The following is a 55,327-nucleotide window of genomic DNA, read 5'->3' as shown; positions in this document are numbered from 1 at the left end:
AAGTGCGGCGTGCTGAGTTTCGACTTGCCGCGCCCCGATCCATCAGAGGCCTGAATCAGTACCTGAGCCTCTTCCCGGTCCAGCCACGTCTTGACCTTTTCATATCCCGCGACTGCGTCGCCGGACTTACGCGCCAGGCTGATCAGTTCGATCACCCGCCGCGCGACTTGTTTTTCAACCTCGTCAGCCAGGTCCGTCTGCGCCGTTGCCTGCGCCTTGAACCCGCGCGAGAACAGCTTTTTGCCGACGGCCTTATCCAGCGCGGCGCGATCCGCCGCTACATAGACCCCACGCCCCGGCAATTTTGCCGCAACATCGGGAAAGACCTGACCATCCGGCCCCATCACAAAGCGGATCAACCCGTATTTTGGCTGAACCTCGCCCGTGGCGATGCACTTGCGCTCGGGGCCTTCCGACCGATCCTTATGGACGCCACCGCAACCCATTCACGCCACCCCGAGGCCCTGAGATCAGGCCTCGGCCTCCTCGTCAGCTTCGCCTTCGACCTCTTCTTCGGCCTGCTCCAGCTCGGCCGGATCGACCCAGCCCAGCATGATGCGGGCGGTCATGACCAAATCCTGCGCTTCTTCCAGCGTAATGCCAAAAGGTTCCAGAACACCGTCATCCTTGATGCGCTCGCCGTCGACCGTGGTCCAGCCACCGGCCAGTTCCCAGTCGGCGCACGTGGCGAAGTCTTCCAACGTCTTCACGTCATCCTTGGCCAGCGCTTCTACCATCTGGGGTGTGAGGCCTTCGAATTCAATAAGGCTGTCCTCGGCACCCAGCGCACGGGCAGCATCCAACGCCGCCTTGGCCTGAGCTTCCAGGAATTCACGAGCCCGGGTCTGCAGTTCCTTCGCGGTGCCTTCGTCAACACCGTCGATGACCAGCAGCTCGTCCAGCTCGACATAGGCAACTTCTTCGAGGTTTGTGAACCCTTCAGAAACCAGCAACTGCGCGAAGAATTCGTCCAGATCCAGGCTGTCCATGAACAACTGAGTGCGGGCTTCGAATTCTTTCTGACGACGCGCCGATTCTTCGGCCTCGGTCATGATGTCGATGTCCAGGCCGGTCAGCTGACTGGCCAGACGCACGTTCTGACCGCGACGGCCGATAGCCAGAGACAGCTGTTCCTCGGGCACAACCACTTCGATCTTGCCGGCCTCTTCGTCCAGAACCACCTTGGAAACCTCGGCGGGTTGCAGCGCGTTCACCAGGAAGGTCGGCTGATCTTCATTCCACGGGATGATGTCGATCTTTTCACCCTGCAGTTCGTTCACAACGGCCTGCACGCGGCTGCCGCGCATACCAACGCAGGCACCGACGGGGTCGATCGAACCGTCATACGAAATCACGGCAATCTTGGCGCGCGAACCGGGGTCACGGGCCACAGCTTTGACTTCGATGATGCCGTCATAGATTTCCGGCACTTCCATCTTGAACAGCTCAGCCATGAATTCCGGCGCGGTGCGCGACAGGAAGATCTGGTGGCCACGGACCTCGCGGCGAACCTCTTTGATGTAGGCGCGCACGCGGTCGTTGGGACGATAGCTTTCACGGCCGATCTTGTCATTGCGGCGCAGAACGGCCTCGGCTCCACCCAGATCGACGATGACATTGCCGAATTCCTCGCGCTTGACCGCACCGTTGATGATGGTGCCTGCGCGATCCTTGAATTCTTCGTACTGACGGTCACGCTCGGCTTCGCGGACCTTTTGCAGGATCACCTGCTTGGCAGATTGCGCCGCGATCCGGCCCATTTCAACCGGCGGGACTTCTTCGACGAAGACGTCACCGACCTCAGGGTTTTCCATGTATTGCTTGGCTTGCTCGACAGTGAACTCGGCCTGATAGTTTTCCAGCTCTTCATCCTCGACCACGGTGCGGACGCGGGTAAAGGTCGCCTTGCCGGTCTTGCGGTCGATCGACACGCGGATGTCCATCTCAGCGCCGTAGCGGCTCTTGGCGGCACGGGCGAGCGATTCTTCCATCGCTTCGACAACCAGACCGGGGTCGATCATCTTTTCGCGGGCCACGGCCTCGGCGGTCTGCAGCAGCTCCAGCTGGTTGGCTGAGGTGATTGCCATCAGTTCGTCTCCTCTTCGGACCCTTCGGTCTCAATCTCGTCGAAAGCGTTTTCGTTCAGGGCACCGGCATCTTTGCGCTGGCGCAGCATTTCCTTGATCAGATCATCGGTCAGGACCAGCTTGGCATCGCTCAGCCAGTCGAATTGCAGACCAATGGTGATTGTCTCGGACCCTTCGGGGATATTGATCAGAACCTCATCCCCTTCGATCCCGGCCAATTCGCCCTTAAACCGGCGGCGGCCGTCGATCAGTTCAGCGGTCTCGATCTTGGCCTCATACCCTTCGAAGGTCTCAAAATCCTTCAGACGGGTCAGAGGGCGGTCGATGCCGGGGCTGGACACCTCAAGCGTATAAGCGTCAAGGATCGGGTCCTCGACGTCTAGCGTGGCGCTGACCGCGTTGGAAATCTCGGCGCAATCATCCACTTCGATGCCGCCATCGGGCTTGTCCGCCATGATCTGCAGCGTGGTCAACTTACCGCTCATCAAACGGATGCGAACCAACTCATACCCCAGATCCTCGATCACGGGGGTTATGATCTCGGCAAGTCGCCGGTCAATGGCAGCTTTGGCTATCAGGTCGTTTGTCATTCGGGTCTCTACCCTTCAATCGGGCACAAAAAAACGGGCGCGCGGCCCGTCGTACTTTCCGGTGGAGCTTTGAACCAGAAGTCCAACGCGCCGCTGTTGGAACTGCATATACGCAGGGTTTCCCGAGTCTGCAACCCCCGGCGGGAATTAAGCCAGCCACCACCGCTCGGCGATGCGCCCGTCGTCCAGGGCACGCGCCTGTCCGACCTGACCCGGCATTCCGACACGAGCGGCCACGGCCAGCGCCATATCCGTCTCGCTTGGGAAAAAGCGCAAACCGCGTTGCCCCCTTAAATCGTCCTGCGCGGGCAGAGCTGTGACGTCCACATAGCCATCCCGCAAAGCCTCAGCCCGAACACGCGCATCAGGGATCACGATAACTTCCAGCGCATCGACCCAGCCCGCCTGACCGCTTTTATAGTGACCGGCGACTTTGCGCCCCAATAAATGCCGCCCGTCTTCGGCGCGCTCGACCCGGTAACATCCGGTGCCGTTGGCCGCGCGCAATGGCGTTACGTCTTGCCCATTGCGCGTTATGACAAATCGACTGTCTGCCAGCAGAAACGGCAGGCCCGGATTAGCTTCCGCCAGTTCTAGCCGCAGGGATAAGGGCGAGGTGGCCTCAACACGCCCGACCTGTTCCAGCACGGCAATAACGTCGGCAACGTCCAACGGGGCCTCATCATGGAACAGAACACCAGGGCGCAGATCGAAACGCCAAACCCGCGCGTTCGCATCGGTTTGCCAGCCTGTCGCCAATTCCGCGCGCAACGTGCCATCCGGCGCGATCTCGGTCAGCGTGTCGAACACAGCGCCACGCGCCACCTGTTCAAGGCTTTCGTCCCGGGGCACGGCCAATCGCAGCGTTCCGCCGGACTTGGGCGTGTTGGCCAATGACGCGCCGGTTGCTGCCAGCAGAGCCGCTGCTGCACCCGAAGCAAACAAGGCACGACGGTCCATGCGGGTCATGCGATGCCCTCCGCCACGCGGTCCATGATACGCACCAACTCGGCGCTGATGCCCGGCTCGGACAGGGCATGGCCTGCCTGTCGCACCATCTTGAGCTCGGCATTGGGCCAGCGTTCCGCCAAGGACCACGCGGCCTGCGGCGGGCAGATCATGTCATACCGCCCCTGAACAATATGGCCGGGGATATGGGCGATCCGGTGCATCTGATCCAAAATCTGCCCGTCCTTCTCAAAAAAGGCACTGTGCGTGAAATAGTGATTCTCAAGCCGTGCAAAGGCGCGCGCGTATTCGCCGGGGCTTTCACCCGTCGACCCGTGCGAATGGATCGAGGCCAGCGCGTTCTCCCACGCCGACCACGCCCGCGCATACAGGATTTCCGTCGCCCGATCGCCCGAGAACAGGCGTTTGTGATAGGCGCCTATCGTGTCCGACAACTCATCCTCGGTCAGCAGAGCGGTGAATTTTGCCCATTGCTCGGGCCAGAACTTGCCCGCGCCGCCGCCATAGAACCAATCCAGTTCGGCCTGCGTGGCCAGAAACACACCGCGCAGCACCAGCCGGTTCACCCGGTCCGGATACGCCTGCGCATAGACCAACGCTAGCGTCGCGCCCCAACTGCCGCCAAACACCGTCCAATCGTCGATATCCAGCAGAGTCCGCAGGCGTTCGATGTCATCCACCAGATCCCACGTCGTATTATCCACCACCGAGGCATGAGGCCGCGACCGGCCACACCCGCGCTGATCAAACAGAATCACCCGAAACACGCGCGGATCAAAATACCGCCGCATCGCCGGGCTACATCCGCCACCGGGGCCACCATGCAACACGACAACCGGCAGCCCCTCGGGATTGCCGCATTGCTCCATATAAATACGGTGCCCATCGCCTACATCGACCATTCGCTGATCGAACGGGTCGATCGGCGGGTACAGATATTGAACTGCGCGCTTTTGGTCCGGGTACTTATCCATTAGGGCCCTATATAGTCTTTAATCGTAAAAGAGCACACGGAGACAGGAATGCAAGCGCATCCGAACACGGTGGACCCGTCCGAGATCGCAAAATTCGAGGCGATGGCGGCTGAATGGTGGGATCCCCATGGGAAATTCAAACCGCTGCACATGCTGAATCCGTGCCGTCTGGATTATATCACACAACAGATTGCGGGTGAATTTGACCGTGACCCGACGACCGCGAAACCATTCGAAGGCCTGCGCCTGCTGGATATCGGCTGCGGCGGCGGGCTTTTAAGCGAGCCGATGGCGCGTTTGGGCGCGACGGTCGTGGGCGCCGACGCCGCCGAGGGCAACCTACCCGTCGCCCGTATCCATGCCGAACAATCGGGACTTGAGATCGACTATCGCCACACCAGAGCCGAGGACATGGCCGCTGCGGGCGAACAATTCGACGTCGTGTTGAACATGGAAGTGGTCGAGCACGTAGCCGATCCATTGGGCTTCCTGACCGCCTCGCAACAACTGCTGAAACCGGGTGGGTTGCTGATCTGCTCGACCATCAACCGCAACCCGAAATCCTATGCGATGGCCATTTTCGGGGCCGAGGTCGTCATGCGCTGGCTGCCGCGCGGCACGCATGAATGGAACAAGTTCATCACCCCCGACGAGCTGTTCGACCTGCTGCGCCAATCCGGGCTGGACCCGGTCGACCGCAAGGGCTTCGTCTTCAACCCGATTCTGTGGAGCTGGTCGATCTCGGACCGGGATTTAAGCGTGAATTATGTGACGGCGAGTGTGAAGGCGGGCTGAGCTTACTCCCCCTCCAACTGCAACCGCAAATCCCTCAACACGGGCAGCGTGCCGCGGACACGCTCCAACCCCAGCTCTCCAACCACACGGTTAATCAGCGGGGCGATAGAGGAAATCGCCTGATCGCGGGCGCGGCGGCCGGCAGGGCTGATCGCGACCATTTTGCGGCGGGCGTCGTCCCAGTCGGGGCGGATGTGGATGTATCCGGCCCATTCCAGCTTGGCCAATGTGTTGGTCATCGCGCCTCGGGTCACGTGGAAGGTGCTGGCGAGTTGCGCGGGTGTCCGTTCTCCTCCGGCATAGGCCAGATGGTTCAGCACCGAGAAATGCGAGATTTCCATGCCCTTGGGCAGCACTCGGCTCAGCCGGTTGCGCAATAGCTGGTCGGCGGTCAGGATCTCACTGAAAAGTGTGACCGCAAGGGCATTGGTGTCGTCCGTCATTGGGTCCGGCTCTGGGTCAGGGGCCGTCAAAAGCCCGCAGGTGCGTCAATGAAGGCACGCGGCGGCGCGCCTCTGACACAGAACTATCATCCAAATCAAAAATGTGAATGCCCGGATCGGTACCTGCGTCGATGATGACCTCTCCCCACGGGGCGACGACCATGCTGTGACCGTAGGTATAGCGCGTTCTGCCACGGATTTTGGGATGCTCTCCGGTTTGGGCCGGTGCCAGCACCCAAGCGCCGTTTTCAATCGCCCGGGCACGCAACAGCGATTCCCAATGTGCAGCCCCCGTAACTGGGGAAAACGCCGCAGGAACAGTCAAGATGCGCGCACCAGCCTGAGCCAGCGCCGCATAGAGGTGGGGAAAGCGGATATCGTAGCAAACGGTCAGGCCAACTTTGCCGAAGTCTGTCTCGGCAATCACGGCCCGGTCGCCGGGGCGGTAGTTTCGAGATTCCCGATAAGTCTCGGTCTCTGTGACCTGCACGTCAAACATGTGGATCTTGTCATACCGCGCAACGATCTGCCCCTGCGGGTCGATCATGATGGAACGGTTGGCAAAACGCCCGTCCGCGTCTTGAGTTTTGACCGCCAGCGAGCCGATCAACAGCCATACGCCCAGCGCCTGCGCGTGACCGCGCAGCCCGGCCAGCGTCAGGTCATCTTCTTCGTGCTGCAATACTTCACGCTGCCGCGTTGTCGAGGTCGAGACGCAGTTCGTTACCTCGGGGGTGAGGATGAACTGCGCGCCCTGTTCGGCCGCCTCGGTCATCAGGGCGCGCACCATCTTCAGATTTTCGGACGGATCATCCGACGAGGTGACCTGCAGCAGCGCAGTCAGCATCACGCGGCCAGAAGCCGGTCCAGCTTGCCCTGACGCTCCAACTCATAAAGATCGTCGCAGCCACCCACGTGCTGCGTGCCGATGAAAATCTGTGGCACGGTGCGTTTACCACCAGCGCGCTTGATCATCTCGGGCTTGCGTTTGGGGTGTATCAAAACATCGACTTCTTTGAACTCAACGCCTTTCTGTTTCAGCAGTCGTTTGGCCGCGTGGCAAAAGCCGCATAGCGGAGAGGTATAGATTTCAACAGGTTTCATAATTCGTCCCTTGGGGTTTCAAGTAATCTTCGACGAATTAGGCATCCTTGGCAACGCGCGCTAGGGTCAACACGAAAATATGATTTGCGCCAGATGCAAGGCAGACACTTGCACAAGCGGACAGCGTCGCGCCGGACGTCATCACGTCGTCGACCAGCAGGACATCCCGCCCCTGCATCCGGTGCCGCCGCTTGGGATGCGCAACAATCACGTCTTCCAATGTCCGCGCGCGTTCCGCTGCAGTTTTTCCATCCAGAATCGGAGTTCGGACGGGCCGAACCAAAAGGTCGGGACACACCTGAAATCCGGTTTCCCGCCCCACGTGGTGCGCCAACAAAGCGGATTGGTTGTATCGCCGTTTTAACAATCTGGTCCAATGCAGCGGCACCGGAGCGAGCAGCATGTTGTCACGAAACAAGTCACGCCCTGCCTGCACCATCCATCGCGCCGCCGGGCGCGCCAGTTCCGAGCGGTCACCATGTTTCAGCGCCAATATCAGCGCCCGCGCCCTGCCTTTGTATAAAAGAGCGGAACGCCCATCCCGCCACGGCCGGGAAACCTTCATGCAGTCATCGCATTCAATCCGGTGCCCGTCCGGATCACCGGGCAAGGGGACGCCGCAGCTTTCGCAGACGGTGCCCCCGATAAATGGCGTGTCACTCCAGCAGGGTCCGCACAGGGCAAAGTCCGATTCTGTCAGCGCGCCGCATCCCAGACAGCGCGGCGGATAGATCAATTGGACGGCGGTTTGAATCCGCGGCCAGATGCGATAGTTGCCCCTTATGAAGCTGCCTGTCTCCAATGCACCCTCTTTGTTTGACCGCTTTGCCCTGACAAAGCATCGCGCCCGCGCGCAAGACGACGCATTGTTTTTGCACCGCGCCGCGATTGACGAGGTGCAGGATCGCCTCTCCATGGTTAACAAAAGCTTTACCGCCCCGGCGATCGTGACGCCCTTTGCGCATGTTTGGCAGGGTGTGTTGCCCAAAGCGCATATCGTTGCCGATGAAGATGTTTTGCGGCTGACGCCCGGCGCGCACGATCTGGTGGTACACGCAATGGCGTTGCACTGGGCTAACGATCCGGTCGGGCAACTGATTCAGTGCCATCGCGCGCTTAAACCCGACGGGCTGTTGCTGGTTGCGTGTCTGGGTGGGGAAACCCTGCACGAGCTGCGCACATCCCTGGGGAAGGCCGAGATCGAGGTCACCGGCGGCCTCAGCCCGCGCATTGCCCCGATGGGTGAGTTGCGCGATCTGGGCGGATTGCTGCAACGGGCGGGTTTCGCTCTGCCTGTCGCCGATACCGCGCGCCTGACTGCGGAATACCGCGACATAGTCCACCTGATGCACGATCTGCGCGCGATGGGAGAGACCAACAGCCTGTCCGAGAGGTTAAAGCACCCCACCCGACGGCAGGTCTTTGGACGGGCGCAAGACATCTATGCCGAAAATTTCGCAACCCCGCAGGGTCGTCTGGCGACAACTTTCGAATTGATCTGTTTGACCGGTTGGTCGCCCGATGAAAGCCAGCAAAAACCCCTGCGCCCCGGATCGGCACAAGCGCGCCTTGCCGACGCACTGGGAACAAAAGAAGGCAAACTGTCCGATTGACGGCGGGCTAATTCCGTTTATCTCAGCCCGAAACACGACGATTTCAGGAAGCATCCCATGTTTGACGCCACCCGCCCCGCTCATGCCCCCGACGACCACCCGAAGGTCAAAATGGGCCGCGTCGGTATTCTTTTGGCCAATCTGGGCACCCCGGACGATTACAGCTATTGGCCAATGCGTCGCTATTTGAACGAGTTCCTGTCGGATCAGCGCGTCATCGACTATCCGAAATGGAAATGGCAGCCGATCCTGCAAGGTATCATCCTGACCAAGCGGCCTTTTAGCTCGGGTGAGGCGTACAAGTCGATCTGGAACCACGACAAGGGTGAAAGCCCGCTGATGACGATCACCAAGGATCAGACGGCCAAGCTGCGCGAGGCGATGCAGGCACGTTATGGCGATCAGGTGATGGTGGATTTCTGCATGCGCTACGGCAACCCTTCGACCAAGTCCAAGGTGCATGAGATGGCGGCGGCAGGCTGTGACCGCATCCTGTTCTTCCCGCTCTATCCGCAATATGCAGGCGCGACGACCGCCACGGCAAACGATCAGTTCTTTCGCGCGCTGATGGAAGAAGCGTGGCAGCCTGCGTCACGCACCGTTCCCGCCTATTTCGACGAACCCGCCTATATCGACGCCTTGGCCGGTTCAGTCCAGAACGCCTATGCCGCGATGGAAACCAAACCAGATATTCTGGTCTGTTCCTACCACGGGATGCCGGAACGCTATCTGCAGCAGGGCGATCCGTATCACTGCCAATGCGCGAAAACGACCCGGCTTTTGAAAGAGCGTCTGGGATGGCAGGATGACCAGCTTGTCTCGACATTCCAATCCCGGTTCGGGCCGGAAGAATGGCTGAAACCCTATACAGTCGATCATGTTGCTGAGTTGGCGCGGCAGGGTAAGAAGAATATTGCCGTCATCGCTCCGGCGTTTTCCGCCGATTGCATCGAAACGCTGGAGGAGATCAACGAAGAGATCAAAGAAAGCTTTGAAGAGGCCGGCGGCGAGACCTTTACCTATATACCCTGCCTGAACGATGACGATTCGCACATCGCTGCGCTTGGCAAAGTGATCGAAGACAATCTGAAAGGCTGGTTGGACTAATTCGCCCCGGCCCTTGGGCATAAAAAAAGGCGGTGGAAAACTCCACCGCCTTTTCTTTGTATTGCGCTCGTCGAATTAGCTTGCTGCAACAGCTGCGGCAACCACAACCAGCAGGACCAGCGGCAGGATGATGCCCTGCGACGAACCCTGAGTTTCTTCGACAACAACAGGTGCTTCAACAACCGGCTCTTCCAGGTTGCCAGCATAAGCGGTCGATGCAGCAGCGGTCAGTGCAGCGGCGAGAACGAGTTTCTTCATATTAACCTCCAGAATACGCACGGTTTCATATATTGAAACCGCACACCCAAGACTTACCTCGTGTTTTTTTCTAATCAGCTATCCGACTGGAATGCAAATGGAACTTGCGCCAAAAGCGGGTTCGTGCGCGGAAATGTCGTCAAATAAGCAACACTTGCGTACCTACGTTCGCCATTGAAAACAACTCGGCAATATCCTCGTTAAACAGACCGATGCATCCGTTGGATGATCTGCGTCCGATTTTACGTGTGTCATGTGTGCCGTGAATCCGATAGTACTTCCAGCTTAGATACAAAGCGTGCGTTCCCAACGGGTTATCCGGCCCCGGAGGGATGTAGTCCGGCCATTCTGGATTTCTTTTTTTCATGGATGGCGTTGGTGACCAGCTTGGTCCTTCAACCTTGCGGATGACACTTGTGCGGCCACGGCGCGTTAATTCCTCGGTCAGAGGCACCGAAGACGGATAGAGTTTGTAGACCGATTGATCATCTGACCAATAATGCAGCGCGCGTGATACCGTATCGACCAGAATGGCCCCGTTCCGCGTGTTCGAGAAATAAGGCTGCCAATCCAGCGCACGGAAGCCCGAAACGTTTCTACGGACCTGCGGTTCAGGTTCCGGCGCAGGACGGAGCGGATCACCGGGGATGTACTGCGCGATCGCGGGCGAGGCTAAAACAGCCGAAGCGCCGGTTAAAAATCCACGGCGGGTCGTCGAGGGAATGAGCTTCTTGACCATATCAGGCGGTCCTTTGCTAAACCAAAGTTGAAAATCTAACGCATTTTATTGCCAGAATACCTCATTCGCAAATCAAACCGGCAGAATCACGCGAGAATCAGCTTTTGCAGGTTTGCCCAAGTCAGTCGGGCGCGCTATGCCGTAAGGCATCACAATCATCAGGTCGGCCATGACGCGTATTATTTCATTACTTTTCGTTTGCTTCGTTGCGCTGGCAGCGTGCACCCCCAGCAGCACCCCAACCTATGGGTCGGATGGTCGCCCGCTGCCGACGGTTTACAAGATTCGCGGAAACCCGGAAAAGTTGCAGTTCCGGATGCTTGATTCGGTGAACGCGCTGCGTCAGGCGTCGGGGCTGCAATCTGTGCAGTTGAACTCGCAGCTTAACGCGGCTGCGGCGACTCATTCCAAGGACATGGCGCGCCAGAACCGGCCATGGCACTTCGGATCAGACGGTTCATCGCCAATCGACCGCGCCGCACGCGTGGGGTATTTCGGTACTTTCCTGGGCGAAGCGATCTCGGAGACCTACGAGACCGAGACCGAGACGCTGGCCGCATGGATGCAGGAGCCGGGTCCGCGGTCCGTGATCATGGACCCGAAAGCCACACAGATGGGCTTTGCCTGGCATCAGGAAAATGGCGGCAAAATCTGGTGGACCCTGGAAATGGGAACCGGCGGCTAAGACGCCAATCCAGCCAAAAAAGAAAGCCCCCGAAAATCGGGGGCTTTTTTATTGTTTGTCAGTGGCTTATGCCGCTTGCATCGACTGTGCCTCGGTCAAGATCGCATAAAGCTTGACCGGATCGGGATTGGCCCGAAGCTTGGCGCAAACCGCAGTGTCCCGCAGCGTTCTAGATACCAGAGCAAGGGCCTTCAGGTGATCGACACCGGCCTCTTCCGGCGCAAAAAGCGCAAACGCGATATCGACGGGCTGCCGGTCAACCGAGCCAAAATCAATCGGCTTTTCCAGCATGACAAAAGCCCCGGACACCTCTTCGACTTCGTTCAGACGAGCATGCGGCAAGGCCACGCCATGCCCAACACCCGTCGGCCCAAGGCTTTCACGTTCCAGCAAACTGTCCACAACTGTTTGCGCTTCAAGTCCCAGAATCCCGGCCGCAATATCGCCGATTTCCTGAAACAACCGCTTCTTACTGGAAGCGGCGGACAAAACACGTACTGCTTCGGGCTTTAGTATGCTCGAAAGCTCCATGATCACGCTCCACGGCAATGCCCCCGCTAATGCAGGGGCTAGCCTTGCTATTCTTGCCTGTTACGGATCGATCCAGCCGATATTCCCGTCGTCCCGACGGTACACGACGTTCAATCCGTCCTTGTTTTCATTCCGGAACACCAGCACAGGGGCACCAGCCAGTTCCATCTGCATTACGGCTTCACCAACACTCAGCGATGGGATCTTGGTCTCCATCTCAGCCACGATCATCGGCTGCAGAGATTCGGGTTCGTCAGCCGACTCCGATTCGTCAGAGGCGAGGATATAAGAGGATGCTCCAAAGAGTTCAACCGGCTCGGCCCGATCCTTGTGGTGGTCCTTCAAACGGCGCTTGTAACGGCGCAATTGTGTTTCCATCTTGTCGCAGCAAGCCTCAAAAGCTGCGTAGATTTCAGTTGCGTGGGCTTTGGCCTGAGCCGTCAGGCCGGTGGAAAGATGCACGGTAGTTTCGCACACATATTCATGCGCAGAACGGGAAAAGACGACATTGGCATCGGTCGGACGCTGGGCATATTTACCCACCACCTCGCCAAGTTCGGTCTGCACATGGGTCTGAAGTGCTTCACCGATGTCGATCTGTTTTCCGCTAATTTGGTAACGCATGTGATCTCCTTCACAATTCACACCCATTCTGACGCCGCAAATCGCGACGCGCTTGTTGATTATCGGGTGGGGGGTATCGACAATTTCCGCAGTAACCGAACCGCGCACCCTTCAGGGAAGGGGCATCGTGATCCAGAATTGAACCGTAGAAATGCCATACCCCAATTGAGGCAAGAGACGGCGGAAGAGTCAATCAAAACAGGTGTGTATATACGCGATTTCCGCCATGCAGTCGGCACAGACCTGCGCAAACCTATGAAATTCGGAAATTTTCGCCCAAATAGACGCGGCGCACGTTTTCATTTTCGACCACCTCGTCCGGCGTGCCGGACATAAGGACCTGGCCGTCATGCAGAATATAGGCGCGATCCACGATCTCGAGGGTTTCGCGGACATTGTGGTCGGTAATCAAAACGCCGATTCCACGTTTCTTCAGATCCGCGACCAGATGACGGATATCCCCCACACTGATCGGGTCAACACCCGCAAAGGGTTCATCCAGCAGCAGATATTTGGGGTCTGCTGCAAGGCAGCGCGCGATTTCGACGCGACGACGCTCACCACCTGACAGGGCCAGCGCGGGCGCACGGCGCAGATGTTCGATCGAAAAGTCCGACAGCAGCTCTTCCAGCCGTTCCTTGCGGCGATGCGCGTGACTGACAGTGATATCCAGCACCGAGGCGATGTTGTCCTCAACACTCATCCCACGGAAAATCGACATTTCCTGCGGCAGATAGCCAATCCCAAGACGCGCGCGACGGTACATCGGCAAAGTCGTGACCACCTGCCCGTCAATCGTGACGGTCCCCGCTTCGGGGAACACCAAACCGGCCACAGAATAGAATGTCGTCGTCTTGCCTGATCCGTTCGGCCCCAACAGAGCGACCACTTCGGACCGGTCCAACGTCATGGAAACGTCCCGGATCACCGTTTTCTTACGATAAGACTTGCGCAGTTTTTCAATTCTGAGGCCCGAGTTGCCCTCGGCAACAGTCAGGCTCGGACCGGCCATCAATTGGCCCCCTGCTGCAGAATGGTTTTGACGTTGCCCGTCATCGTCGCTGTACCGGTCGTAAGGTTCGCGTTCATCTGGTCGCCACTGATCGTACTTGGCCCCTGCGTCAGCAGAACATTGCCCTTCATGACGATCACACCCGAGTCGATGGTGTATTCCGCCCAGTCACCTTCCGCAGCGTCCGGCGGGCTGACCAGAACGACATCCTCGGTCGCCTCCATGCGTTCAATCGCGGACCGATCTTCGTTGTAGATGACCAGAACACGTTCGGCTGTCAGGCGCATTTCGCCCTGGATTACGATCACATTGCCCTGAAACTCGGCCGATCCGTTTTCCTGATTCACGTTGAGCGTTTCTGACGTCACCTCAACCGGCAGGCTGGGGTCTGCCTTGACGGCCCCGAACGCGACCTGTGTCTCTTGAGCAGTCGCTGAAACAGCACCGGCTACAAGGGCACAAAACGCAATGGCTAAACGAAAATCGAACACAGGTTATCTTTCTGCTTTTTCCGGCTCATACACCAACTTGACGCCATCTGTAAAAATAATATGGACCGGCCCGTCCTTTTTTTCAGTCCCAAATGTCATCCGGCCCGCTGAAAAGTTGCCAATTATGCCCGTGCCGTCGACCTGACCCGGTGTATCACCACGGATTTCGTCCAACGCGGTATTCAAAAGGTCCGTCGTAACCTTGATACCGTCTGTTGTAATTATGACCACATCACCGACAAAGATCGCCGTGTTCTTGTCCGGGCGGATCATCCCGGAATTTGAGTCCAGCGTGATCACGCCCCCGTCCGAAAGACCAAGCCGCCCCTTGAAATCAGACGCTGTCGGAACCGAGTTTTTTGTCCCCTGCGTCGCCTTTGTCGCTTCGATTTGAACCTCTTCGCCCTTGCGGGTGGTCCCGCGAAAATTCGGCAAGGTCACGACCTGATCTGCCAGCCGTTCCTCGATATCTCTTTGCGTAAAGGGCACGGTTACGTTGGTTTCAATACTGCGCGACAAAAGGAAAACGGTGGACAGCAGCACGATGGCCGCCAGTGGCAGCAACACCTTAAGGAATTGCACCATGCGCGAATGACTGTCCACAGATCCGCCCTCTTATCCCAGCCCGACGCGCAGGCAGTCGTGAATGTGCAGCAGCCCCTCGGCCGAGCCGTCGGAGTCAGGCGAAACCACGAACAAAGAAGTGATCTTGTGATCGTTCATGATCGCAACAGCTTCTTCCGCCAGAGCATCGGGGCTGATCGTGGTCGGGCTTTCCGTCATGACTTCGGCGGTGGTCTTGTCCAGAAGGCCGTCCATGTGACGCCTCAGGTCACCATCCGTGATGATACCGGTCAGTTGACCTTGCGCATCTGTAACGCCAGCGACGCCGAACCCTTTCTGGCTGATCACGATCAACGCCTCGCTCATCGCGGTGTCAGCCGCCACCAGAGGCAGCGCGTCGCCTGAGTGCATCAGATCGCGCACGGTGGACAACTGGGCGCCCAATTTGCCACCTGGATGAAACGCGCGAAAATCCTCGGGTTTGAAATCGCGATGCTTCATCAGCGCAATCGCCAGCGCATCACCCATCGCCAACGTCAGCGTGGTCGAGATCGAAGGCACCATGCCGAACCCGCAGGCCTCGCCCATCGACGGGATCAGCAGATGCACATCCGCCTGTGTCATCAAGGTACTTTCGGGTTTGCTGGACAGACCTATCAGCGGGATACCAAAACGGCGTGTAAAGGCCAGCAAGTTCGCAAGTTCGGGCGCTTCACCCGAGTTCGAGATGGCCAGAACCACGTCGCCTTTGGACACCATACCCAGATCGCCATGGCTGGCCTCGGCGGGGTGCACGAAATAGGCGGGCGTGCCGGTGCTGGCCAGCGTTGCCGCGATCTTGTGGCCAATATGACCCGATTTTCCGATGCCGCTGATGATGATGCGGCCTTTGGCCTGCAATATCATTTGCACAGCTTCGGCAAATTGTTCGTCCAGGCCTTCGGCCAGAACATCCAACGCGCGGGCTTCGTCAGTGACGACTTGCCGCGCGGTTTTCAGGAAAGCTTCGGTATCGGTCATGAGTGCGCAAATATATCCGTTTCGGGCCAACCGGCGAGGTCGAGTTTCGCACGCATCGGCAGGAAGTCAAAACAGGCCTGAGCCATTTCGGTCCGGCCTTCGCGGGCCAAACGCCCGTCCAGCGCCTCGCGTAGGCGGTGCAGGTACAACACATCCGAGGCCGCATACTCCAACTGCGCCTCGGTCAGGTTTTCCGCGCCCCAGTCGCTCATCTGTTGTTGTTTCGAGATATCAACACCGATGAGTTCCTGACACAGGTTCTTCAGCCCGTGGCGGTCGGTATAGGTCCGCACCAATCGGCTGGCGATCTTGGTGCAATAGACAGGTGCCGCCAGCGCGCCAAAGGTATGAAACAGCGCGGCAATGTCGAAGCGGCCAAAGTGGAACAGTTTCAGCACGTCGGTGTTTTCCAGCATGGCGCACAGGTTTGGCGCAGCGGTCTGGCCTTTTTCAACCTGCACAATATGGCTGTCACCATCCCCCCCGGACATCTGGATGACACACAGACGGTCACGATGCGGGTTCAATCCCATGGTTTCACAGTCAATGGCCACAACAGGGCCCATATCCAACCCGTCTGGCAGGTCGTTTTTATAAAGATGGTTTGCCACGGGGGTCTTCCTTTGTGCCGTATCGCCCCCGAGATAGGAGGTTTGGCCCGTAAACTCAACGCCATCCATGGAATGCGACCAATATGCGCATGTTTCTTGCCCCTTGCGCGTTTGACTAGAAAATGGCGTTCTTTACCGGGCAACCTCACCGTCAGAGCAATTGGGCACAAAAGAAAGGCATTGCAGATGCTCAGCATCCTGCGAAACCGAGTTTACCGCCATTTACTGGCCGCACAGATCGTGGCGCTGACCGGAACCGGATTGGCAACCGTTGCTTTGGGTCTTTTGGCGTTTGAACTTGCCGGTGAGGCCGCCGGTTTGGTGCTTGGCACGGCCCTGACCATCAAAATGGTCGCTTATGTGGTGGTTGCGCCGATTGCCGCCGCTTTCGCCGAAAAGCTGGACCGGCGGCGAATGCTGGTCGCCCTGGACGTGGTGCGCGCTGCCGTTGCGATGTGCCTGCCCTTTGTAACGGAAATCTGGCAGGTCTACTTGCTGATCTTCGTCCTTCAATCTGCCTCTGCCGGATTCACACCGACCTTTCAGGCGACGATTCCGGACGTTCTTACAGATGAGCAAGACTATACCGAAGCTCTGTCGCTTTCGCGTTTGGCTTACGATCTTGAAAGCGTGGTAAGCCCGATCCTGGCCGCGCTATTGCTGACAATCGTAAGTTTCGACAGCCTGTTCTGGGGAACGGGTCTTGGGTTTGTCGCATCGGCACTTCTGGTAACTTCGGTTGTCCTGCCCTCGCCCGAACCGACACGACCCCGTGGCGTCTATGACCGCACGACACGCGGTATCCGTTTATATCTGGAGACGCCCCGCCTGCGCGGGTTACTGGCGCTGAGCTGGGCAGCTGCCGCGCTAAGCGCGATGGTCATCGTGAACACGGTCGTGATCGTCCGGGCCGATTTGGGTTTATCGGAAAGCGCCGTAGCCATTTCACTTGCCGGATTCGGGGGCGGTTCGATGCTGGCCGCATTTGTCCTGCCGACGCTGCTGAACAGGTTCTGGGATCGCAGGGTCATGCTGACAGGAGCCATCTTTGGCACCTTTTCCATGGCGATGGGGGCAGTGTTGTCCATTGGGGGCCAAATCACGCTGCCGACACTGATCCTGACTTGGGTCTGCGTCGGGTTCGGATATTCGGCGACCCTTACGCCATCTGGCCGGTTGTTGACACGGTCTGCCGCGCCCGAGGACCGCCCGGCCGTATTTGCCGCGCAGTTCACCCTATCCCATGCCTGCTGGTTGGTGCTTTATCCGTTGGCGGGCTGGCTGATGACGGTCAAAGGAGTAACACATGCCTTGGGCTGGATGGCGTTCGCTGCGGTTTTGGGACTGGCACTGACGGTTCTGTTGTGGCCCACCGAAGACAGGAAAGCCGTTTCCAAAGAACACCTTCACAAGCCTTGAGCAACAGCGCAACTCTGCACTACACCTTTGAGCCATGGATCAACTGGACCGCCGCATCATCGCCGCCCTTCAACACAACGCTCGCGATTCAACCACTCGGATCGCGGCGAAGCTTGGCGTGGCAAGAACCACGGTGCATGAGCGCATCAATCGCATGGAAGAACGCGGCGTGATCGCCGGGTACTCCGTGGTGCTAAATACCCCCGAAGATGCCCCACGCGTTCAGGTTGTCGTTTTGCTTGAAGTGCAGCAGAAAGAAACCACGCGCATTATCAAGCGACTGGAAGCCTACCCTGAGGTCAAACTTTGCCTGTCCATCAATGGCGAGTTCGATCTGCTGCTGTCGGCCGAGGCCCCCCGGATCGAGGATCTGGATATTCTGGTCGATGACCTCGCCAAGATTCCGGGCGTCCTTCGGACCAATACCAGCGTTGTATTCGGGCGCAGGATCGACCGAATCTGAACAGCCGATAACTGTCTGTAAACCCTCGCACAGCTAGCTTGGCCCGGACTGATCAGAATCCCGGACCGGCAGAATGCCCAATCGAACGATCCTTGGACTGGCTTTTGCGTTGTACATCGCGCAAGCGGCGATAGCTTTAGCTTCCCCCCAAACGGCAGCGCTCTGTGATCGGGCGGCGCTGCGCGCAGCGCTGTCACACGATGTCCCTACTGACGTCCTGCGCGCCATAACTCGGGTCGAAACCGGACGCACACTGGACGGTCAATTCGCCCCGTGGCCATGGACCATCAATCTCGAAGGGCGGGGTTTCTGGTTCAAATCCGAGGGTGAGGCGAAGTCTTACGTTTTCAACATCTTCAAAGCAGGCAAACGCAGCTTTGATATCGGATGCTTCCAAATCAACTATCGCTGGCACGGCAAGGCGTTCCGATCCATTGACGCCATGTTCGATCCCCAGGAAAACGCCGACTACGCCGCCCGCTTCCTCAAGGACTTATACGCTGAACTGGGATCCTGGACTGCCGCAGCCGGGGCGTATCATTCTCGCACACCTGATCTGGCCGCGGCCTATTCTGCTCGGTTCAGGAAAATGCGCGCCAAACTGAAAGGCGACCCGGAAACCGTTCTGGCAGCAAACGATACTCTCTTGGGCGCTGCGGCACCGCTGATCCCGACGCCTGTTCGCACGCGGCGAAACCGTGGTGGTCCCCCGAACCATCGCCGGCATCGAAGAAGACGAAGGCACCGGCCTGGCAGAGATACCCGAAGCCACGACGCTGTCCGAGGTTGTGGCAGGGCTGAACGCACTTGGGGTGTCGCCGCGCGACATGATAGACATCTTGAAAACGATCAAGGCCGCGGGTGCCCTGCATGCGGAATTCGTCGTCCGTTGAGTTTACCAGACACGGCCAAGGTCACGGCGCCCCAACGACCCCTATTTCGATTTCCAAGTATCCAGCCATTTCCTGAAGCTGCTGCTCTTTTCTTCGATTGCGTCGCCAGCGGCATAAAACCCATCTTCCACGTTCTCAAGCATCGGGTCGATACGGCGTTGCCGAAACCTGCGCCACCGCACCCAAATTGCCCAGAGGATCGAAAAGAACACTGTCAGGAAAATGATATTGAACCACGGGATCAATCGCACATCCGGGCTGTCTACCGGGCGCACCGACACCACATTGGGAAAGATCGACATAAGCTGATTGCGCCAGCCATAGTGGCGCAACACCACCCATTGCGGATCTGCTGCTGTTGAAACCAGATTGGTCAGCTCTGCCTGCAGATTAGAGCTGTCGAGCTTGAAATAGGGCGGCCATCCCCACCCGGTATCCTCGTTGCGGTAAACGCGCGGGGTTCCGTTAGGGCGGAACGTTTCAACGAACCGCACATCACGATTGACAGTTTGCGCGCCTTCCTGACCAGTATCCTGCTGCGCCCAGAAAATCGAATTCTCGCCAAAATCGACCCGGCGCACCTCGGTCTTGACGACCCGGACAACGTCCTGTTGCGGCAAAGTATACTCCAGTACTGCCGCAACAGACCCCCAAAAGAGTATGATAAACGCCCATTTAACATAGACCATCTGTCCGGCCCTCACATGAAATTTGTAATATATAACAACAGGGCGATTGCCCCAAGCGGGACGACATAGACACCCAGCAGCAGTTTCTTGCGGAAAGACCTGTCATATTGCCTCATGCCCCGCTTCAAAAAGGCTTCACGATCACCGGTAATTCCCTTCTTTTCCCAATGCGCAATCAATTTGCCGCGTCGAACCCAACGGGAATAAAGCGACAGAACAAAATAGATCACCGTCAGAATGATCAGCAAAGGGATCAAAAATCGCAGAGCGACGAACATTCAACCTCTTCCTACTGCGCCCCAGGGGCCAACGCGCGCGATGATATCATCACTTACCCGGTCCTCGCCGCTCATATCCGGTTCGTGACCGAACAGAGCCGCGCGCGCACCGGCTTTGTCCACCTGATACTCGCGCGCGAGGAAGTCGGCAACAAAGGCTTTCTTGGTTTCGGGCCAGGTTTTGTAGGTGCTGTAGAACAGTTCCTTGTGGCAGATGAACAATTGACGCGGGTCCAGCGGGGCCAGTTCGGCCAGCAGCATGTTCACAAGATCGCGGTTGGGCGTGTCCGCAGCGCGCAGCGTGTAGAAATAGGCCGGGTGATCCGAGGTGATGCGCGGCCAGGGCCCGCCATCTGTCGCCCAACGCAACAATTCGGCAAGCCCATGATACGCCTCAGGCAAGCGATCCGAGTGGTTGCGCGCCAAACGCCGCATATCGCCGCGGTCCAGCCCAGTCAGATCGACACCGGCATCTGCCGCCGCAGCGATCGTCAGGAAATCCATCTTCTGTTGCAAGATAGCGGCCGAGTTCAGCCCACGAGCCTCGATGATCGTTTCGACCAACGCGTTATTTTCCAGAAACTGCGCGATCCCGTTGCGCTGCAATTGGTGAAGCAAATACTCCATCGGCAACCCGTCCGGCTTGTCGCCCATATAAACCGCCGCCGGATGATCCACATCCGCAAACAGATACAGCCCGCCGAAATGCGCCGTCCAGAAATTGCGCCGATCAAAGGCTGTATGGCGCAAGCGCACCGGGTTGCGGGTCACATCACCGGTGTCCCGTGCGGTTTCGATCATCTGAGCGATCAGGACATCGTCAAACCATGCGTCCTCCTCGGTCTTGAAACGTTCGACCATACCGGCCAACTGTTCAGCCTTGCGCAGGGTGCCCCCGACCGTATCTGCCTCAACCTCGATCCTGCGCAGGCTCAGCAGATCAGCAGGCGTGTTGAGTTCAAAGACAGAGTTCACCAACTCTCCGGCCACGGCATCCGTGGCGGTCAGGGCAAAAAGCTGCGCCTCGTTCATCTCGATGAATTCACGCAGGATATCGCGCGAGGTCGAGAATTTGACGTTCAGCAAAGGCGCGCGTTTCTGCTCGGTCGTCAGCAGGATGAACTGCCGGTTCACCCCGTTTGGATTGAGGTAGAGCGGGTTTTCAAACTCTTGTCCGATCTCAGGCGAGTAACCCGAAATATCAACATGGAAGTCCGTCAGGGCCGTAGTCTTGCCCGCCAGATGCTGCAACGCGCGATTATACCGCTCGACCAAAGCCGGGCTGGAGATGTGGACGAGGTTGCCGAACATCAGGCCTTTTTCGATGAGGCGGATCATGAGATTCGCCTTTTCGATACCCACCGCCAAACAACAAGCAGAGATGTTAAGATCGCGCCCAACATGCACCCCAGCATTAAGAAGCTAAAGAAAACTTCGCGCGATGAATCGGTAGCGCCACACGTGCGAATGAAATCGAAATTCTCAGGCAGTAGCCCTTGCCGACCACAAATTGTGACTGTCATGAATACAGCCAAAAGGGCTGCAAATAAGGCTGCTGAGATGATCAATCTCAAGTTAGTCACCTCGCCATTCTGTTAAGACGAACAACAACCACAACCGCCAACACCAACAGCGGCAACGCAAAAGCTCGCGCGGTGATTTGCAGGTTGAACCCGATATAAGACACCACACTGCCTTCAAACAGGATCAGCGTTTCCTCCCACGTGGTGCCCTCGAACCCGCCGCCTGTGTTCACACCAAACTGTGTCAGGAACAAAACCGCTACGGCACCCAGAAACCCGAAGACGCCCCAGCGCAGGGGCAGGATCAGACCCAAAACAAGGGCCAGACCAGAGATTGTAAGCATTAAAGTCATGTCATTGCTTCCTTTTTCCGACGATGCGTTGTTGCATACGCACCTCCGGTCAAAATCATCGCGAGCACGAACCAGAACAACGCCCGGACAAGGAAATGTGAAGGCAGGTCAATCAACGGTTTCCGCTCTCTTGAAGACGGGTGAAAACTGCCCATCATCCCTTCCCCTCCAGATAGCGTCGCTTGGCCTCTTCCATCCGGCCCATCTCACGCACCGCGTTTTCGATAGCGACCTCGTCGCTCTTGTCGGCATAGCGGAACTCGCTGTCGGCGTAGCGGTTGATTTCCTGAATCACCATCTCGACCGTGATCGGCTGGCGCAGGTCTTCGATCATGGCTTTCTTGATGTCATAGTCGCGGAACAGGAACAGGTCGGGGTTCTCCATCCACTCGTCGGGCAGTTCGAAATCCATCGCGCGGACCTTGACCGCGTCGGTGATGTTCTTGATCGCGCGACCGGTAAACCGCTCATCCGCCTGCTGGATCGCCTTGAGGTAGGTGCCCAGCTTGGCGATCGTGTCCATCTGACCGATCTGACCCGAAACCCGATCATAGACCTGCAGAAGCGCATCCTCATGCGGGCGGGCGTGGCTTTCGAAACTGGCGGCGACGGCCTTTTTGATTTCCTGCGCAGCATAGGCGTCGTGCTCGCCCAGCGGGATGTCGTGGTTGCGGCCCATCAGCAAATGCAGGATGTCGATGTAATCCTCGCGCGTCTGCGGTCCGTCCACCAGGAACCGAGCTCCCGCCCGCTGGCGCAGGGCGTCGTCTACGTTTTCGGGATAGTTCGAAAACATGCCAAAGGTGCAGTTGCCGCGCACAACGGTGTTGGCCCCCGCAAAGCTCTCCATCAGCACGGCGGTGATCTCCAGCTGCCCGGCCGAGGACTGCCGGTCGCCGCGTTTGCCCGCCAGTTGGTCGATATCGTCGATGGTGCCGAACCCGATGACCGAGGGGTCGACAATCGTGTTGATAAACGCCTTGGCATTCTGGCCGGATTTACCCTGATAGCTGTCGATATTGTCGGTGCTCAGGTTCTGATAGCGGAACGGATAGCCTGCGTTCTGGCAATACTCGTAAATCAGCCCGGCCATCATCTGAATAAGGGTGGTCTTGCCGGTGCCTGGTTTACCGTCGCCCATAAAGGTAAAGATGAACCCGCCAAGTTCTGCAAACGGGTTCAGGCGGCGGTCGAAGTCATAGGCCATAACCATCTTGGCCAACTTCATGGCCTGATATTTGGCGATATGGTTACCGACCACCTCATTCGGTTTCTTGAACGTCATGGTCAGGGTGGTGGATTTCGCCTTGGACGCCGGGTCAAACCCCCGGATGGTCAGGTCATCCGCCTCGATATGCCACGCGGCGTTCTGAAAGGAGGCCAGACGGCCAGCCGATTGCGCGCGCAGAGCGACCTTGTCCATCAATTGCTCGGCATATGCGCTGGTGGCGGCGATCAGATGGGCGTCGTCGGGGGCATGTTTGGCAAGGGTTTGGTCCAGCTCCCACAGCGCACCGTGCAGGGCTAGCTGGCCATTGTCGGTCAGAACTTCTTCGATCTCGCCCAGATCAACCGTGGTTTCACCCAGATGCGAAGACATCAGATAAGCCAAGGCATTGCCGAAGGTATGCGAAGTGATCAACGCTTCAGCCGTCAACAATTCGGAAAACTCGGTCTTACGCGCGGCGGACAGATCCCCCGCCAGGTTGGCACGTTTCAGATCGGCCAGCGGAGTTTGCTCGGCATAGGTCTCTGCCACGGCCAGAGCGATGGCGATGGCGCGCCGAATGGCCTGCTGCGTGGTGGCCTGAGGGGGCGAGACCAGCGTGTCGCCCTCATCCGAGGCTTCGATCCGTTCAACCAGATGCACTCCGTCCGCGCGCGCGGTGCGCCGTGTCACCAGCCCCGGCGTGGTCGACCGGAAACGCCGCCCCGTCGACACGCCCGAGGAGCGCTCGACCGCCACATCAACTGGTTTCGCAATCCGCGGCGCGTGTTCGAACCCGTTCAGCATGGCGGTCGCTGCGGGATAATGTTTGCGAATATCGTCTTCGCGCAATTCCATCTGATCTGACGTCAAACTCATCTTATTCCTCGCAATGCCGGGCTGAGGCCCGGCCTACTCAAACTCCGTCGGGCGGGCTTCGCCCCGCCACCCGCTTCAATACCTCAACACCTGCCCGCTCTTGCTGACGACAAACTTGCGCACATCAGCGAACCCCGGCGGGTTGCGCTCGGCCAGAGCCTGAAACGGGCGCTGAGGCAGGATGATCGAGCGCTGCGTGCGCGTGGCCCCGGTTTCGGCCCCCTGCCCACCGAACGGGTCCAGCGCAAACACCTCACGCTCAACGGTCGAGAACCATCCGGTGCGTTCTTCGATCACCTCTTCGCTTTTCAGCTCTTCCGTGGTCCAGGCCAGCGCCCAGTCCTGACCCTCGGGAGCCTGCGCGTCCTCCAGCACCTGCCGCAGGGGGCCGGATTGCTCGGTATAGGCCGAAGAATACATCGGCCCCACGTGGATGCGACGCAGATGTTTGGGGTGCAGGTCGTCGAAATCCTGATCGAAGCCTTTGGCGATTGTCACCAGTTTCAGCCCGCCCAGAGATTGCGCCATCAGATGCGCCTGCACCTCGGGCCAGCGGCGTTGGTCCTTGGGCAGGGCCGTCCGGCCTCCATCCTCCAACTGCATCAGGTAGATGACCGGTAGGTTGATCTGGCTGTCATACACGGCCCAGTGGATCAGAAATTTCCGCCGCTCGCCCTCATTCCCGATCCAGTGGCATTCGGGATCATTGCGGGCCCAGAACAGCTGACCTTTCAGCAATTCCTCATAATAGAGCCTTTGGGACAGAGCGAATTGCAGCTTGGTCGGGATTTCCTGATCGCCAATAATGGTGCGGACCATGTCGGTTTTCAGGTCGTATTCCGAAGGCATATTCGCCAAATGCACCTGCGCCTGCTGCGCGTCATTGGCCATGGTCAGCAACTCGGCCGCCACCGGAAACCCGCTGTCGCGCTTGTCCATCGCAAGGCTGCCAAAGAACCGCCCCGTATCGCGTCCGACCAGCAGGTATTTCATGCTGAGAGCCCGGAAGGTGTAAAGCAACCCCGAAAGGTAGCGTGACACGATCCGCACCTCTTGCTTGCTGATCGCGCCCTCGGCCTCCATCGTCGCAGCCACGCGCAGGAGGTGGACGGTGATCACCTCGAATTTGCGGAAATAGCGGCGCGAGGCGAAGGTGTCGGTCAAGCCAACATGGTCTTGGGTGGGGTTGGTCATCAATCACCGCCGCCACAATCGGCAGATTCGACACCGGGGGCGCAGCCGCCAACAACGAAACCATCGTTCGAAGCCATACTTGTTGGTTGTTCCTTGCGGAACCGGCTTGACCGGTATCGAGCCCAGAATGCGCCGAAAACACAAAGACCAGCCAGCACATATGCCCCAAAAAACAAAAGAGCTAACGCGACCAAGAACAAAGCGAAAGAAATGCCTCCCCAAATAAGATCGGCATTTCGCTCAGCCCAAGTCTGTTCCTGTTCTTGATCAGAGAGCTTTAGCATTTGCTACTGCCTCACCCCCCATACAAATTCTTATCATGCTTCTCGACAATCGAGGCGAACCGGCGGGCAAAGCGTTCATCCGCCTTGGCCTTTTTCTCCAGCACGTCACGAGCAAAGACCATGTGGCCTTCGTGCGCCTCAAGCATGTCGGCCATTTTCTGGTTGGTCGCGGTGCCGATTGCGGCCATGGCGGTTTGCGCCTCCTGGTCAGTCTGCACACCGATCTCGTTGATGCGGTGGGCCACGTCCTGCTGCTGCGCGGTTTTCAGCGATTTGGTCAGGGCGTCGTACAGCACCACCCGTTGTTGCGTGTCTGTCTGCAGCTTGTTGATCAGCACCATCTGCGTCGCCGCCTGGTTCTGGAGTGAATCGACCCAGGTCTTACCTTTTTCGATATAGCGCTCCAGCGTCTGGGACTTGGCCAGCTTGACCTGCTCGTCCTGAACCTTGGCGTTGTATTGCTTGTTCAGCTCGGCCAGTTCGGTCTCCAACTGGGTACGCGCAGCGGCGTCCTGTTCGACACTGATCTTGTTTTCCAGCGTGATAATCGTCGGGTCCATATCCTGAATTTCAGCGCGCAAGGCTTCCAGTTCGGCCACGGTCGCTTCGCGGTCGTCCAGCGTGCCTGTTAGGTTGTCCTCGACCTTAACGCGCTGTTCTTCCAGCACGGATAGCTGCCCTTCCAGCAGCTTTACGATCACATCGGATTTGGCGATCAAATCCTGCAACTTGTCGTCGATATTGGCGGTGCGCATCCGCTCCTGTCGCATCGACTCGGACTTGGCCTTGGCGAAAATGCCGACAAAAGATTCCCACCCTGTCTTCGAGCGCATTTCGTCGAAATCCTTGGAGAACGCGTTGGTGACGTCGTCCAGCCCCATAATCAGTTCGGCGATATTGGCGTTCATCACCTCGGTATGGGCATGCACATCCTCAAGCGTGGCGTTTTCAATGTCGATATCGGCCTCGGCTGTGCCGATCTTGGCGCGTGCGGCGTCAATCCGCGACGTTAGCCCTTCAATCTGCGACTGGCTTTCGCGCACTTTCGCCTGCGTCTCTTCGATCAAAGCGTCAAATTGATGGTTCGACATCTGCACTATCCCCTTTTTTGTCCAATTACCCAATAAGATAGGGAATGTTATGGCCATTTACATCCCCTTGCGTCCAAAATTCCCCGGAACTTTGGCAAACTCCACCTGAAAAAGATAGGCACCACACGGGCAGCAAATGCCGGAGTTTTTGATCAAATTTGGATTGATCTGCGACGGACAGTGGACATAGACATTCTGCGTACCACCTGTTTGGGTGCGACGACCGAAATTCCTGCCGGAGGCTGACCTATGCTGGACGCAACGACCGACCTGAAATCCATCCTCAAGAACCCCGATCTGCTGGCAACCCAAGCCTATATTGGCGGGCAGTGGGTGGATGGAGACAATGGCAACTTTGCCGTCACCAACCCCGCGCGCGGTGATGTGGTGGCCGAAGTTGCAGACCTTAGCCGTGCACAGGTGGCAGGGGCGATCGCACAGGCCGAGGCCGCGCAAAAGGAATGGGCCAAGCTGACCGGGAAAGAGCGCGCAGCGATCCTGCGCCGCTGGTATGACCTGATGATGGAGAACGCCGAGGATCTGGGCCGTATTCTGACAGCCGAGCAAGGCAAACCGCTGGCCGAAGCCGTAGGAGAGATTGGCTATGGCGCATCGTTCATCGAGTTTTTCGGGGAAGAGGCGAAACGGATTTACGGCGAAACCATTCCCGGCCATCAGCGCGATAAGCGGATCACAGTGCTGAAACAGCCAATTGGTGTGGCGGCCTCGATCACGCCGTGGAACTTCCCCAATGCGATGATCACCCGCAAGGCTGCGCCGGCACTTGCGGCGGGCTGCGCCTTTGTCGCCCGTCCGTCCGAGGAAACGCCCCTGTCTGCGCTGGCTCTGGCGGTTCTGGCCGATCAGGCGGGCATCCCGGCGGGTGTGTTCAACGTTTTGCCGTCCCTCAATGCCAGCGAGATTGGCAAGGAATTTTGCGAGAACCCCGGCGTGCGCAAGCTGACCTTTACCGGTTCGACCCAGGTGGGGCGCATCCTGCTGCGGCAGGCCGCAGATCAGGTCATGAAATGTTCGATGGAACTGGGCGGCAATGCGCCCTTCATCGTGTTTGACGACGCCGATCTGGATGCAGCCGTCGAAGGCGCGATGATGTGCAAATTCCGCAATAACGGTCAGACCTGTGTCTGCGCCAACCGAATCTATGTACAAGCCGGTGTCTATGATGCCTTTGCCGAAAAGCTGAAAGCCGCGACCGAAGCCCTGTCGGTAGGGGACGGCCTGTCCGATGGTGTCACCACCGGGCCGCTGATCAATGACAAAGCCGTAGCCAAGGTGCAGGACCATATCGCGGACGCCACCGCAAAGGGTGCGCAGGTCGTGACAGGCGGCCTGCCGCATGATCTGGGTGGCACTTTCTTTCAACCCACCATCGTCACCGGCGTGACGCAGGACATGAAGGTCGCGCAGGAAGAAACCTTTGGCCCGCTGGCCCCGTTGTTCAAGTTCGAGGACGAAGATGACGTGATCGCCATGGCCAATGACACGATCTTTGGTCTGGCCTCGTATTTCTATGCCAAGGACCTGAGCCGCGTCTACAAAGTGGCCGAGGCACTGGAATATGGCATCGTCGGCGTGAACACCGGCATCATCTCAACCGAGCTGGGTCCGTTCGGCGGCGTCAAGCAATCTGGTCTGGGCCGCGAAGGCAGCCATCACGGTATGGAAGACTACCTTGAGATGAAATACATCTGCATGTCGGTCTGATCTTTGTCGGCCACCGTTTCGGCGGTGGCCGCGTTTGTCACAAAACTGAAGCCAAACTGTCACAACACCGCAACGATCCCGGTTCATCCCCCTGTCATCCAACAGTGAGAGGAAATCAACCGATGTCGTTGCGCGCTGTCTGCCTGACATCTGCCCTTGCCCTGACCGCCGGTCAGGCCATGGCAGAAATGAATTTCAACCGAATTGCGTCCTTCCCCGTGGTGAAAAACATGGCCGACGGCGCGGACACGACCCGCGAGACCTCGCCCGAGATCATCGCGGCCACCGCAGATGGCATGACGCTGGTCTATACCGACAGCCCTTTGGGCTTGATCGGCATGGTCGACATCACCGACCCGGCGAACCCAGCGCCTTTGGGTGCGATGGACGTGGGTGGAGAACCGACGTCCGTGGGCATCGTCGGCGCGACCGCCTTTGTCGGCGTGAACACCTCGGAAAGCTATGTTGCGCCATCGGGCAAGCTGATCTCGGTCGATATTGCGGGCAAGGCGGAAACTGGTGCTTGCGATCTGGGCGGTCAACCCGACAGCGTTGCCATTGCGCCGGATGGCAGCTTTGTCGCCGTGGCGATTGAGAACGAGCGGGACGAAGACCTGAACGATGGCATCATCCCGCAGCTTCCTGCGGGTGAACTGGCACTGGTGCCGCTGAAAGATGGAGCGCTAGATTGCTCGGGCATGGAAATGGCCTCTCTGACCGGACTGGCCGAGGTTGCACCCACCGATCCCGAACCCGAATTCGTTGACATCAACAACCTTGGCGAGACCGTCGTCACTCTGCAGGAAAACAACCACATCGCGGTTGTTGCCAAAGATGGCACCGTGCTCAACCATTTCTCGGCCGGAAGCGTGGATTTGGAAGGCATCGACGCCACCGATGAGCGCGGCGCACTGATCTTCACCGAAAGCCAGCCGGGTCGCCTGCGCGAACCCGACGCGGTGAAATGGATCGACGACGACCACTTCGCCACCGCCAATGAAGGCGACTATGAGGGCGGCTCGCGTGGTTGGACAATCTTCCACAAGGACGGCACCGTTGTGTATGAGAACGGCACCGAGTTCGAAAAGGCCATCATCCAGATCGGGCACTACCCCGACAAACGCTCGGACAGCAAAGGCGTTGAGCCGGAAAGCGTAACCGCAGCCACCTTTGGCGGTACGCCGATGATCTTTGTCGGGGCGGAGCGCGCCTCGGTCGTGGGTGTCTATGACGCCACTGACCCCGCGAACCCGATTCTGAAACAACTGTTGCCATCAGGCGTTGGACCGGAAGGCTATGTGGCGATCCCTGAGCGGAACCTGCTGATCTCGGCCAACGAAAAAGATCTGATCGAAGATGGCGGCCCACGTGCGCATGTGTCGGTCTTCGCATATCAAGAGGCCCCCGCCGCCTACCCGCATCTGACATCGGAAGGCGCGGATGAGTTGATCGGATGGGGTGCTCTGTCCGGTCTGGTAGCGGACGAGGACGGCATGATCTATGCCGTCAATGACAGCTTTTATGGCTTCCAGCCGTCCATCTTCAAGATCGACCCCAGCCAGCAACCCGCCCGCATCGTGGACGTGATCCGCATCCACCGTCAGGATGGCAACCCAGCGCAGAAGCTGGACCTTGAGGGCATCACGCTGGACGGCAAGGGTGGCTTCTACGTCGCATCCGAAGGTCGCACTGACCGTGTGATCCCGCACGCGATCTATCACGTCAGCGCAGATGGTCTGATCAAGGACCGCAAGGGTGAGATCGGCCTGCCTGCCGAACTAATGGCGGCCGAGAAACGTTTCGGCTTCGAAGGCATTACCCGCGTCGGCGACACCCTATGGATGGCCGTTCAGCGTGAATGGAAAGACGATCCGGAAAACCATGTGAAACTGGTAGCCTACAACCTTGAGACCAAAGAATGGGGTGCCGTGCACTATCCCAAGGCAGACCCGGAAACCGGTTGGGTCGGCCTGTCGGAAATCGTGGCCTTCGGCGACCACGTCTATGTGATCGAGCGCGACAATCAGCACGACCATCGCGCGGTGACCAAAAAGGTCTACCGCATCCCGCTGGCCGAGATGACCCCGGCCCCGCTGGGCGACCCCCTGCCCGTCGTCAGCAAAGAAGAGATCCGCGACCTGCTGCCTGACCTGACCTCGACCGGAGGTTATGTTCTGGACAAAATCGAAGGCCTGGCGATCCTGCCCTCGGGCGAGGCGTTTGTGATGACCGACAATGACGGCGTCGACGATGCCTCAGGCGAAACGATGTTCTGGTCGATCGGGTCGGTGACGGCTGGCAACTAGGTCAAAACCTAAAAGAGTGACCCTGCGCAGCCGTTGCGCAGGGTCTCTTTGCTGAAGAGACTGGCAGTCAGACAGGCCGCTCTGGACACTATTCCTTCGATTTCTGCCGCCGGACCCAAAGAACACGGGCCAGCGGGAAAAAGCTTAGAAAAAGCAACAAGAACAGCTTTAGCGCCGACATTGGATCCGTCAAAATAAGAACTAATGAGCTTGGCGTGCCTTTGACTGGTTCTTGTTTGGGGCGGAAGACATGGTCGAAAGCCCAGCCTGATTTCGTGTTCTCGGACAACTCCGACCACCCGACAACGCGGATCGCATCATTGTCTCCATAGGTAATCAATAGGTCGGTTTCTCCGTTACGCCCGAGCGTTTCGAACCGCCGGACCGCACCTTCGGGTACATCAATGAACTTTATCCTGTTTCCGTTAACGCTGTGATCGACAACGATATCTGCACCGTCGCCCAATTCAAAAGTATAGGTATCAACCGAGTCGTACCCAATCAGAACGTCATTTCCCCCTGCACCCCGAAACGAGTCCACCAGACGTGTTCCACCAAGCGTGTTGTCGGCATAGTTTCCGTTTCGAACAAGCCCGATTTTCGTTGTCGGACCGGTGGCAATCATATGGGAATAGTCGCTGCTCAGTGCCGGAGGAAAAACGTCCGCCTTGGTTGCGATCGGCCAAAGAACAATCACTGTCGAGATGAAACAACGAAACATAAAAATCGCGGAATAGCCTGTGTTTCCAACTTGGCACCACGGATGAAGGGAAACAAGGGTGCAAGCGACACGTATCTTTGGTCGCAGCGGTTTATGCCAAGTTGAAGCCCCGCCCAAAAACAACGCCCCGCGTCTGGAGGAACGCGGGGCGTATGGTGCGATAATCGAGAGAGGCGCGATTATCGCTGTTTGGTCGGATCGCCTTAGTTCACGGCTTTGGCGTCAACCACATCCTTTTCGATGGCCTGACCGGACGAAATCTGAATCCGGCGTGGTTTCAGCGCCTCGGGCACCTCGCGTTTCAGGTCGATGTTCAGCATACCGTTTTCATGGCTTGCGCCAGTGACGCGCACGTGATCGGCCAGGGCAAAGCGGCGCTCGAACGCGCGGGTGGCGATCCCGCGATGCAGGTAGGAACGGTCCTTATCTTCGGCGGCTTTCTTGCCGGCCACGATCAGGGCATTTTCCTTCACTTCGACCGACAGATCGGCCTCGGCAAAACCGGCGACAGCGACGGAGATCCGGTACGCGTCGGCGTCGGTTTTTTCAATGTTGTAAGGCGGATAGCTGGGCTGGGCCACGTCATTTGTCAGAACGCGATCCATCATGTCGGCGATCTGGTCGAAACCAATGGTGGCGCGGTGCAGCGGTGCAAAGTCAAAACTACGCATGTGTCATATCCTCAAGTCTGAGCGATTTATGATGTGCCCTCCAGTTCGAACGGGCGATGAGATATCAGGCCCCGTTTGTGGCGACCCGATACAGTTCACATGGGTAGAGATTTGACCGAGTTCAACCCCCGCCGGGGCTGATGAATTTAGCGCCTGAACTGGACTTTCCCGAACCCACCTGCAAACGGCGTATCGCAGCCTTGGGCTGAGGGGCGTCACGGCGCAGCACCGACTTCAATTCCGCCACGATTCCAGACAGTTCCATGCCAAATCCGACTTTTTGGCGACCATCTGTCCCGACTGCGGATACGACAGAGAGGATCTGCCAGCGCGGGCCGTTTCGCGCCAACAGTGCCGATCCCGACGACCCGAAGGTGATGTCACAGTTGAACGTGATCAACCCTTGTCGACGCTGGAGGATACGGCAAGAGCGTTCCCGCGTGATCGCCTCGGACCGACCGCGCCCGTATGAGGCGATGCTCACCTCGTTCCCAGCAACCCGGCCACTGTGCAATGCAAAGGGATCCGCAACCGAGTATGGGATCGGCTGCTCTAGCTTCATCAGCGCTACGTCGACCCGAACCGCCTCGGCCGAGAGGTTCGGATGTCGGGCGTAATCAGGATGCACAGCGATCTGGACAACCTTGCGTTCCGCCAGCGCCTTCCCATCACTCAGCCCCGCGCGAAAGGTAACCTCACCAGGTTCATAAGGAGACCCGCTTGCCCGGTTCAGAGCGCAATGCGCCGCCGTCAACACAAGGTCCTGCGCGATCAAGGTGCCTGTGCAGAACCCGTCTTGACCAATATCCAACCGACCGACAGCTTCCCAACCATAAAGGTCGTCACGATCATTCAGTGTGCGCTTCGTACTTTGGGCAGACGCGGCGAGTGTCACAGAAAAAAGGCAAATGACAGAAAAAAGAAATCGGATCATGGTTTGATGAAACGAGCGCCCACGTTGTTGCCTGATCCGTTCGAATTTGTAGAGGCGATAAACCCGCGCCCTGCCGACAATTCAGCCTGCAACACGGTCAGCGATTCTTCTACCGCTGTTCCAACGGCCACGCGCTGCCCGTTGAATTCGGCCTTGGCCGCAACAACAGACACGATCCGGGGCCGATCCCCGTCAAAGGAAAAGACAGGGGCGCCAGACGATCCGAACTCGACATCGCAGGACATGACCAACACATCTGATTTGCGGGTCATGACCGAGCACACTTCTTGCAACGAAGGCGCCTCGGCCCGGTCTTTTGCATAAGACACAACGCCAACCTCTTCCCCTTTTGCCGGGCGGTTCCCTGTTTCAAAGGGAATGACGGTCGTGTTGCGGATTGGCTGCCAAAGCTCGATCAGCGCAATATCACTGCCGATACGCGCAGCAGATGCTTCTTCGCCATACTGGTAGTCAGGGTGAATCACGGCCCTGCGTGCGGCGCGGTATGCAGACGCGCGCCCCAGCCGCCAAGCCGCCAGAAACTCGACCTGGGCCAGTTCCACACGTTGACCTGTGACCTTGTCGAATAGGCAGTGGGCCGCAGTTAAAACCAAGGTCGGGGATATCAGCGTGCCTGTGCAAAACCCAGCGCCACCAATATCGAGGCGACCCACAGCCATCCAAGCGCGCCCCGCATCGGTGGTGTCCAGACTTTTCAGTCTGGAATCCTGTGCGTTGGCGGTCATAGGCAAACATGCCAGCACTAGAGCCTTGATCCAGTTTCGCAAGCGGTTCTCCGGCGTTGCTATCTACGCATCTTCCTACGCACCGGGTGAGGCGAAAATAGGGCGCTGACATGACAGGCGGTTCCTGACCGAAACCGATGCGTTGCCGCATCAACACCTATCTAAGGATCGGGACCTCATGGTCCGACTTCCGATCCTGTTGCATGGCTCGGGGCACGGGACCTCCGGTTGCCCAGTCCAGCAATTCCACCGTGTGCAGGATCGGAACGTCGGTGCCCGAACCGATCTGTATCATGCAACCAATGTTGCCAGCGGCGATAACATCAGGGTTCTTCGCCTCAAGAGTCCTGACCTTGCGCTGTTTAAGTTTTCCAGAAATCTCAGGTTGCATCAAGTTATAGGTGCCTGCGCTGCCACAGCACAAATGGCTGTCCGCCGGCTCGACCACGGTGAAACCCGCGTGTTTCAACAAGTCTTTGGGGTGCGTCTTGATCTTTTGGCCGTGTTGCAGGGAACATGCTGCATGATAGGCGACGGTCATGTCCTTGTCGGTGCCGTCCGGCAGGTCAAGCTGCACCAACAGCTCGCTGATATCCATTGCGATAGAGGACACCCGCGCCGCGTCTTCGGCCAACGCATCGTTTCGGAACATATGCCCGTAATCCTTGACGGTCGTACCGCAGCCAGACGTGTTGATGACAATCGCATCCAGCCCGTCTTTGTCCATCTCGGCTGTCCAGGCGCGGATATTCGCGGCAGCGGCCTTATGGCTGTCGTCTGATTTGCCCATGTGATGGGTCAGGGCACCACAGCACCCGGCCCCCTCAGCCACGACAACTTCGCAGTCCATACGGGTCAACAAACGAATGGTGGCATCGTTGATATCCGTATTCAGAGCCTTTTGCGCGCAACCCGTCATCAACGCGATGCGCTTTCTGCGTGCGCCTTTAGGCGCAAAGCTTTGGGGATCATCGTTACGACTCACCGGTGGGATATGTTTCGGTGCCATGTCCAGCATTGCGCGCAGCCGCGCGTCGGGCATCAGGAATTTGAACGGCCTGCCGAGTTTCGCACCGATCAACGCCCAGCGGAACCGCATCGGATAGGGCAGGATTTGCCCCAGAACCCAGCGCAATGCACGATCTGACAAGGGCCGTTTGTAATTCTGTTCGATATACTCGCGGGCATGATCCACCAGATGCATGTAGTGCACGCCCGAGGGACAGGTCGTCATGCACGCCAGACAGGACAGGCAGCGGTCAATGTGCTTGACGGTTTTTTCATCCGGAACACGCTCGTTCTCCAGCATGTCCTTGATCAGGTAAATCCGCCCACGCGGGCTGTCCAACTCATCCCCAAGAACCTGATATGTGGGACAGGTCGCAGTGCAAAACCCGCAGTGCACGCAATTGCGCAGGATTTCGTTCGAGCGTTTGATGCCCGGGTCTCGCAGTTGCTCTTCGGAAAACGTCGTCTGCATTTTTCTATCCCATCAGCCCCGGGTTGAACAAACCACACGGATCAAATTTCTGCCGAAGTCCTTGTGTTAGAGCCGCAACATCAGCCGTTTCGGGTTGGAAATGGCCCAATTCTGCGGTGGTTTCTGTATCCGCTCGGACAATCGTCGCATGACCGTCGAACGCTCCTAGACGAGCGCGCAGATCGGTGCCCTTGGGAACAAGCGCCCAGATCAATCCGCCGCCCCAATCAAACAGAGTCTGGCTTGCGTTCAGACGCGCGGACACCTCTGGCGCGTCCGTCGGTTTGACCGAGATACGCCATACATCGCCCTCCTTGTCATGGAACGCAGCGGCATCCCGAATGTCGCGCCACAAGTCAGACAAGCCCTCGACCTCTTCTGGCGCGCCAAAACCGGCCAGTGTGGATTTCAACTGCTCCACCCTGTAAGCCACCGAATCCGCAAATCCTTCCAGCCGCAGCAACGCGCGGCCTGATTGCGGGTCATAGGCCGCACCGCTTACCTCGAACGGGGATTTCAATGCAGCAGAGAGCACCTGAATTGCCGTTCCTGCATCCGCGACCGGGATTTGCAGCGTTGCGATCGCCTCGGGCTTGGGCAGCACTTTCAGCGAAACCTCGGTCAACACGCCCAGCGTTCCCCAGGCACCGCTCATTAACTTGACCAGGTCATACCCGGTCACGTTTTTCATCACCCGCCCGCCATTCTTTACGATCTGACCCCGACCGTCGACGTAACGGATGCCCAGCAGGAAATCGCGGCACGCCCCCGCCTGAATCCGGCGCGGCCCCGAGATATTGGCGGCCACGACGCCACCAATCGTCGGTGTGCCATTGGTACCCAACAGGCCGCGATGATCCATCGGTTCGAACGCCAATTGTTGACCTTCGGCGTCCAGCGCGGCCTCGATCTCAGTCACGGGGGTTCCGGCTTGCGCCACGATCGTCAGCGCGCCTGGCTCATACAAGGTAATCCCGCTCAAACCGCTAGTTTCAACAAGGTCATCCGGCCCGCCGATCCCTCGGGTTCCACCACCGGCAATTCGCACGGGCCCTTGCAGTCCAGCCACTATCTCGGCCAGTTCGGCCTCTGTTTCAGGTCTCATGACACTTCTTCTGTTTTAAAATACTTCGGGGGAATCGCGGCCTGCCGCGATGGGGGCAGCGCCCCCTACTCAGCAGCGATCCTGCGAACTTCGGACACATCCAGCGGGAACACTTTGGCCGGGTTCAAAAGCCAGTTTGGATCGAACACATCCTTTACCGCCATCTGCGCCTCAAGGTCCGCAGGCGCGTATTGATGCGACATCAGATCCCGCTTTTCGATCCCCACGCCATGTTCGCCGGTCAAACATCCCCCCACATCCACACACAGCTTCAGAATATCCGCCCCGAACGCCTCGCATTTCTCAAGGTCGCCGGGCTTGTTGGCGTCGAACAGGATCAGTGGATGCATATTCCCGTCACCCGCGTGGAACACGTTGCCTACCGGCAATCCGTAATCCTCGCTCAGCTCTCCGATCCGGCGCAACACCTGTGGAAGAGCAGACACAGGGATCGTCCCGTCAAGACACATGTAATCGTTCATCTGCCCCATCGCACCAAAGGCCGATTTGCGCCCAAGCCAGATTTTGGCGCTTTCCTCGGCCGATTGGCTTTCGCGCAGCTCAACGGGGTTGTGGCGCTTCGCGATCTCGACGATCTTCGACAGTTGATAGTCGATTTCGGCCTCGGACCCTTCAACCTCGACGATCAGCAGGGCGTGGCAATCGGGATAACCGGCATGGGCAAAGTTCTCGCACGCCTTGATACAGAGCGTATCCATGAACTCGATCGCCACGGGCAGGATTCCCGATTTGATGATGTCAGACACACATTGCCCGGCGACTTCGTTATCATCGAACCCCATCAGCACAGGCCGCGCGCCCTCGGGCTTGCGCAGGATGCGCAGGGTAGCCTCGGTCACGACGCCCAATTGCCCCTCGGACCCGCAGACCACACCCAGCAGGTCCAACCCGCCCGCATCAAGATACGCGCCGCCAATCTCGACCACGCTGCCATCCATCATGACCATCGTGACGCCCAGCAGATTGTTCGTGGTCACGCCGTATTTCAGACAATGCGCCCCACCTGAATTCATCGCGATATTCCCCGCAATCGCGCAGGCCAGTTGCGACGAGGGGTCGGGCGCATAAAAGAAGTCATCTTCTTCCACGGCCCCGGTCACGCTCAGGTTTGTACGCCCCGTCTGGACCCGGATAAATCGGTTGTCATAGTCGACCTCCAACACCTCATTCATGCGTGCGACACCCAGAATGACACTGTCCGCCGTGGGCAATGCGCCACCGGCCAGAGATGTCCCCGAGCCGCGCGGAACAACCGGAACGCCTTCTTCGTTGCAGATGCGCAGCACGTCCGAGACCTCGGCTGTCGTGGATGGCAGAACAGCCAGCATCGGAGGGCAACGATAGGCCGTCAGCGCATCGCACTCATAAGCGCGCGTCTCAGTCGGATCGTGGATCACGGCGTCTTCGGGCAGAACCTGTAACAGGCGTCGCAGGACCACATCCTTGCGGCGCAGAATGTCTGGGTTTGGCTTTGGCATTTCCATGGCGGGCCCTCCGTTTGGTAAAATAATATTACCAATTTTCCGATCTGGCAAGTTGCGACGTCACGACTTAGTGTCGCGCCCATGTCCTGGATTGATCAAACATTGCCCTTCGCGCCGCTGGACTTTGTCGGCATCGCCCTGCTGATCGGCGCATGGCTGTGGATCGGCTGGCGTATCGAGAATCCGTCGCCCGGCAAACCCTCGGTCGGGATGATCATGGATGACTATCGCCGCGACTGGATGAAGGAAATGGTCACCCGTCAGCCGCGCATGTTCGACGCGCAGGTGGTCGGCACAATGCGGCAGGGCAGCACGTTCTTTGCCTCGACCACGATGATCGCCATCGGGGGTGGATTGGCCCTGTTGGGCAATACGGAACGGCTGGCCGGGCTGGCGCAGGATCTGGCGCTGGGAACGGCCCCCGCGATGGTGTGGGAGGTCAAGATTCTGATCATCCTGCTGTTTTTGGCCAACGCCTTTCTGAAATACGTCTGGGCACACCGATTGTTTGGCTATTGCGCCGTGCTGATGGCCGCTGTCCCCAATGAACCCGAAGACCCTGCCGCTTATCCCCGTGCCGCCCAAGCGGCCGAGATTTGCGTCACCGCCGCGCGCAGCTTCAATCGGGGCCTGCGGGCGACCTATTTCGCGTTGGCGGCTGTGGCGTGGATACTGGGACCTCTGGCGCTGATTGCCGGCACGGTAACGACACTTGCCATGCTGTATCGGCGTGAGTTCGCATCGCATTCGCGCACGGTTCTGCTCAACACTGGATCGTGATCGCCGGGTCGCACCAAAACGATTAGGTTCACATCATGAGATATCTTGTTCTGACCGCCCTTTTGGCCACACCCGCCTTTGCCGACGATCCCGTGATTGAAAACGTCACCGCGCAACAGAGCGGTGGGACGTGGCGATTCGACGTGACTGTCCTTCACCCCGAAACGGGTTGGGACGATTATGCCGATGGCTGGCGGGTGCTGGATATGCAGGGGCAAGAGCTGGGAATGCGCGTGCTGCATCACCCGCATGAGAATGAACAGCCCTTTACCCGATCCCTTAGCGGTGTGGCGATTCCTGACGGCGTCACGCAAGTTCAGGTACAGGCCCGCACCAATACGGATGGGTGGGCCAAAGATACCTATGTGGTCGACCTGAACTGAGGTCAGAACACGCCCATTTGCAACCCGGCGGCCATGGCCAGTCCAAGCTCTCGACAGGTTTCAAGCTTGTCGGAGGGAATGGTTTTCTCGGCCAAAATCGCCTCGGGCGTTTGCGCATGGGTGCAGATGATCAAAGGCGGCTGCACCTCTTTCAGCCGCCAGCCGGTTGCGATGCGGGCGGTTTGGCGCGCAGCATTCTCGCCATCAGACCCGGCGCAGACCATCTGGGCATAGGGGCGACCCTCGATTCGACCCAGAACGGGGTAATAGCTGCGGTCGAAAAACTCCTTCATCAGACCCGAAATTGCGGCCAGATTCTCGGGCGCGCAGAATATATAGCCGTCGGCTTGCAACAGATCGTCCGGTCCGGCCTGATCAGCTGGTTTCAGGACCACATCCGCCTCATCTCGCGCGGCCTTGGCTGCGGCTTCCGCCATCTGTCGGGCCCCGCCGGTGCGCGAATGGTAAACGATCAATAGCTGCGCCATGGTCAGACCCGGTGGTAGGGGCCGCCAGACAGGATGGTTGCGGCCCGGTAAAGTTGCTCGGCCAGCATCACACGGACCAGCATATGGGGCCAGACCATCGACCCGAATGAGAGGGAAAAATCAGCCTCAGCCCGCAGATTAGGGTCTATTCCGTCTGCTCCGCCTATGATCAGCGCCAGATCCTGCCGTCCGGCATCGCGCCAGCCGCCCAGCTTTGTGGCAAAATCAGGTGAGGACATCACCCGCCCGCGTTCATCCAACGTACAGATCACGGCCCCTTTGGGCAGCGCCTTGCGCAGCAAAGTCGCCTCGGCCCCCATGCCCGCGTATTTCTTGTCTTCAACCTCGATCACCCGCCCGGGGCCAAGGCCCAAGGCGCGCCCGGTCCGATCAAAGCGTGTCAGGTAATCGTCAAGCAGGGTTTTCTCGGGTCCGGCGCGCAATCGCCCGACCGCAACTATGCTGATCCGCATATCTCTCTCGCCTCCGGCCCTTCAATACAGGCCGGGATGGCGCCTCAGTTGGCTGAGGCGCTGCCGCCCGCAGGCAGCCACATCTTTTCCAGCTGATAGAATTCACGCACTTCGGGGCGGAAGATATGGACGATCACATCGCCCGTATCAATCAACACCCAGTCGCCGGCATCCTTACCTTCGACCTTCGAGGTGAAACCGAATTCTTGCTTGATGCGATCCGTCAGCTTTTCCGCCATGGCCGCCACCTGACGGGTCGACCGACCCGAGGCAATCACCATGTGATCCGCAACAGAAGACTTACCTTGCAGGTTGATCTGCACGACGTCTTCGGCCTTGTCATCGGAAAGTGAGGAAAGGATACGCTCAAGCAGCTTGTCGCTGATTGACTGAGAGTGGGCCATCACGCTGGCCCCGTCATCGGCGGGCAAACCCGCCTGGGTATGTAGAGACAGGACATAGTCCTCCTTTGCTGCGCGCCATGCAATCCCGGCGCCGGGGTACTAATAAGGTAACAAGGGGATTGCAACATTTCAATGAAGCGCCACTCAACGCAGGCTCAATCCTCTGCGATCTGTTGCGAGCCTGCGTCGGGCAGCAGCCGCACCTCGCGCTGCGGGAAGGGTATCGATATGCCCTCGGCGTGGAATGCATCCCACAGCGCCAGATAGACATTGCCGCGGATATTGGTCAGCCCCTTGGTCGGGTCACTAATCCAAAAGCGCAGGACATAGTCTACGCTGCTGTCGCCGAACCCAGTGATATGGCAGACCGGCTCATGAGACCCGCCGCTCAATACCCGCGACACGGTTTTAACGGAATTGACGGCTGTCGAGCGGACCTTGTGCGGGTCGTCGGAATAGCTGGTGCCAAACTCCAGATCCAGCCGCACGAATTTGTCGGAATGCGACCAGTTCACCACCTGATTGGTGATCAGGTCCTCGTTCGGGATCAGGTACTCCCGCCCGTCGCGCGTTACGACCGAGACATAGCGTGCGCCCAGCGCGTTGATCCAACCGAACGTGTCCCCCAGCGAGATTACATCGCCCGGCTTGATCGACCGATCCATCAGGATGATGATCCCTGAAATCAGGTTCGAAACCACCTTTTGCAGCCCGAACCCGATCCCCACACCAATCGCGCCGGACAACAGCGCGATACCGGTCAGGTCAAAGCCCAGCGTGCGGATCGCGACCAGAAAAACCCCGCCATAGATCAGAACCTGAATGCCTTTGGCCAGCAGCACCTGCATCGACGGGGTGATATCGTCATTGCTCATCAAGCCGCGCTCGGCTGCACGGGTTCCCACGCGCGCCAGCGTCAACAGAATGCCGATCAGCAGAACAGCCTTGAGAATCCCAAGGGCCGAGATGTGCAGGTCACCTATGGAAATCGCCACTCCATCCATAAACCCGGCCACGTCGTCGGTCAGGTTCAGGGCAACAAGCGTTGCATAGACCCACATTGCCCATTTGAAGATGCGTCGCAGCGTTCGGTTCCGCACCAACCGTGCCACCAGTGCAATCGCCAGCCACGCAGCGGCCAAGGTTGCGATCACGCCGATTATGTAACTGCGCGAAGGCCATGTGATCTGCTGCATGACCAGATACAGCGCCCATGACAGCACCACGAAATACACCAGTGTCAGGCGCTGCATCAGTTGTACAAGAACCCGCAAACGCCACTTAGGCCACCCGGTGCGCGAGCGCGCCCAGGTATCCCAACGGCCCTGGGTCAGCAGCTTTAGAACAAATGCCGCTCCCCACAGACAAAGGATGATAATAATCTGGTACTGCCGCCAGCCCGGTGTGACGATCAGTTCGGCAAAATTTTCAAACTGAGAGGAGAAGGCCGCGACCATATCGTCATAAAGCTTTGACACCGAACTTGGGATCAGGTCTTGGTTCATGCAGCGCCTCCTCACGACCAGATTGAAGACCAAAGCCCCACGATGCAAGTCCGCGGCGGTTTTGAACCTTGATTGCCGGGATCGCGCGATATATCTGGTGCGCATGAGACTCAATGTGGCCCAACTTCAGAATCTGGAAGATCGCGCGCGTCTGCGCGAACGGTTCTATGGGGCTGCCCGCACGGTTCTGGCGCGCCTACGCGCAGCCTAAGCCACCTCGCCAGCTATTTCTCATTACATACGGGAGAGGACCGATGTCCCCCAAAACGCTCTATGACAAGATCTGGGATGCCCATGTCGCCCACGAAGCCGATGATGGCACCTGCCTGCTGTATATCGACCGCCATCTGGTTCACGAAGTGACCAGCCCGCAGGCCTTCGAAGGCCTGCGCATGGCGGGCCGCAAGGTACGCGCGCCGGAAAAGACCATCGCGGTGCCGGACCACAACGTGCCCACTACGCCGGATCGTGTGAACGGGATCGAAAACCCGGAATCGCGCATTCAGGTCGAGGCACTTGACAAGAACGCCAAGGATTTTGGCATTCACTATTACCCGGTGCATGACGTCCGTCAGGGCATCGTCCACATCGTTGGCCCTGAACAGGGTTGGACCCTGCCCGGCATGACCGTCGTCTGCGGCGACAGCCACACCGCCACCCACGGCGCGTTTGGCGCGCTGGCCCACGGTATCGGTACGTCCGAGGTTGAACACGTTCTGGCCACTCAGACCCTGATCCAGAAGAAGTCCAAGAACATGAAGGTGGAAATCACCGGCAAATTGCAGCCGGGCGTAACCGCCAAAGATATCACTCTGGCCGTGATCGGTGAAACCGGCACCGCCGGCGGCACCGGCTACGTCATCGAATATTGCGGCGAAGCGATCCGCGATTTGTCGATGGAAGGCCGCATGACCGTCTGCAACATGGCCATCGAAGGCGGTGCCCGCGCGGGCCTGATCGCCCCCGATGAGACCACGTTCGAATATGTCAAAGGTCGCCCGCATGCCCCGAAAGGTGCCCAGTGGGAAGCCGCGATGGAGTGGTGGAAAACGCTTTATACCGATGAAGGCGCACATTTCGACAAGGTCGTGACCCTTCGCGGTGAAGACATCGCGCCTGTCGTCACATGGGGTACCAGCCCCGAAGACGTGCTGCCAATCACCGCAACCGTGCCGAACCCCGAAGATTTCGAAGGCGGCAAGGTCGACGCGGCGCGCCGTTCGATCGAATATATGGGTCTGGAAGCCGGTCAGAAACTCAGCGACGTGGAAATCGACACCGTCTTTATCGGGTCGTGCACCAATGGTCGGATCGAAGACCTGCGCGCCGCTGCTGAAATCCTGAAGGGCAAAAAGATCAAGGACGGGATGCGCGCCATGGTCGTGCCCGGCTCGGGCCTTGTACGACTGCAGGCCGAAGAAGAAGGTCTGGCGGATATCTTCAAAGAGGCCGGTTTCGAATGGCGTCTGGCGGGATGTTCCATGTGTCTGGCGATGAACCCCGACCAGTTGCAACCGGGCGAGCGCTGCGCCGCAACCTCGAACCGCAACTTTGAGGGCCGTCAGGGGCGGGGTGGACGCACCCATCTTCTTAGCCCGGCGATGGCTGCCGCGGCGGCAATCACAGGACGGCTGACAGACGTCCGCGAAATGATGTAAGCTACCCTCATATCTGAATATTTGAGGGAGAGACTGAAATGAGTGATTGGGTCAAATGGCTCTTGTTGGGGCTACTTTCGATTGCGTTTGGCATCTTTGTGCTGGGCGCGCCGGTGGTGGCTTCGATAGCTGTGACAGTGGTAACTGGCGTGTTGCTGCTGATATCGGGCGCGTTGCAGGTCGTCGGCGGATTTTCTGTCGAAGGCACCGGCAACAAGATTCTGTCATTCATCATGGGTGCCGTGATGCTGTTCCTCGGCTGGAACTTCATGTCCCAGCCGCTTGCAGGAACGCTCACCCTGGCGGTGGTCATGTTGATCCTGTTCATGGCAGGCGGCATCGCGCGGGTTATCCTGTCGTTCCAAATGCGCGGAACACAGTATTTCTGGCCGACAATGATCTCGGGCATCTTGTCGATCGTGCTCGCGGGTATCATCTGGACCTATGTAGGAAGTGAACCAGCAGTGCTGATGAGCATTCTGGGTATCTTCCTGGGGGTCGAGATGCTGTTCAACGGGTTCGGTTTGGTCTTCATGGCGTTCTTCGTCAAGAACGCACCCAACGACGCAACAACGGAAGCGAAACAAGCTTAAACGCGGGGCAAGGGGTCGGCCCTCTCCCGCAGGAGTGTGAACATGGAAAAGTTTGACAAAGTCCACGGGGTGGCCGCCCCAATGCCACTGATCAATATCGACACCGATATGATCATCCCCAAAGTGCACCTGAAAACCATCAAACGGTCCGGCCTTGGCGTCGTGCTCTTTGACGAGATGCGCTATCACGAGCACGGCGGCGAGAACGAAGACTTCGTTCTGAACAAACCCGCCTACCGCAATACCGAGATTCTGGTGGCCGGTGACAATTTCGGCTGCGGCTCGTCGCGCGAACACGCACCTTGGGCGATCAAGGATTTCGGCATCAAGGTTGTAATTTCGACCAGCTTTGCAGACATCTTCTTTAACAACTGCTTCAAGAACGGCATCCTGCCCATCGTGGTCGAGGAAGAGCATCATGCGATCCTGATGGATGACGCGCATAAAGGCGAAAACGCCCGCATGACCGTGCATCTTGAAGATCAGAAGATCACAACATCGGATGGCGTCGAAATCGCGTTCGACATCGACCCGCACCGCAAGCACTGCCTGCTGAACGGTCTGGACGATATCGGCCTGTCGATGGAGAAAGAACATCACATCGACAAATTCGAGGATCACGCGAGTCAGGCCCGCCCCTGGGTATGATTCTATGGATGATTCTGTGAACACTCAACCTAAAGGGGTCGCCTCGGCGGCCTCTTTCGCATTCTAGGGGTTAAATTCGCGGCAACCACAACATGTAGGGGCAATGCTAAATTACACGTCGGATTTGCGTCAGCAATGATGCAAACCCGCACCAGTTTCGCCATCATTTTGCCCAAAATCACGTGTTTTCTGCACCTTGGCTTGAGTGGAGTGCCTGAGGCAGCCAGTGTTGGCGCTAAAGAGGCATCCGTCAAAAAACAAACGGCGGGCACAAGTTGGAATGAAGTCGGCACAGAACCGACCGGTCCAGTTTGAAAGGGTTCGGATAGTGATTGCGCGCACAACAGGGGCGGCAATACGGGGAATATTGGTTGCGTTGATCGTGCTGACCCCCGCGTTGTATCTGCCCGCATCGTCAACGAATGGGACCGAGATCGTCGTGTTTCTCGCCATTCTTGCGTTTTTCCTGACCTTTGCGGAATACAACTCGGCCTTCCCCAGCTTTATTGAGTTCCGGGACGCGCCCCCGGTGAACCGGCTGCGATTTGTTGGTCTGGTCACAATGATCATGTTTTTGACACTGATCTGTAAGAACGCCTATGCGCCGACCCATCTGACAACTGTCTTTTATTCGGTTGGCCTGAGCGTGGCCAATATCGTCGACTTTCCGTATTCGCCAGTTCGCCTGATCGTGCTGATGCTGCCTGTAGATGCCAGCTCGCCCCTGATCGAACTGGTTCGCATATCTGCCAGTGTCGCTTATCTCACGGCATTGGTTACGATTGGCAGCTTTGCCTACGCCGTGAAATTGCGTGGCTGGCCTACAGGCAACGGTGCGTTCAATGTCTGGACCAACCTGCCCTTGTTCGATCCGACCAAAGGCGGCGATGTGGTCACGCGCCTTCAGCGCGATGGGCGGCTCAACATCTCGATCGGGGTGCTGCTGCCGTTCCTGATCCCCGCGATGATAAAGATGCTGACGAATTATGCGGATCCCATTTCACTCAGCAATCCGCAGACCCTGATTTGGACCATGAGCGCATGGGCTTTCCTGCCCGCCAGTATGATCATGCGCGGCATGGCGACCCTTCGTATCGCGAACCTGATCGTTGAAAAACGTCGCGCCTATTCCACGGCCGAGTCCACTCAGACCGCATGATCCGAATACTATTCCTGCTAGTACTGCCCCTTATGGCGCAGGCTGAGACTGTGCGCGTGGCAACTTTTAACACCGAACTCAGCCGCGATGGGCCGGGCCTGTTGCTCAGGGATATTCGGCGCGGCGACGCACAGGTTCAGGCTGTGGTGCAGGTGTTGACAGCGGTCAACCCCGATATTGTCGCGTTGCAGGGTGTCGACTGGGACTTTGGCGGAGAAACGCTTGCCGCATTGACTGAACAGTTGCGAGAGGCCGGTTTGGACTACCCCCATCAGTTTGCCGCGCGGCCAAATTCGGGTTTGGAGACAGGCCTGGATATGGACGGCGACGGTCGCACCCATGGTCCGGGCGACGCGCAGGGTTGGGGCAAATACACCGGGCATGGCGGCATGGCGGTCCTGTCGCGTTATCCCATCAACCAATACGAGGTTCAGGATTTTTCGCCTTTGCTCTGGCGGGACCTGCCGGATGCGCAATTGCCTGTATTAGACGGGCAACCTTATCCGTCAGAAGACGCGCAAATGGTACAGCGGTTGCCTTCGGTCGCACAGTGGGTGGTTCCGGTTGAAACACCTTTTGGGCCGGTCGACCTGATGACCTTTCACGCGGCACCCCCCGTTTTTGACGGGCCGGAAGATCGGAACGGGCTCCGCAATCACGATGAGATACAGGTGTGGTCGCACGTTCTGGAAGGTCGGCTAGGCAGCGCCCCTAAAGGCCCTTACGTGATCGCCGGGGATGCCAATCAGGACCCGACCCGCGGAGAGGGGCGTAAACAGGCGATTAAGGCGCTTTTGTCCCATCCCCTGCTACAAGACCCCCAGCCGCGTGACGCGACAGGCGACTTGGCGACGGTCACTTGGAAAGCAACGGGTGATATGCGGGTGGATTACGTGTTGCCCTCGGCCCATTGGACGGTTCGGGACAGCGGTGTTTATTGGCCTGATACAGGGACCGAAGGGCGAACGGCGGCGCAAACAGCAAGCCGCCATCGGCTGGTTTGGGTCGATCTGGAATTGGAGTGAAACTGACAAAACAGGGCAACCGGTTGGCTGCCCTGTCCTTTGTCGAGGATCGTCTTCAAACCCTGAAGAACTCGTTACCCAAAATATGCAGTATCAGGTCCGCGGTACCGAGGATGACCCTCCGCCCGCAGGATCACGGCCTCCGCTGGTGGACGAACTTCCGGTCGGATCGCTACCGCCGCCAGGTGTTGAACTTCCACCTGGATCACGGCCGCCTTCGGAAGTTGAGCTATCGCTCGGGTCACGCCCCCCGCCCGAGGTTGAGCTATCGCCCGGGTCACGCCCCCCGCCTGAGGTTGAGCTATCTTCAGGCTCACGCTCTTCACCGGTTGGCGAGCAGGGAACCGATGCCGTTCCAGCAACCGCCGAGTCATCGCACCCTCCGGGGGGCGGTGGCGGCGGTGGCAGGCAGGGCTGGTCCGGGTTCGCACCACTGGGGCTGGCCCCGCCGGTACAACCGACAACGTCTCCGTATTTATTGAAAATAGGCTCGGGCTGGATCGGCTCTGGGGCTTCTGTTTGACCACAGGCGGCGACTAACGCCAGACATGCAGTCGCAGCCCATAGTTTTGAGTATCTTTGCATTCACTTGTCCTTTTTCACGGGCCGACGCACACCCGCACCGGCCCAAACCATCCAAAAAAGCGTACTCGTAACCCACTGTGAAATATGGAAAGTGCTGTCTCTCTTTCGGAACGCCGGAACTTTAGAATTGAAATCTGCGGACAAAAAGCCGCTAATCTGCATCAACATCATGCAAATTTGCAGGACGCCTGAAAATGAACTGGGACAATCTGAAAGTGCTGTTGGCCATTAGTCGGTCGGGCTCTTTGACAGGCGCCGCACATTTCCTTGATGTGGACGCGACCACAATGGGCCGCCGGTTGACCGCGTTGGAACAAGAGCTTGGGGTGATCCTGTTTGTTCGCTCTAAGTCAGGGTTTGTGGCGACCGAAGCCGGGGCCATTGCAATCGAACGCGCGCTACAAATCGAAGCAAGCTATCACCGACTGACCGACGAAATCTCTCAATCACATGCCAGCGCTGTAGGGATGATGCGTATAGTCGGGAATTCGTGGACAATGCAGCGCCTGGCCTTGTCAGGGATGGATCGTTTTCTTGCCGAAAATCCCGGATTGGACCTGAGGTTCATGACCCGTGCCGCAACAACGCGCATCTCGGGCGAGGCGTCAATTCAGATGTGGTTCGAAGTTCCGCCCGAATCTGCGGAATACACGGTCACACTGGGTCAGGTCCCTTACGCCGTTTACCACGCCGCCCACCTGCAAGAAGAACCTGCAAGCTGGGTTGCCTTTTTTGACGAAGAGGCCAGCCGCCCAATCATCAACCGCGCGGTCAGACGCCTGAGCAAACAAACCGAAAAAGTGCGATTGACTGCAACGGACGCCAGCGTGCTGGTCTCGGCCGTTGCTGCGGGGGCGGGTAAGGGGTTGCTGCCAATGTGCCTTGCCGAAGGGCGCGATGATCTGGTGCGTGTTGGCACAGGTCGTCCGGATTTCAGCCGCACCCTGTACCTCTATCTCAACCCGGATACTGTTGGGTACAAGCGCGTGCAGGTCACTGTTGAGTGGGTGTGCAAGGCGTTCAACGCGGCGTTTCTACCGAACACCTGAGCGTCGGCAGGGCCGCGCGTGGCAAGCATTTCTTCAGGAATTCGTCGTTCCGGGCACAGATACGGGTTTTACCTGCAGCTTACAGCTTCCTCGCATTGACCCCATGCTGCGCAGGCGCTAGGGCCATTGCGACGAAACGCAAGGAGATCCTTCATGTCCAACCCCTCGCTCCTCATCCTGCCCGGAGACGGTATTGGCCCCGAAGTCATGACCGAAGTCCGCCGCATCATCGACTGGTTCGGCGCGAACCGCGGTCTGGCGTTCGACGTGAGCGAGGATTTGGTCGGCGGTGCCGCCTATGACGCCCATGGCAAGCCCCTATCGGATGAGACCATGGCCAAGGCGCAAGAGGTCGATGCGGTATTGCTGGGCGCGGTTGGTGGCCCGAAATATGACGATCTGGATTTCAGCGTAAAACCTGAACGCGGCCTCCTGCGCCTGCGCAAGGAAATGGACCTGTTTTCAAACCTGCGCCCGGCGCAGTGCTTTGACGCGCTGGCTGATTTCTCATCGCTGAAGAAAGACATCGTCGCCGGTCTGGACATCATGATCGTGCGCGAACTGACCTCGGGCGTCTATTTCGGCGAACCGCGCGGCATCTTCGAAGAAGGTAACGAACGCGTGGGCATCAACACCCAGCGCTACACCGAATCCGAGATCGAACGCGCCGCACGCTCGGCCTTTGAACTGGCGATGCGCCGGAACAAAAAGCTGTGCTCGATGGAAAAAGCCAACGTCATGGAATCGGGCATCCTTTGGCGCGAGGTCGTGGACCGTGTGGCCGAGGATTACCCCGAGGTTGAGCTGACCCATATGTATGCCGACAATGGCGCAATGCAGTTGGTGCGCGCACCCAAGCAGTTTGATGTGATCGTCACCGACAACCTGTTCGGCGATATCCTGTCCGATTGCGCGGCAATGCTGACCGGCTCGTTGGGGATGCTGCCATCCGCTTCGTTGGGTGCACCGATGGCCAATGGCCGGCCCAAGGCAATGTACGAACCGGTCCACGGCTCGGCCCCTGATATCGCGGGTCAGGGCAAGGCGAACCCGATCGCCTGTATCCTGAGCTTTGCCATGGCGCTGCGCTATAGCTTTGACCAAGGGGATGAGGCCGATCGTCTGGAAGCCGCAATCGAGAAAGTTCTGGCCGATGGTGTCCGCACCGCCGACTTGCTGGCCGAGGAAGGTGTGCAACCTGTGTCGACCACCGAAATGGGTGACGCGATTCTGGCGGCGCTGGACGAAACCGTCTGATCACGCGAGCATACAAATGCCAAAGGCGGTGCCCAGCGCACCGCCTTTTTCTTTGCCCGATCAATTGCCGAAGATATTGTTCAACAGGTTGTTAATGGCGTTCTCGAACCCGTTGCCCTGCCTGCGGCGTTGCTGCCGGGGCTGCGCGGTTCGCACGGGCGGGTCCGGGGCCAGCATCGGCAAGGGCGTCGGCGTCATCCCTTCGGTCACGCGCAGCATGGTTTCCTTCCAGATTTCCGCAGGCAACCCGCCGCCGGTAACACCGGAAAGGGGCGTGTTGTCGTCATAACCCATCCAGACACCCGCCACGTAATCCGCCGTGAACCCGATAAACCAAGCATCGCGCGCGGCCTGAGTCGTGCCGGTCTTGCCCGCCACCTGCCAGCCCGGAAGCTGCGCCCGCGCGCCGGTGCCTTCCGAGACCACGCGCTCCATCATCCATGTCAGTTGCTTGGCCGCCTTGTCGTTGATGACGCGTTCTCCGATGCCGGTCGTCGTCACCATTACGGGCGCCTGGTCCCCCAGCAGCTTTAACTCGGTCAGACCATAAGGTTCCACGGACGAGCCACCGTTCAGGATACCCGCATAAGCGCCGGTCATCTCAATCAGCGTGCTTTCCGACGCGCCCAGGGCAAGGGCGGGACCTTCGGCCAGATCATTGGCGATCCCAAAACCGCTGGCGACAGTGCGGACGTTTTCAAGCCCCGCAACCTCGGCCACTTTGACGGCCGGGATGTTCAGCGAGTTCTTCAAGGCATCCGCAAGCGTGACCCTACCATAGAACTTGTTGGTATAGTTCTTGGGGCACCACTGACCCGAACCGGGAATATTGATGCAATAGGGCTCGTCCACCACCGTATCCAGCGGGGAATACCCAAGCTCCAACGCTGTCGCGTAGACGAAGGGTTTGAAGGATGATCCGGTCTGGCGCAACGCCTGTGTCGCGCGATTGAACGCACCTGATACACGCGTCTTGCGACCGCCGACCATGGCGCGCACAGCCCCATCTGCGGACATAACGACAATCGCGGCCTGCGCCTTGGACCCTTCGCGGACCTTTTCCTGAAAGATATATTGCAGCGCCTCTTCAGCCGATTTTTGCAGGCGCTGATCCAGAGTCGTCCGGATCACCACGTCCTCGGTCGTGTTGCGGGTGAAGAACTCCGGTCCGCTGGCCATAACCCAATCGGCGAAATATCCGCCTGCACGCGCGGCGGCAGCTTCGGACAGTTCCGCGGGACGGGCGCGGGCTTCGCTGGCCTGCGCGGGGGAAAGATATCCCTGATCCTCCATCAACCCGACCACAAGACGCGCCCGATCCTGCGAGCGTTGCAGGTTGTTCGTCGGCGCATACCGGGTCGGCGCGACCAGAAGACCCGCCAGCATCGCGGCCTCGGACGGAGATACTTCGGCGGCTGAAATCCCGAAATACCGCTGGCTGGCCGCCTCGAACCCTCGCGCACCTGCGCCAAGGAACGCCCGGTTCAGATAGATGGTAAGGATTTCGTCCTTGGAGTATTTGACCTCCATCGCCATCGCGTAAACGGCTTCCTTGGCTTTGCGCCACAACGACCCCTTACGGCAATCAGCTTCATAGGCCGCCTCGGACTCCCATTCAGCCGGATCGTATGGAACGCCCAGACATAGCAACTTGGCCGTCTGCTGCGTGATGGTCGAACCGCCATGGCCCGACAGCGGCCCCCGGCCTTCGCTCAGGTTGATGCGCACGGCGCTGGCAACCCCGCGCGGGCTGACACCGAAATGGCGATAGAACCGCTTGTCCTCGGTCGCGATGACCGCGTGTTTAAGGTGCGGGGACACGGTATCAGCCGTAATGACACCGCCAAACTGGTCACCGCGCCATGCAAACACCTTACCGTCGCGGTCCAGCATCGTGACCGACCCGCGCGCGCGGCCGTCCAAAAGCGAATCAACATCGGGCAACGAGGTGTAGACAACGCCAATCGCCAGCGCCAGCAACAGCGCGCAAACGGCCCCCACGCGCCATGTCACGCCCCAGATCATCCGCCACAGCCAGCGGAACATCCTGCGGAATATCCCTCCGCCGCCACCGGCCGATTTCTTGCGTGTTTTCTTGCGGGTGGGCTTTCGTGTGGTGGTTTTACGTGCGACAGCCTTCTTTCCCGCAGGTTTCGCGGTGCGTTTGGTCGCCTTGGGTTTACGGCCCTTGGACGGGTATCTTTTATCCGCCACCAAAGGAGTTTTGCGGCGCTTGGAATCTGTCATTTCCGAACTCTGCCCGGTTATCGTTTTGAGGCACCATACCCTGCAACACCTGTGAAGTTGAGGTCCGAATTTCCGGTAAATCTCTTCCTCACTTTGCACATTTTTCGGGCATTTATCTCAATCTGTGCAAAAATTGTGCACCTAGCTGCAAATTTCCCCAGCGTTCGGTCGCACTCAGCGTTCCTTAAAACCGTCAGCCGCGCTTTTTTGCTGCGAGTGCAAACAAGCCGGACAGACCGGGAAGCAGAGGGGATCAACGTGAAACTGATCATTGCGACAATCAAGCCGTTCAAGCTGGAGGAGGTGCGCGAGGCACTGACCGAAGCTGGCGTGCGCGGCATGATGGTGACCGAAATCAAGGGCTTCGGCTCGCAATCGGGTCACACAGAAATCTATCGCGGTGCGGAATATGCCGTGAACTTCGTACCCAAGATCAAACTAGAAATCGTGGTGCCCGCTGCGATGGCCGACCAGATCGTCGAGACCATCACCAAAACCGCCAAGACCGGCAAGATCGGTGACGGCAAGATTTTCGTCCTCGATGTCGAGCAGGCCCTGCGCGTGCGGACCGGGGAAACCAACGAAGAGGCGCTGTAAGCGCCCCCACTCACAATCATTCGAGGACTGACAATGAACCTGATGAAATCTCTCATCCCTGCTGCCGCGATCGTCGCGCTGCCGCAGATGGGTCTGGCGCAAGAGGCCGCCGACGGCGAAGCCGCGCTCCATACCCAGTATATCTTCACCACGCTGCTGTTCCTGATGGCAGGGTTCCTGGTCTTCTTCATGGCGGCAGGTTTTGCCATGCTTGAAGGCGGTCTGGTGCGCTCCAAGAACGTGGCCATGCAGATGATCAAGAACGTGGCGCTGTTTTCCATTGCCGCGATCATGTATTGGCTGGTTGGCTTCAACACGATGTATCCGGGCGACTTCAATGGTTTCTTTGCCATTGGCGGCCCAACCGTGCTTGACCCGGTCGGCGTCGACCCTGCCGAGGCTGCTTTGGACTATGCCTCGATCGGTTCGGACTTCTTCTTCCAGTTGGTCTTTGTGGCTGCAACCGCCTCCATCGTGTCAGGTGCCGTTGCCGAACGGATCAAGCTGTTCCCCTTCTTGATCTTCGTCGTTGTACTGACCGGTATCATGTACCCGATCTCAGGTTCCTGGCAGTGGGGCGGCGGCTGGCTGTCTGAAGCTGGCTTCTCGGATTTCGCTGGCTCGACCGTCGTACACTCGGTCGGTGGCTGGGCAGCGCTGGCAGGCGCGATCATCCTTGGTCCGCGGATCGGCAAATACAAGGACGGCAAGGTCCACCCGATGCCCGGTTCGAACCTGGCACTGGCAACCCTGGGTACGTTCATCCTGTGGCTGGGTTGGTTCGGCTTCAACGGCGGCTCGCAGCTTGCAATGGGCACTGTGGGCGACGTAACAGACGTCTCGCGTATCTTCGCCAACACCAACATGGCCGCCGCTTCGGGCGCTGTTACAGCCCTGATCCTGACACAACTGCTGTACAAAAAGCCTGACCTGACCATGGTGCTGAACGGTGCGCTGGCCGGTCTGGTTTCGATCACAGCCGAACCTCTGGCCCCGACCCTGTTCGGCGCGCTGTGGATCGGTGCTGTCGGCGGTATCATCGTGGTCTTCGCGGTTCCGATGCTGGACAAGTTCAAGATTGACGACGTTGTCGGCGCGATCCCGGTTCACCTGTTCGCAGGCATCTGGGGCACCATCGCCGTGATCTTCTACGGCGAAGCATCCTTGGGCACCCAGCTTCTGGGCATCGCAACCTACGGCGTGTTCACCTTTGTCGGCGCGTTGATCCTGTGGAGCATCCTGAAAGCCGTTGTCGGCATTCGCGTCAGCGAAGAGGACGAGATCAACGGCCTCGACATGGCAGAACTGGGGATGGAAGCATATCCCGAGTTCTCCAAAGGCTAAGACCTGAGTTCACCACTCAAAGGCCGGGCGTTCGCGCCCGGCCTTTTCTTTTGGAATTGGTCAAAAACAAAAAAGCCGCGCAATGCTGCGCGGCTTTAACGGTTGTGATGGATAACTCAAACGCCGACGTCGACAATCGCCTGTGCCAGAATCGGCACCGTGTTGGCGTTCAGACCCGCGATGTTCAACCGGCTGTCGCCGACCATATAGATGCCGTGATCAGCACGCAGCTTCTCGACCAGTTCCGGGGCTGCGCCAAGGCGCGAGAACATGCCGCGATGCTGGGCGACAAAGCCAAACCGGTCGGACCCGCTCAGTCTTTGCAGCTCGTCGGCCAGTTGTTGGCGCAGACCCAGCATAGACAGGCGAACCTCTTCCAGCTCGGCCGCCCAATCCGCGCGCAAGGCGTCGTCATTCAGGATTGTCGTCACGACCCGCGCCCCGTGATCGGGCGGGAAGGAATAGTTCTGACGATTCAGAAAGGCCAGCGTCGACTGGTTCAGCGCCGTCTGCGCCGCATCATCGCTGATTGCCATCAACAGCCCGGTGCGTTCGCGATATACACCGAAGTTCTTGGAACAAGACGCCGCGATCAGGCAACGCTTGACCGACGAGGCAACAAGGCGGGTAGCCTGCGCATCTTCCTCAAGACCATCACCAAAGCCCTGATAGGCGATGTCGATCATCGCGACGAGGCCAAGCTCGTTGATGATGTTAACGACCTCTTGCCACTGAACCATGTTCAGATTGGCTCCGGTCGGGTTGTGGCAGCAGCCATGCAGCAGAACCACGTCGCCCGCCTTGGCCGTTTTCAGGTCTTCGACCATGCCATCGAAATCAACGCCTCGGGTCTCACTGTCGAAATAGCGGTACTGAACGGTCTCCATCCCCAGATAGTTCAGGATCGACAGGTGGTTCGGCCATGTTGGGTTCGACACAAAGACGCGCGCCGAAGGGTTGGCCATGCGGATCATCTCGAACGCTTGCCGACACGCCCCGGTGCCGCCGGGCGTCGCTACAGCCGCGATGTTGCCACGCGGAACCGAGGTGCCAAGGATCAGGCCGATCATCGCATCCGCAAAAGCCGGATCGCCCGCCAGACCAGTATAGGCCTTGCTCTCCTGTTCTTCCAGAATGCGCTTTTCAGCCGCTTTCACCGCGCGCATGACCGGGGTCACGCCTTCAGCATTCTTGTAGACGCCAACACCTAGGTCGATCTTTTGATCGCGCGGGTCTTCGCGGTACATCTGCATCAGCGCCAGGATCTTATCGGCGGGCTGCGGTTTGAGGTTTTCGAACATCAGGTCTCTCCGGTTGCGACGGGCAGGGTGGGGAACGCACCCCATTCAGCCCAGGAGCCGTCATAAAGCGAATGGTCTTTTTTGCCCAAGCGTTCCAACGCAAGGCTGAGGATCGCGGCAGTTACACCCGACCCGCATGAGGTAATGG

At 58.5% G+C, this 55,327-nt stretch carries 60 protein-coding genes and 2 pseudogenes (2 of these 62 only partly in view); 22 read left to right on the top strand and 40 right to left on the bottom strand.

Features of this window, described 5'->3' with window-relative positions; translation table 11 throughout:
* From GOX73_RS19345 to pip, 5 genes are all read right to left on the bottom strand, one after another.
* Window positions 1–446 carry the 5' portion of an RNA-binding protein gene (locus tag GOX73_RS19345; protein WP_171126681.1) on the bottom strand. 178 nt of this gene lie to the left of the window's left edge, so only the first 446 of its 624 coding nucleotides appear in the window; the start codon lies at window positions 444–446; its stop codon lies beyond the left edge, outside the window.
* A gap of 24 nt (window positions 447–470) precedes the next feature.
* Entirely contained in the window at window positions 471–2,087 is a 1,617-nt protein-coding gene (gene nusA / locus GOX73_RS19340) for a transcription termination factor NusA (RefSeq protein ID WP_171126680.1), read from the bottom strand.
* Complete coding sequence (gene rimP, locus GOX73_RS19335) at window positions 2,087–2,677, bottom strand: ribosome maturation factor RimP (protein WP_171126679.1); 591 nt, start codon at window positions 2,675–2,677, stop codon at window positions 2,087–2,089. Before rimP ends, nusA begins: the two co-directional genes overlap by 1 nt.
* A gap of 147 nt (window positions 2,678–2,824) precedes the next feature.
* Window positions 2,825–3,646, bottom strand: a complete 822-nt coding sequence (locus tag GOX73_RS19330; RefSeq protein WP_171126678.1) for an ABC transporter substrate-binding protein — start codon at window positions 3,644–3,646, stop codon at window positions 2,825–2,827.
* Window positions 3,643–4,620 carry a prolyl aminopeptidase gene (gene pip, locus GOX73_RS19325; RefSeq protein ID WP_171126677.1) on the bottom strand — a complete coding sequence of 326 codons (978 nt, stop codon included), beginning with the start codon at window positions 4,618–4,620 and terminating at the stop codon, window positions 3,643–3,645. The genes GOX73_RS19330 and pip overlap by 4 nt, the downstream gene beginning before the upstream one ends.
* A 48-nt stretch (window positions 4,621–4,668) precedes the next feature.
* Here pip and ubiG point away from each other — a divergent pair, with 48 nt between their 5' ends.
* Window positions 4,669–5,415, top strand: a complete 747-nt coding sequence (gene ubiG, locus GOX73_RS19320) for a bifunctional 2-polyprenyl-6-hydroxyphenol methylase/3-demethylubiquinol 3-O-methyltransferase UbiG (protein ID WP_171126676.1) — start codon at window positions 4,669–4,671, stop codon at window positions 5,413–5,415.
* 2 nt (window positions 5,416–5,417) lie between these two features.
* Here ubiG and GOX73_RS19315 read toward each other — a convergent pair whose 3' ends face one another.
* Genes GOX73_RS19315 through GOX73_RS19300 form a run of 4 tightly spaced genes read right to left on the bottom strand, consistent with a single transcriptional unit; the run spans window position 5,418 to window position 7,764 of the window.
* Window positions 5,418–5,858, bottom strand: a complete 441-nt coding sequence (locus tag GOX73_RS19315; protein ID WP_171126675.1) for a MarR family winged helix-turn-helix transcriptional regulator — start codon at window positions 5,856–5,858, stop codon at window positions 5,418–5,420.
* Window positions 5,859–5,874: 16 nt separating this feature from the next.
* Window positions 5,875–6,705 carry a carbon-nitrogen hydrolase family protein gene (locus GOX73_RS19310; protein ID WP_171126674.1) on the bottom strand — a complete coding sequence of 277 codons (831 nt, stop codon included), beginning with the start codon at window positions 6,703–6,705 and terminating at the stop codon, window positions 5,875–5,877.
* Window positions 6,705–6,962, bottom strand: a complete 258-nt coding sequence (gene grxC, locus GOX73_RS19305) for a glutaredoxin 3 (protein ID WP_171125942.1) — start codon at window positions 6,960–6,962, stop codon at window positions 6,705–6,707. The genes GOX73_RS19310 and grxC overlap by 1 nt, the downstream gene beginning before the upstream one ends.
* A 37-nt stretch (window positions 6,963–6,999) precedes the next feature.
* Window positions 7,000–7,764, bottom strand: coding sequence for a ComF family protein (locus GOX73_RS19300; protein ID WP_174825726.1), 765 nt, complete (start codon window positions 7,762–7,764; stop codon window positions 7,000–7,002).
* On the opposite strand from GOX73_RS19300, the gene GOX73_RS19295 reads away from it, so the two are divergent.
* Together GOX73_RS19295 and hemH are read left to right on the top strand one after the other, a co-directional pair.
* A complete protein-coding gene (locus GOX73_RS19295) occupies window positions 7,745–8,575 on the top strand; it encodes a methyltransferase domain-containing protein (RefSeq protein ID WP_171126673.1) in 831 nt (276 codons plus the stop codon). The two genes, GOX73_RS19300 and GOX73_RS19295, sit on opposite strands and share 20 nt — an antisense overlap.
* Before the next feature lie 57 nt (window positions 8,576–8,632).
* Window positions 8,633–9,682: a ferrochelatase gene (gene hemH, locus GOX73_RS19290; RefSeq protein ID WP_171125938.1), complete on the top strand. Its 1,050-nt coding sequence runs from the start codon at window positions 8,633–8,635 to the stop codon at window positions 9,680–9,682.
* A 75-nt stretch (window positions 9,683–9,757) separates the two neighbouring features.
* Here the strand turns inward: hemH and GOX73_RS19285 are convergent, their stop codons facing one another.
* Window positions 9,758–9,940, bottom strand: coding sequence for a hypothetical protein (locus GOX73_RS19285; protein ID WP_108861641.1), 183 nt, complete (start codon window positions 9,938–9,940; stop codon window positions 9,758–9,760).
* A 139-nt stretch (window positions 9,941–10,079) separates the two neighbouring features.
* A complete protein-coding gene (locus GOX73_RS19280) occupies window positions 10,080–10,679 on the bottom strand; it encodes a L,D-transpeptidase (RefSeq protein ID WP_171125937.1) in 600 nt (199 codons plus the stop codon).
* Between the two features lie 169 nt (window positions 10,680–10,848).
* Between GOX73_RS19280 and GOX73_RS19275 the strand changes: the two genes are divergently transcribed.
* A complete protein-coding gene (locus tag GOX73_RS19275; protein ID WP_171125935.1) occupies window positions 10,849–11,364 on the top strand; it encodes a CAP domain-containing protein in 516 nt (171 codons plus the stop codon).
* A gap of 66 nt (window positions 11,365–11,430) precedes the next feature.
* Here GOX73_RS19275 and GOX73_RS19270 read toward each other — a convergent pair whose 3' ends face one another.
* The 7 genes from GOX73_RS19270 to GOX73_RS19240 all read right to left on the bottom strand — a co-directional run bounded on the left by GOX73_RS19270 (window position 11,431) and on the right by GOX73_RS19240 (window position 16,217).
* Window positions 11,431–11,895 carry a PTS sugar transporter subunit IIA gene (locus GOX73_RS19270; protein WP_171126672.1) on the bottom strand — a complete coding sequence of 155 codons (465 nt, stop codon included), beginning with the start codon at window positions 11,893–11,895 and terminating at the stop codon, window positions 11,431–11,433.
* A gap of 60 nt (window positions 11,896–11,955) precedes the next feature.
* A complete protein-coding gene (gene hpf / locus GOX73_RS19265; RefSeq protein ID WP_171125931.1) occupies window positions 11,956–12,519 on the bottom strand; it encodes a ribosome hibernation-promoting factor, HPF/YfiA family in 564 nt (187 codons plus the stop codon).
* 253 nt (window positions 12,520–12,772) lie between these two features.
* Window positions 12,773–13,531 carry an LPS export ABC transporter ATP-binding protein gene (gene lptB, locus GOX73_RS19260; RefSeq protein ID WP_171125929.1) on the bottom strand — a complete coding sequence of 253 codons (759 nt, stop codon included), beginning with the start codon at window positions 13,529–13,531 and terminating at the stop codon, window positions 12,773–12,775.
* Window positions 13,531–14,022 (bottom strand): LptA/OstA family protein, encoded by a 492-nt coding sequence (locus tag GOX73_RS19255; protein ID WP_171135066.1) that lies wholly within the window; start codon window positions 14,020–14,022, stop codon window positions 13,531–13,533. Before GOX73_RS19255 ends, lptB begins: the two co-directional genes overlap by 1 nt.
* A 3-nt stretch (window positions 14,023–14,025) precedes the next feature.
* Window positions 14,026–14,625, bottom strand: coding sequence for an LPS export ABC transporter periplasmic protein LptC (gene lptC / locus GOX73_RS19250; protein ID WP_171126670.1), 600 nt, complete (start codon window positions 14,623–14,625; stop codon window positions 14,026–14,028).
* A 12-nt stretch (window positions 14,626–14,637) separates the two neighbouring features.
* Window positions 14,638–15,606 (bottom strand): SIS domain-containing protein, encoded by a 969-nt coding sequence (locus tag GOX73_RS19245; protein WP_171126669.1) that lies wholly within the window; start codon window positions 15,604–15,606, stop codon window positions 14,638–14,640.
* Complete coding sequence (locus tag GOX73_RS19240; RefSeq protein WP_171126668.1) at window positions 15,603–16,217, bottom strand: ribonuclease D; 615 nt, start codon at window positions 16,215–16,217, stop codon at window positions 15,603–15,605. Before GOX73_RS19240 ends, GOX73_RS19245 begins: the two co-directional genes overlap by 4 nt.
* Window positions 16,218–16,403: 186 nt before the next feature.
* Here GOX73_RS19240 and GOX73_RS19235 point away from each other — a divergent pair, with 186 nt between their 5' ends.
* The 4 genes and pseudogenes from GOX73_RS19235 to GOX73_RS20635 form a co-directional block, all read left to right on the top strand.
* Complete coding sequence (locus GOX73_RS19235; protein WP_171126667.1) at window positions 16,404–17,636, top strand: MFS transporter; 1,233 nt, start codon at window positions 16,404–16,406, stop codon at window positions 17,634–17,636.
* Between the two features lie 34 nt (window positions 17,637–17,670).
* Window positions 17,671–18,099: an Lrp/AsnC family transcriptional regulator gene (locus GOX73_RS19230; RefSeq protein WP_171125918.1), complete on the top strand. Its 429-nt coding sequence runs from the start codon at window positions 17,671–17,673 to the stop codon at window positions 18,097–18,099.
* Window positions 18,100–18,172: 73 nt separating this feature from the next.
* Window positions 18,173–18,631: pseudogene (locus tag GOX73_RS20640) on the top strand (transglycosylase SLT domain-containing protein); the annotation flags it as partial.
* A 148-nt stretch (window positions 18,632–18,779) separates the two neighbouring features.
* A pseudogene (locus GOX73_RS20635) lies at window positions 18,780–18,992 on the top strand (flagellar basal body P-ring protein FlgI); the annotation flags it as partial.
* Window positions 18,993–19,033: 41 nt separating this feature from the next.
* Here GOX73_RS20635 and GOX73_RS19220 read toward each other — a convergent pair.
* The 7 genes from GOX73_RS19220 to GOX73_RS19190 form a co-directional block, all read right to left on the bottom strand.
* Complete coding sequence (locus GOX73_RS19220) at window positions 19,034–19,681, bottom strand: DUF1523 family protein (protein ID WP_171125916.1); 648 nt, start codon at window positions 19,679–19,681, stop codon at window positions 19,034–19,036.
* An 11-nt stretch (window positions 19,682–19,692) separates the two neighbouring features.
* Window positions 19,693–19,959 (bottom strand): hypothetical protein, encoded by a 267-nt coding sequence (locus GOX73_RS19215; protein ID WP_171125914.1) that lies wholly within the window; start codon window positions 19,957–19,959, stop codon window positions 19,693–19,695.
* Window positions 19,960–21,297 carry a DUF6638 family protein gene (locus tag GOX73_RS19210; protein ID WP_171126666.1) on the bottom strand — a complete coding sequence of 446 codons (1,338 nt, stop codon included), beginning with the start codon at window positions 21,295–21,297 and terminating at the stop codon, window positions 19,960–19,962.
* Between the two features lie 241 nt (window positions 21,298–21,538).
* Window positions 21,539–21,835, bottom strand: coding sequence for a hypothetical protein (locus GOX73_RS19205; protein WP_171126665.1), 297 nt, complete (start codon window positions 21,833–21,835; stop codon window positions 21,539–21,541).
* Between the two features lie 154 nt (window positions 21,836–21,989).
* The gene (locus tag GOX73_RS19200; RefSeq protein ID WP_171126664.1) at window positions 21,990–23,921 is read right to left on the bottom strand and encodes an ATP-binding protein; all 1,932 of its coding nucleotides are present in this window, start codon (window positions 23,919–23,921) and stop codon (window positions 21,990–21,992) included.
* A gap of 75 nt (window positions 23,922–23,996) precedes the next feature.
* Window positions 23,997–25,115 (bottom strand): hypothetical protein, encoded by a 1,119-nt coding sequence (locus tag GOX73_RS19195; protein WP_171126663.1) that lies wholly within the window; start codon window positions 25,113–25,115, stop codon window positions 23,997–23,999.
* 295 nt (window positions 25,116–25,410) lie between these two features.
* Window positions 25,411–26,490, bottom strand: a complete 1,080-nt coding sequence (locus GOX73_RS19190; RefSeq protein WP_171126662.1) for a hypothetical protein — start codon at window positions 26,488–26,490, stop codon at window positions 25,411–25,413.
* Between the two features lie 249 nt (window positions 26,491–26,739).
* On the opposite strand from GOX73_RS19190, the gene GOX73_RS19185 reads away from it, so the two are divergent.
* Both GOX73_RS19185 and GOX73_RS19180 read left to right on the top strand, forming a co-directional pair.
* Window positions 26,740–28,215 (top strand): NAD-dependent succinate-semialdehyde dehydrogenase, encoded by a 1,476-nt coding sequence (locus GOX73_RS19185; RefSeq protein WP_171126661.1) that lies wholly within the window; start codon window positions 26,740–26,742, stop codon window positions 28,213–28,215.
* 122 nt (window positions 28,216–28,337) lie between these two features.
* Complete coding sequence (locus GOX73_RS19180; RefSeq protein ID WP_171126660.1) at window positions 28,338–30,521, top strand: esterase-like activity of phytase family protein; 2,184 nt, start codon at window positions 28,338–28,340, stop codon at window positions 30,519–30,521.
* Window positions 30,522–30,609: 88 nt separating this feature from the next.
* Here the strand turns inward: GOX73_RS19180 and GOX73_RS19175 are convergent, their stop codons facing one another.
* The 7 genes from GOX73_RS19175 to GOX73_RS19145 all read right to left on the bottom strand — a co-directional run bounded on the left by GOX73_RS19175 (window position 30,610) and on the right by GOX73_RS19145 (window position 37,683).
* Window positions 30,610–31,242 carry a hypothetical protein gene (locus GOX73_RS19175; protein WP_171126659.1) on the bottom strand — a complete coding sequence of 211 codons (633 nt, stop codon included), beginning with the start codon at window positions 31,240–31,242 and terminating at the stop codon, window positions 30,610–30,612.
* A 203-nt stretch (window positions 31,243–31,445) separates the two neighbouring features.
* Complete coding sequence (locus GOX73_RS19170; protein WP_171126658.1) at window positions 31,446–31,913, bottom strand: Hsp20 family protein; 468 nt, start codon at window positions 31,911–31,913, stop codon at window positions 31,446–31,448.
* A 121-nt stretch (window positions 31,914–32,034) separates the two neighbouring features.
* Window positions 32,035–32,847, bottom strand: a complete 813-nt coding sequence (locus GOX73_RS19165; protein WP_171126657.1) for a serine protease — start codon at window positions 32,845–32,847, stop codon at window positions 32,035–32,037.
* Entirely contained in the window at window positions 32,844–33,635 is a 792-nt protein-coding gene (locus GOX73_RS19160; RefSeq protein ID WP_254429256.1) for a serine protease, read from the bottom strand. The genes GOX73_RS19165 and GOX73_RS19160 overlap by 4 nt, the downstream gene beginning before the upstream one ends.
* A 115-nt stretch (window positions 33,636–33,750) precedes the next feature.
* Window positions 33,751–35,073, bottom strand: coding sequence for a glycolate oxidase subunit GlcF (gene glcF, locus GOX73_RS19155; protein WP_171126656.1), 1,323 nt, complete (start codon window positions 35,071–35,073; stop codon window positions 33,751–33,753).
* A 4-nt stretch (window positions 35,074–35,077) separates the two neighbouring features.
* Window positions 35,078–36,178, bottom strand: coding sequence for an FAD-binding protein (locus GOX73_RS19150; RefSeq protein ID WP_171126655.1), 1,101 nt, complete (start codon window positions 36,176–36,178; stop codon window positions 35,078–35,080).
* Between the two features lie 65 nt (window positions 36,179–36,243).
* Window positions 36,244–37,683: an FAD-linked oxidase C-terminal domain-containing protein gene (locus tag GOX73_RS19145; protein ID WP_171126654.1), complete on the bottom strand. Its 1,440-nt coding sequence runs from the start codon at window positions 37,681–37,683 to the stop codon at window positions 36,244–36,246.
* A gap of 81 nt (window positions 37,684–37,764) precedes the next feature.
* Between GOX73_RS19145 and GOX73_RS19140 the strand changes: the two genes are divergently transcribed.
* The gene (locus tag GOX73_RS19140; protein WP_171125884.1) at window positions 37,765–38,463 is read left to right on the top strand and encodes a DUF599 domain-containing protein; all 699 of its coding nucleotides are present in this window, start codon (window positions 37,765–37,767) and stop codon (window positions 38,461–38,463) included.
* Window positions 38,464–38,498: 35 nt separating this feature from the next.
* Window positions 38,499–38,846, top strand: coding sequence for a hypothetical protein (locus GOX73_RS19135; RefSeq protein ID WP_171126653.1), 348 nt, complete (start codon window positions 38,499–38,501; stop codon window positions 38,844–38,846).
* A 2-nt stretch (window positions 38,847–38,848) separates the two neighbouring features.
* On the opposite strand, the gene GOX73_RS19130 is transcribed toward GOX73_RS19135, so the two are convergent.
* The 4 genes from GOX73_RS19130 to GOX73_RS19115 all read right to left on the bottom strand — a co-directional run bounded on the left by GOX73_RS19130 (window position 38,849) and on the right by GOX73_RS19115 (window position 41,716).
* A complete protein-coding gene (locus tag GOX73_RS19130; RefSeq protein ID WP_171126652.1) occupies window positions 38,849–39,334 on the bottom strand; it encodes a flavodoxin family protein in 486 nt (161 codons plus the stop codon).
* 2 nt (window positions 39,335–39,336) lie between these two features.
* Complete coding sequence (gene rlmH, locus GOX73_RS19125) at window positions 39,337–39,807, bottom strand: 23S rRNA (pseudouridine(1915)-N(3))-methyltransferase RlmH (protein ID WP_171126651.1); 471 nt, start codon at window positions 39,805–39,807, stop codon at window positions 39,337–39,339.
* Window positions 39,808–39,851: 44 nt separating this feature from the next.
* Window positions 39,852–40,211: a ribosome silencing factor gene (gene rsfS / locus GOX73_RS19120; protein ID WP_170353820.1), complete on the bottom strand. Its 360-nt coding sequence runs from the start codon at window positions 40,209–40,211 to the stop codon at window positions 39,852–39,854.
* Window positions 40,212–40,366: 155 nt separating this feature from the next.
* Complete coding sequence (locus GOX73_RS19115; protein WP_171125876.1) at window positions 40,367–41,716, bottom strand: mechanosensitive ion channel family protein; 1,350 nt, start codon at window positions 41,714–41,716, stop codon at window positions 40,367–40,369.
* 115 nt (window positions 41,717–41,831) lie between these two features.
* Here GOX73_RS19115 and GOX73_RS19110 point away from each other — a divergent pair, with 115 nt between their 5' ends.
* The 6 genes from GOX73_RS19110 to GOX73_RS19085 all read left to right on the top strand — a co-directional run bounded on the left by GOX73_RS19110 (window position 41,832) and on the right by GOX73_RS19085 (window position 46,799).
* Window positions 41,832–41,927 carry an isopropylmalate isomerase gene (locus GOX73_RS19110; protein ID WP_254428854.1) on the top strand — a complete coding sequence of 32 codons (96 nt, stop codon included), beginning with the start codon at window positions 41,832–41,834 and terminating at the stop codon, window positions 41,925–41,927.
* A gap of 43 nt (window positions 41,928–41,970) precedes the next feature.
* Entirely contained in the window at window positions 41,971–43,374 is a 1,404-nt protein-coding gene (gene leuC, locus GOX73_RS19105; protein ID WP_171125874.1) for a 3-isopropylmalate dehydratase large subunit, read from the top strand.
* 38 nt (window positions 43,375–43,412) lie between these two features.
* Window positions 43,413–43,967 carry an HdeD family acid-resistance protein gene (locus GOX73_RS19100; RefSeq protein ID WP_171126650.1) on the top strand — a complete coding sequence of 185 codons (555 nt, stop codon included), beginning with the start codon at window positions 43,413–43,415 and terminating at the stop codon, window positions 43,965–43,967.
* Between the two features lie 42 nt (window positions 43,968–44,009).
* Entirely contained in the window at window positions 44,010–44,615 is a 606-nt protein-coding gene (leuD, locus tag GOX73_RS19095; protein ID WP_171125870.1) for a 3-isopropylmalate dehydratase small subunit, read from the top strand.
* A gap of 328 nt (window positions 44,616–44,943) precedes the next feature.
* Window positions 44,944–45,774, top strand: coding sequence for a hypothetical protein (locus GOX73_RS19090; protein WP_171126649.1), 831 nt, complete (start codon window positions 44,944–44,946; stop codon window positions 45,772–45,774).
* The gene (locus tag GOX73_RS19085) at window positions 45,771–46,799 is read left to right on the top strand and encodes an endonuclease/exonuclease/phosphatase family protein (protein ID WP_171126648.1); all 1,029 of its coding nucleotides are present in this window, start codon (window positions 45,771–45,773) and stop codon (window positions 46,797–46,799) included. Before GOX73_RS19090 ends, GOX73_RS19085 begins: the two co-directional genes overlap by 4 nt.
* 93 nt (window positions 46,800–46,892) lie before the next feature.
* On the opposite strand, the gene GOX73_RS19080 is transcribed toward GOX73_RS19085, so the two are convergent.
* A complete protein-coding gene (locus GOX73_RS19080; protein WP_171135065.1) occupies window positions 46,893–47,384 on the bottom strand; it encodes a hypothetical protein in 492 nt (163 codons plus the stop codon).
* A 194-nt stretch (window positions 47,385–47,578) separates the two neighbouring features.
* Here GOX73_RS19080 and GOX73_RS19075 point away from each other — a divergent pair, with 194 nt between their 5' ends.
* Both GOX73_RS19075 and leuB read left to right on the top strand, forming a co-directional pair.
* Window positions 47,579–48,433, top strand: a complete 855-nt coding sequence (locus GOX73_RS19075; RefSeq protein ID WP_171126646.1) for a LysR family transcriptional regulator — start codon at window positions 47,579–47,581, stop codon at window positions 48,431–48,433.
* A 153-nt stretch (window positions 48,434–48,586) separates the two neighbouring features.
* Complete coding sequence (gene leuB / locus GOX73_RS19070; protein ID WP_171126645.1) at window positions 48,587–49,690, top strand: 3-isopropylmalate dehydrogenase; 1,104 nt, start codon at window positions 48,587–48,589, stop codon at window positions 49,688–49,690.
* A 60-nt stretch (window positions 49,691–49,750) separates the two neighbouring features.
* On the opposite strand, the gene GOX73_RS19065 is transcribed toward leuB, so the two are convergent.
* Entirely contained in the window at window positions 49,751–51,937 is a 2,187-nt protein-coding gene (locus GOX73_RS19065) for a transglycosylase domain-containing protein (RefSeq protein ID WP_171126644.1), read from the bottom strand.
* Window positions 51,938–52,195: 258 nt separating this feature from the next.
* On the opposite strand from GOX73_RS19065, the gene GOX73_RS19055 reads away from it, so the two are divergent.
* Together GOX73_RS19055 and GOX73_RS19050 are read left to right on the top strand one after the other, a co-directional pair.
* On the top strand, window positions 52,196–52,534 hold the full coding sequence (locus tag GOX73_RS19055; RefSeq protein ID WP_171125856.1) for a P-II family nitrogen regulator: 339 nt from the start codon (window positions 52,196–52,198) through the stop codon (window positions 52,532–52,534).
* Between the two features lie 33 nt (window positions 52,535–52,567).
* Window positions 52,568–53,878 (top strand): ammonium transporter, encoded by a 1,311-nt coding sequence (locus tag GOX73_RS19050; protein ID WP_171126643.1) that lies wholly within the window; start codon window positions 52,568–52,570, stop codon window positions 53,876–53,878.
* Window positions 53,879–53,994: 116 nt separating this feature from the next.
* On the opposite strand, the gene GOX73_RS19045 is transcribed toward GOX73_RS19050, so the two are convergent.
* Both GOX73_RS19045 and sseA read right to left on the bottom strand, forming a co-directional pair.
* Window positions 53,995–55,179 carry an amino acid aminotransferase gene (locus GOX73_RS19045; protein ID WP_171126642.1) on the bottom strand — a complete coding sequence of 395 codons (1,185 nt, stop codon included), beginning with the start codon at window positions 55,177–55,179 and terminating at the stop codon, window positions 53,995–53,997.
* Window positions 55,179–55,327: the 3' portion of a 3-mercaptopyruvate sulfurtransferase gene (gene sseA, locus GOX73_RS19040; protein ID WP_171126641.1), read on the bottom strand. 706 nt of this gene lie beyond the right edge of the window; the window shows 149 of its 855 coding nt (coding positions 707–855); the start codon falls outside the window, past its right edge; it ends in the stop codon at window positions 55,179–55,181. Before sseA ends, GOX73_RS19045 begins: the two co-directional genes overlap by 1 nt.

Source organism: Ruegeria sp. HKCCD7221 (assembly GCF_013031225.1).
Classification (GTDB): Bacteria; Pseudomonadota; Alphaproteobacteria; order Rhodobacterales; family Rhodobacteraceae; genus Ruegeria.
The sequence above is the reverse complement of the archived record's forward strand: the minus strand, read 5'-3'. Positions and strand labels throughout refer to the sequence as shown.

Bases quoted from the DNA above. Each gene is read 5' to 3' on its own strand.
- nusA (WP_171126680.1), bottom strand. From the start codon at position 2,087: ATGGCAATCACCTCAGCCAACCAGCTGGAGCTGCTGCAGACCGCCGAG.
- GOX73_RS19230 (WP_171125918.1), top strand. From the start codon at position 17,671: ATGGATCAACTGGACCGCCGCATCATCGCCGCCCTTCAACACAACGCT.
- rsfS (WP_170353820.1), bottom strand. From the start codon at position 40,211: ATGGCCCACTCTCAGTCAATCAGCGACAAGCTGCTTGAGCGTATCCTT.
- GOX73_RS19050 (WP_171126643.1), top strand. From the start codon at position 52,568: ATGAACCTGATGAAATCTCTCATCCCTGCTGCCGCGATCGTCGCGCTG.
- ubiG (WP_171126676.1), top strand. From the start codon at position 4,669: ATGCAAGCGCATCCGAACACGGTGGACCCGTCCGAGATCGCAAAATTC.
- GOX73_RS19150 (WP_171126655.1), bottom strand. From the start codon at position 36,178: ATGAGACCTGAAACAGAGGCCGAACTGGCCGAGATAGTGGCTGGACTG.
- GOX73_RS19115 (WP_171125876.1), bottom strand. From the start codon at position 41,716: ATGAACCAAGACCTGATCCCAAGTTCGGTGTCAAAGCTTTATGACGAT.
- GOX73_RS19215 (WP_171125914.1), bottom strand. From the start codon at position 19,959: ATGTTCGTCGCTCTGCGATTTTTGATCCCTTTGCTGATCATTCTGACG.
- GOX73_RS19330 (WP_171126678.1), bottom strand. From the start codon at position 3,646: ATGACCCGCATGGACCGTCGTGCCTTGTTTGCTTCGGGTGCAGCAGCG.
- GOX73_RS19295 (WP_171126673.1), top strand. From the start codon at position 7,745: ATGAAGCTGCCTGTCTCCAATGCACCCTCTTTGTTTGACCGCTTTGCC.
- GOX73_RS19205 (WP_171126665.1), bottom strand. From the start codon at position 21,835: ATGACTTTAATGCTTACAATCTCTGGTCTGGCCCTTGTTTTGGGTCTG.
- GOX73_RS19100 (WP_171126650.1), top strand. From the start codon at position 43,413: ATGAGTGATTGGGTCAAATGGCTCTTGTTGGGGCTACTTTCGATTGCG.
- leuD (WP_171125870.1), top strand. From the start codon at position 44,010: ATGGAAAAGTTTGACAAAGTCCACGGGGTGGCCGCCCCAATGCCACTG.
- GOX73_RS19220 (WP_171125916.1), bottom strand. From the start codon at position 19,681: ATGGTCTATGTTAAATGGGCGTTTATCATACTCTTTTGGGGGTCTGTT.
- GOX73_RS19280 (WP_171125937.1), bottom strand. From the start codon at position 10,679: ATGGTCAAGAAGCTCATTCCCTCGACGACCCGCCGTGGATTTTTAACC.
- pip (WP_171126677.1), bottom strand. From the start codon at position 4,620: ATGGATAAGTACCCGGACCAAAAGCGCGCAGTTCAATATCTGTACCCG.
- rlmH (WP_171126651.1), bottom strand. From the start codon at position 39,807: ATGCGGATCAGCATAGTTGCGGTCGGGCGATTGCGCGCCGGACCCGAG.
- GOX73_RS19185 (WP_171126661.1), top strand. From the start codon at position 26,740: ATGCTGGACGCAACGACCGACCTGAAATCCATCCTCAAGAACCCCGAT.
- GOX73_RS19235 (WP_171126667.1), top strand. From the start codon at position 16,404: ATGCTCAGCATCCTGCGAAACCGAGTTTACCGCCATTTACTGGCCGCA.
- GOX73_RS19140 (WP_171125884.1), top strand. From the start codon at position 37,765: ATGTCCTGGATTGATCAAACATTGCCCTTCGCGCCGCTGGACTTTGTC.
- GOX73_RS19145 (WP_171126654.1), bottom strand. From the start codon at position 37,683: ATGGAAATGCCAAAGCCAAACCCAGACATTCTGCGCCGCAAGGATGTG.
- GOX73_RS19190 (WP_171126662.1), bottom strand. From the start codon at position 26,490: ATGTCGAACCATCAATTTGACGCTTTGATCGAAGAGACGCAGGCGAAA.
- leuC (WP_171125874.1), top strand. From the start codon at position 41,971: ATGTCCCCCAAAACGCTCTATGACAAGATCTGGGATGCCCATGTCGCC.
- GOX73_RS19075 (WP_171126646.1), top strand. From the start codon at position 47,579: ATGAACTGGGACAATCTGAAAGTGCTGTTGGCCATTAGTCGGTCGGGC.
- hpf (WP_171125931.1), bottom strand. From the start codon at position 12,519: ATGCGTTACCAAATTAGCGGAAAACAGATCGACATCGGTGAAGCACTT.
- GOX73_RS19165 (WP_171126657.1), bottom strand. From the start codon at position 32,847: ATGATCCGATTTCTTTTTTCTGTCATTTGCCTTTTTTCTGTGACACTC.
- GOX73_RS19175 (WP_171126659.1), bottom strand. From the start codon at position 31,242: ATGTTTCGTTGTTTCATCTCGACAGTGATTGTTCTTTGGCCGATCGCA.
- GOX73_RS19285 (WP_108861641.1), bottom strand. From the start codon at position 9,940: ATGAAGAAACTCGTTCTCGCCGCTGCACTGACCGCTGCTGCATCGACC.
- grxC (WP_171125942.1), bottom strand. From the start codon at position 6,962: ATGAAACCTGTTGAAATCTATACCTCTCCGCTATGCGGCTTTTGCCAC.
- GOX73_RS19245 (WP_171126669.1), bottom strand. From the start codon at position 15,606: ATGACCGATACCGAAGCTTTCCTGAAAACCGCGCGGCAAGTCGTCACT.
- GOX73_RS19195 (WP_171126663.1), bottom strand. From the start codon at position 25,115: ATGACCAACCCCACCCAAGACCATGTTGGCTTGACCGACACCTTCGCC.
- lptB (WP_171125929.1), bottom strand. From the start codon at position 13,531: ATGGCCGGTCCGAGCCTGACTGTTGCCGAGGGCAACTCGGGCCTCAGA.
- GOX73_RS19180 (WP_171126660.1), top strand. From the start codon at position 28,338: ATGTCGTTGCGCGCTGTCTGCCTGACATCTGCCCTTGCCCTGACCGCC.
- GOX73_RS19210 (WP_171126666.1), bottom strand. From the start codon at position 21,297: ATGATCCGCCTCATCGAAAAAGGCCTGATGTTCGGCAACCTCGTCCAC.
- GOX73_RS19045 (WP_171126642.1), bottom strand. From the start codon at position 55,179: ATGTTCGAAAACCTCAAACCGCAGCCCGCCGATAAGATCCTGGCGCTG.
- GOX73_RS19080 (WP_171135065.1), bottom strand. From the start codon at position 47,384: ATGCAAAGATACTCAAAACTATGGGCTGCGACTGCATGTCTGGCGTTA.
- GOX73_RS19085 (WP_171126648.1), top strand. From the start codon at position 45,771: ATGATCCGAATACTATTCCTGCTAGTACTGCCCCTTATGGCGCAGGCT.
- glcF (WP_171126656.1), bottom strand. From the start codon at position 35,073: ATGCAGACGACGTTTTCCGAAGAGCAACTGCGAGACCCGGGCATCAAA.
- GOX73_RS19200 (WP_171126664.1), bottom strand. From the start codon at position 23,921: ATGAGTTTGACGTCAGATCAGATGGAATTGCGCGAAGACGATATTCGC.
- rimP (WP_171126679.1), bottom strand. From the start codon at position 2,677: ATGACAAACGACCTGATAGCCAAAGCTGCCATTGACCGGCGACTTGCC.
- GOX73_RS19130 (WP_171126652.1), bottom strand. From the start codon at position 39,334: ATGGCGCAGCTATTGATCGTTTACCATTCGCGCACCGGCGGGGCCCGA.
- GOX73_RS19135 (WP_171126653.1), top strand. From the start codon at position 38,499: ATGAGATATCTTGTTCTGACCGCCCTTTTGGCCACACCCGCCTTTGCC.
- GOX73_RS19065 (WP_171126644.1), bottom strand. From the start codon at position 51,937: ATGACAGATTCCAAGCGCCGCAAAACTCCTTTGGTGGCGGATAAAAGA.
- GOX73_RS19270 (WP_171126672.1), bottom strand. From the start codon at position 11,895: ATGGAGCTTTCGAGCATACTAAAGCCCGAAGCAGTACGTGTTTTGTCC.
- hemH (WP_171125938.1), top strand. From the start codon at position 8,633: ATGTTTGACGCCACCCGCCCCGCTCATGCCCCCGACGACCACCCGAAG.
- GOX73_RS19310 (WP_171126674.1), bottom strand. From the start codon at position 6,705: ATGCTGACTGCGCTGCTGCAGGTCACCTCGTCGGATGATCCGTCCGAA.
- GOX73_RS19315 (WP_171126675.1), bottom strand. From the start codon at position 5,858: ATGACGGACGACACCAATGCCCTTGCGGTCACACTTTTCAGTGAGATC.
- GOX73_RS19275 (WP_171125935.1), top strand. From the start codon at position 10,849: ATGACGCGTATTATTTCATTACTTTTCGTTTGCTTCGTTGCGCTGGCA.
- leuB (WP_171126645.1), top strand. From the start codon at position 48,587: ATGTCCAACCCCTCGCTCCTCATCCTGCCCGGAGACGGTATTGGCCCC.
- GOX73_RS19170 (WP_171126658.1), bottom strand. From the start codon at position 31,913: ATGCGTAGTTTTGACTTTGCACCGCTGCACCGCGCCACCATTGGTTTC.